General features: G+C 65.9%; 38 protein-coding genes and 6 pseudogenes (2 of these 44 only partly in view). 11 read left to right on the forward strand and 33 right to left on the reverse strand.

The genetic code is table 11. The features are described from left to right. From phnE (LRS09_RS04320) to LRS09_RS04355, 8 genes and pseudogenes are all read right to left on the reverse strand, one after another. Nucleotides 1-1,313, reverse strand: partial view of a phosphonate ABC transporter, permease protein PhnE gene (gene phnE, locus LRS09_RS04320; RefSeq protein WP_257810116.1) — the 5' portion only. Its footprint begins 214 nt before the window's first position; only the first 1,313 of its 1,527 coding nucleotides appear in the window; the start codon lies at nucleotides 1,311-1,313; its stop codon lies beyond the left edge, outside the window. Beyond that, entirely contained in the window at nucleotides 1,310-2,293 is a 984-nt protein-coding gene (gene phnE, locus LRS09_RS04325; RefSeq protein WP_257804474.1) for a phosphonate ABC transporter, permease protein PhnE, read from the reverse strand. Before phnE (LRS09_RS04325) ends, phnE (LRS09_RS04320) begins: the two co-directional genes overlap by 4 nt. A 61-nt stretch (nucleotides 2,294-2,354) precedes the next feature. Continuing rightward, the gene (gene phnD, locus LRS09_RS04330) at nucleotides 2,355-3,263 is read right to left on the reverse strand and encodes a phosphonate ABC transporter substrate-binding protein (protein WP_257804475.1); all 909 of its coding nucleotides are present in this window, start codon (nucleotides 3,261-3,263) and stop codon (nucleotides 2,355-2,357) included. A gap of 88 nt (nucleotides 3,264-3,351) precedes the next feature. Beyond that, entirely contained in the window at nucleotides 3,352-4,188 is an 837-nt protein-coding gene (phnC, locus tag LRS09_RS04335) for a phosphonate ABC transporter ATP-binding protein (protein ID WP_257804476.1), read from the reverse strand. Between the two features lie 134 nt (nucleotides 4,189-4,322). Then, the gene (locus LRS09_RS04340; RefSeq protein WP_257804478.1) at nucleotides 4,323-4,940 is read right to left on the reverse strand and encodes a DapH/DapD/GlmU-related protein; all 618 of its coding nucleotides are present in this window, start codon (nucleotides 4,938-4,940) and stop codon (nucleotides 4,323-4,325) included. Next, nucleotides 4,940-5,644, reverse strand: a complete 705-nt coding sequence (gene phnL / locus LRS09_RS04345; RefSeq protein WP_085466377.1) for a phosphonate C-P lyase system protein PhnL — start codon at nucleotides 5,642-5,644, stop codon at nucleotides 4,940-4,942. The genes LRS09_RS04340 and phnL overlap by 1 nt, the downstream gene beginning before the upstream one ends. A gap of 1 nt (nucleotide 5,645) precedes the next feature. Next, nucleotides 5,646-6,422 carry a phosphonate C-P lyase system protein PhnK gene (phnK, locus tag LRS09_RS04350; RefSeq protein ID WP_257810117.1) on the reverse strand — a complete coding sequence of 259 codons (777 nt, stop codon included), beginning with the start codon at nucleotides 6,420-6,422 and terminating at the stop codon, nucleotides 5,646-5,648. Nucleotides 6,423-6,452: 30 nt separating this feature from the next. After that, nucleotides 6,453-7,298: pseudogene (locus LRS09_RS04355) on the reverse strand (alpha-D-ribose 1-methylphosphonate 5-phosphate C-P-lyase PhnJ); the annotation flags it as partial. Between the two features lie 80 nt (nucleotides 7,299-7,378). On the opposite strand from LRS09_RS04355, the gene LRS09_RS04360 reads away from it, so the two are divergent. Both LRS09_RS04360 and LRS09_RS04365 read left to right on the forward strand, forming a co-directional pair. After that, nucleotides 7,379-7,576, forward strand: coding sequence for a hypothetical protein (locus tag LRS09_RS04360; protein WP_257804480.1), 198 nt, complete (start codon nucleotides 7,379-7,381; stop codon nucleotides 7,574-7,576). Nucleotides 7,577-7,591: 15 nt separating this feature from the next. Beyond that, the gene (locus LRS09_RS04365; RefSeq protein ID WP_257810118.1) at nucleotides 7,592-8,023 is read left to right on the forward strand and encodes a type II toxin-antitoxin system HicB family antitoxin; all 432 of its coding nucleotides are present in this window, start codon (nucleotides 7,592-7,594) and stop codon (nucleotides 8,021-8,023) included. Nucleotides 8,024-8,028: 5 nt separating this feature from the next. Here LRS09_RS04365 and LRS09_RS04370 read toward each other — a convergent pair whose 3' ends face one another. The 3 genes from LRS09_RS04370 to phnG are packed head-to-tail and all read right to left on the reverse strand — an operon-like array spanning nucleotide 8,029 to nucleotide 10,214. Continuing rightward, nucleotides 8,029-9,132: a carbon-phosphorus lyase complex subunit PhnI gene (locus LRS09_RS04370; protein ID WP_257804482.1), complete on the reverse strand. Its 1,104-nt coding sequence runs from the start codon at nucleotides 9,130-9,132 to the stop codon at nucleotides 8,029-8,031. A gap of 3 nt (nucleotides 9,133-9,135) precedes the next feature. Then, the gene (phnH, locus tag LRS09_RS04375) at nucleotides 9,136-9,747 is read right to left on the reverse strand and encodes a phosphonate C-P lyase system protein PhnH (RefSeq protein WP_257804484.1); all 612 of its coding nucleotides are present in this window, start codon (nucleotides 9,745-9,747) and stop codon (nucleotides 9,136-9,138) included. Continuing rightward, on the reverse strand, nucleotides 9,747-10,214 hold the full coding sequence (gene phnG, locus LRS09_RS04380) for a phosphonate C-P lyase system protein PhnG (RefSeq protein WP_257804486.1): 468 nt from the start codon (nucleotides 10,212-10,214) through the stop codon (nucleotides 9,747-9,749). Before phnG ends, phnH begins: the two co-directional genes overlap by 1 nt. A gap of 74 nt (nucleotides 10,215-10,288) precedes the next feature. On the opposite strand from phnG, the gene phnF reads away from it, so the two are divergent. Next, a complete protein-coding gene (gene phnF, locus LRS09_RS04385) occupies nucleotides 10,289-11,050 on the forward strand; it encodes a phosphonate metabolism transcriptional regulator PhnF (protein WP_257804487.1) in 762 nt (253 codons plus the stop codon). A gap of 63 nt (nucleotides 11,051-11,113) precedes the next feature. Here the strand turns inward: phnF and LRS09_RS04390 are convergent, their stop codons facing one another. Continuing rightward, on the reverse strand, nucleotides 11,114-14,881 hold the full coding sequence (locus LRS09_RS04390; RefSeq protein WP_257804489.1) for an S-layer family protein: 3,768 nt from the start codon (nucleotides 14,879-14,881) through the stop codon (nucleotides 11,114-11,116). A 445-nt stretch (nucleotides 14,882-15,326) separates the two neighbouring features. After that, nucleotides 15,327-23,815 (reverse strand): annotated as a pseudogene (locus LRS09_RS30180) (GH36-type glycosyl hydrolase domain-containing protein). A 480-nt stretch (nucleotides 23,816-24,295) separates the two neighbouring features. On the opposite strand from LRS09_RS30180, the gene LRS09_RS04400 reads away from it, so the two are divergent. Together LRS09_RS04400 and speB are read left to right on the forward strand one after the other, a co-directional pair. Further along, nucleotides 24,296-26,068, forward strand: coding sequence for a glucan ABC transporter ATP-binding protein/ permease (locus LRS09_RS04400; protein ID WP_257804490.1), 1,773 nt, complete (start codon nucleotides 24,296-24,298; stop codon nucleotides 26,066-26,068). A gap of 120 nt (nucleotides 26,069-26,188) precedes the next feature. After that, nucleotides 26,189-27,247, forward strand: a complete 1,059-nt coding sequence (gene speB, locus LRS09_RS04405; RefSeq protein WP_257804491.1) for an agmatinase — start codon at nucleotides 26,189-26,191, stop codon at nucleotides 27,245-27,247. Nucleotides 27,248-27,341: 94 nt separating this feature from the next. Here the strand turns inward: speB and LRS09_RS04410 are convergent, their stop codons facing one another. From LRS09_RS04410 to LRS09_RS04455, 10 genes and pseudogenes are all read right to left on the reverse strand, one after another. Further along, nucleotides 27,342-28,409, reverse strand: coding sequence for an ABC transporter ATP-binding protein (locus LRS09_RS04410; protein ID WP_257804492.1), 1,068 nt, complete (start codon nucleotides 28,407-28,409; stop codon nucleotides 27,342-27,344). A 12-nt stretch (nucleotides 28,410-28,421) separates the two neighbouring features. Beyond that, nucleotides 28,422-29,209, reverse strand: a pseudogene (locus tag LRS09_RS04415) (ABC transporter permease). Beyond that, nucleotides 29,206-30,092, reverse strand: a pseudogene (locus LRS09_RS04420) (ABC transporter permease). The pseudogenes LRS09_RS04415 and LRS09_RS04420 overlap by 4 nt, the downstream one beginning before the upstream one ends. A gap of 69 nt (nucleotides 30,093-30,161) precedes the next feature. Then, nucleotides 30,162-31,268: an ABC transporter substrate-binding protein gene (locus tag LRS09_RS04425; protein WP_257804493.1), complete on the reverse strand. Its 1,107-nt coding sequence runs from the start codon at nucleotides 31,266-31,268 to the stop codon at nucleotides 30,162-30,164. 202 nt (nucleotides 31,269-31,470) lie between these two features. After that, the gene (locus LRS09_RS04430; protein WP_257804494.1) at nucleotides 31,471-32,643 is read right to left on the reverse strand and encodes an iron-containing alcohol dehydrogenase; all 1,173 of its coding nucleotides are present in this window, start codon (nucleotides 32,641-32,643) and stop codon (nucleotides 31,471-31,473) included. Between the two features lie 20 nt (nucleotides 32,644-32,663). Continuing rightward, nucleotides 32,664-33,689 carry a hypothetical protein gene (locus tag LRS09_RS04435; protein ID WP_257804495.1) on the reverse strand — a complete coding sequence of 342 codons (1,026 nt, stop codon included), beginning with the start codon at nucleotides 33,687-33,689 and terminating at the stop codon, nucleotides 32,664-32,666. A gap of 77 nt (nucleotides 33,690-33,766) precedes the next feature. Continuing rightward, nucleotides 33,767-35,153: pseudogene (locus LRS09_RS04440) on the reverse strand (aldehyde dehydrogenase family protein). A 26-nt stretch (nucleotides 35,154-35,179) separates the two neighbouring features. After that, nucleotides 35,180-36,550 (reverse strand): glutamine synthetase family protein, encoded by a 1,371-nt coding sequence (locus LRS09_RS04445; protein WP_257804496.1) that lies wholly within the window; start codon nucleotides 36,548-36,550, stop codon nucleotides 35,180-35,182. 82 nt (nucleotides 36,551-36,632) lie between these two features. Next, the gene (locus LRS09_RS04450) at nucleotides 36,633-38,132 is read right to left on the reverse strand and encodes an amino acid permease (protein WP_257804497.1); all 1,500 of its coding nucleotides are present in this window, start codon (nucleotides 38,130-38,132) and stop codon (nucleotides 36,633-36,635) included. 15 nt (nucleotides 38,133-38,147) lie between these two features. Continuing rightward, nucleotides 38,148-38,954: an N-formylglutamate amidohydrolase gene (locus LRS09_RS04455; RefSeq protein ID WP_257804498.1), complete on the reverse strand. Its 807-nt coding sequence runs from the start codon at nucleotides 38,952-38,954 to the stop codon at nucleotides 38,148-38,150. 153 nt (nucleotides 38,955-39,107) lie between these two features. Between LRS09_RS04455 and LRS09_RS04460 the strand changes: the two are divergent. The 3 genes and pseudogenes from LRS09_RS04460 (at nucleotide 39,108) to LRS09_RS04470 (ending at nucleotide 44,488) form a co-directional block, all read left to right on the forward strand. After that, nucleotides 39,108-39,940, forward strand: a pseudogene (locus LRS09_RS04460) (MurR/RpiR family transcriptional regulator). A gap of 210 nt (nucleotides 39,941-40,150) precedes the next feature. Beyond that, nucleotides 40,151-41,341: an efflux RND transporter periplasmic adaptor subunit gene (locus LRS09_RS04465; protein ID WP_257804499.1), complete on the forward strand. Its 1,191-nt coding sequence runs from the start codon at nucleotides 40,151-40,153 to the stop codon at nucleotides 41,339-41,341. A gap of 3 nt (nucleotides 41,342-41,344) precedes the next feature. Further along, nucleotides 41,345-44,488: an efflux RND transporter permease subunit gene (locus tag LRS09_RS04470; RefSeq protein ID WP_257804500.1), complete on the forward strand. Its 3,144-nt coding sequence runs from the start codon at nucleotides 41,345-41,347 to the stop codon at nucleotides 44,486-44,488. Nucleotides 44,489-44,725: 237 nt separating this feature from the next. Here LRS09_RS04470 and LRS09_RS04475 read toward each other — a convergent pair whose 3' ends face one another. The 10 genes from LRS09_RS04475 to LRS09_RS04520 form a co-directional block, all read right to left on the reverse strand. After that, the gene (locus LRS09_RS04475; RefSeq protein ID WP_257804501.1) at nucleotides 44,726-45,907 is read right to left on the reverse strand and encodes an ABC transporter substrate-binding protein; all 1,182 of its coding nucleotides are present in this window, start codon (nucleotides 45,905-45,907) and stop codon (nucleotides 44,726-44,728) included. A 29-nt stretch (nucleotides 45,908-45,936) separates the two neighbouring features. Continuing rightward, entirely contained in the window at nucleotides 45,937-47,838 is a 1,902-nt protein-coding gene (locus LRS09_RS04480) for a long-chain fatty acid--CoA ligase (protein ID WP_257804502.1), read from the reverse strand. Nucleotides 47,839-47,851: 13 nt separating this feature from the next. Beyond that, entirely contained in the window at nucleotides 47,852-48,658 is an 807-nt protein-coding gene (locus LRS09_RS04485) for an ABC transporter ATP-binding protein (RefSeq protein ID WP_257804503.1), read from the reverse strand. After that, a complete protein-coding gene (locus LRS09_RS04490) occupies nucleotides 48,658-49,443 on the reverse strand; it encodes an ABC transporter ATP-binding protein (RefSeq protein WP_257804504.1) in 786 nt (261 codons plus the stop codon). The genes LRS09_RS04485 and LRS09_RS04490 overlap by 1 nt, the downstream gene beginning before the upstream one ends. After that, a complete protein-coding gene (locus LRS09_RS04495; protein WP_257804505.1) occupies nucleotides 49,440-50,537 on the reverse strand; it encodes a branched-chain amino acid ABC transporter permease in 1,098 nt (365 codons plus the stop codon). The genes LRS09_RS04490 and LRS09_RS04495 overlap by 4 nt, the downstream gene beginning before the upstream one ends. A 3-nt stretch (nucleotides 50,538-50,540) precedes the next feature. Further along, a complete protein-coding gene (locus LRS09_RS04500; protein ID WP_257804506.1) occupies nucleotides 50,541-51,416 on the reverse strand; it encodes a branched-chain amino acid ABC transporter permease in 876 nt (291 codons plus the stop codon). 98 nt (nucleotides 51,417-51,514) lie between these two features. Continuing rightward, nucleotides 51,515-52,555, reverse strand: a complete 1,041-nt coding sequence (locus LRS09_RS04505; RefSeq protein ID WP_257804507.1) for an alcohol dehydrogenase catalytic domain-containing protein — start codon at nucleotides 52,553-52,555, stop codon at nucleotides 51,515-51,517. Between the two features lie 10 nt (nucleotides 52,556-52,565). After that, nucleotides 52,566-53,534 carry an NADPH:quinone oxidoreductase family protein gene (locus LRS09_RS04510; protein ID WP_257810119.1) on the reverse strand — a complete coding sequence of 323 codons (969 nt, stop codon included), beginning with the start codon at nucleotides 53,532-53,534 and terminating at the stop codon, nucleotides 52,566-52,568. Nucleotides 53,535-53,539: 5 nt separating this feature from the next. Further along, nucleotides 53,540-54,778, reverse strand: a complete 1,239-nt coding sequence (locus LRS09_RS04515; protein WP_257804508.1) for an acyl-CoA dehydrogenase family protein — start codon at nucleotides 54,776-54,778, stop codon at nucleotides 53,540-53,542. Further along, entirely contained in the window at nucleotides 54,775-55,428 is a 654-nt protein-coding gene (locus LRS09_RS04520) for a TetR/AcrR family transcriptional regulator (protein ID WP_257804509.1), read from the reverse strand. The genes LRS09_RS04515 and LRS09_RS04520 overlap by 4 nt, the downstream gene beginning before the upstream one ends. Nucleotides 55,429-55,569: 141 nt before the next feature. Here LRS09_RS04520 and LRS09_RS04525 point away from each other — a divergent pair, with 141 nt between their 5' ends. The 3 genes in view from LRS09_RS04525 to LRS09_RS04535 are tightly spaced (at most 15 nt apart) and all read left to right on the forward strand, a layout consistent with a single transcriptional unit that may run on beyond the window. Further along, entirely contained in the window at nucleotides 55,570-56,385 is an 816-nt protein-coding gene (locus LRS09_RS04525) for an SDR family oxidoreductase (protein ID WP_257804510.1), read from the forward strand. Nucleotides 56,386-56,400: 15 nt separating this feature from the next. Then, a complete protein-coding gene (locus LRS09_RS04530) occupies nucleotides 56,401-56,895 on the forward strand; it encodes a MaoC family dehydratase (RefSeq protein ID WP_257804511.1) in 495 nt (164 codons plus the stop codon). After that, nucleotides 56,892-57,671 carry the 5' portion of a phosphotransferase family protein gene (locus LRS09_RS04535; RefSeq protein WP_257804512.1) on the forward strand. 252 nt of this gene lie beyond the right edge of the window, so 780 of the gene's 1,032 nt are visible here — the first part of the coding sequence; it begins with the start codon at nucleotides 56,892-56,894; the stop codon falls past the right edge of the window. The genes LRS09_RS04530 and LRS09_RS04535 overlap by 4 nt, the downstream gene beginning before the upstream one ends.

Genomic DNA, 57,671 nt, shown 5'->3' on the forward strand with positions numbered 1-57,671 from the left:
TAGAGCGACTGCGACAGGAACACCGGCAGCACCTGCGGCACCACGCCATAGCGCTGTACCACGGCCGGCGCCGCCCCCACCGAGCGCACGCCCTCGCGCTGCTTATCGTCGATGTTCTCCAGCGCCTCGGAATAGAGCTTTCCGAGTGTGCCGGTGTCGGTGAAAAAGATTGCCGAAATGCCGGCGAGCGGCCCCGGTCCGAAGGCGCGGGTGAAGAACAGTGCCCAGATCAGCATGTCGACCGAGCGCTGAAAGTCGAAGAAGCGCTTGGCGACCTGGTTGAGCAGCCGGTTCGGCATGATGTTGCGCGCCGCGATAAAGGCGAGCGGGAAGGCGATCAGCGAGGCAAGCACCGTGCCGGCAAAGGCCATGACGATCGTCTGCAGCAGCTTCGTCCACACGTCGAGATGCTGCCATTCGGCATTGTAGAGGATGTTGTTCCAGGCGAGCGACAGGTTGGTGCGCGACGGATCGATCCGCTCGCCCGACACGATCAGGTCGAACACCTCGCCAGCGGATTTTCCCCAGAAGGGCGAGTTGATGTCGAAGACGAAATTCGCCCAGCCGAGGAAGCGGTGGCGGATCTTCACCTCGTCGCTCTCGATCTCCGCGCGGCCGGGAACGCCGAAATAGACGATCACCTTGTCCCCCGGAGAGCGTTGGCTGGCCCAGGACGGCAGCGGCCCTTGCGCGTTGACCGCTTCATTCTGGACGATATCGAGCACCAGCGTCTCGTCGCCTCGTGTGACGGTGACCTTGTCCGGGCGGATGTCGACCGTGCCCGCGCCGCTGAAATCGACGGTCGCGCGGACGACCTCCTCCGTCGGCGAGATCGGGGCTGCCCGGACAGACGGCGCTGCCGGGCTGACCGATTCGCTCGGAACGGAGGTCTTCCCGCCGACCGGCCCAAGGAAGCTGCCCGAGGAACTCGATGCCCCGCCGCCCGAGCCGCCGGTGGACGCCGCCCCCCTTACGACCATCGCTTTCTCGCGCACCAGCCAGTCCGGATTGCCATTCGGACCCAGCGGATCGAATCGGGTGAACGTCACCTCAAGGTGATCGTCCCGCAGGTCGATATTGGGACGGATCTCGTAGGACACCCAGTCGGCGAGATAGGCGCCGGCGATGTCCCACTTCGCATTGGCGAACACGCTGCCGATGGAAAAGAACCACCAGGCGAACACAAGGTAGAGAACGAAGCCGCCGACGCCTGCCAGCGAGCTCAATTGCTTGCGTCGCGACCCTTCCAGCGCCGTCGGATAGCGGGCCGCGACGTCCCTCATGTCGGCGGTGATCTCGGTCGTCATCGTCAGGCTCCGCGGCCGAATTCGAAGGCCTGCTCGCCCACCAGGCGGCGCCGCAGCCAGGCGGAGAACTGATCCACCGCGACGATCGTGCCGAACAGGAGAAGGACGATCGCGAGTGTCTTGGCCTCGTGCGTCTGACCGATCGACAACCGCAACGCCTCGCCAATGCCGCCGCCGCCCACCGCGCCGATGATCGTCGACGCCCGCACGTTGATCTCAAAACGCAGCAGGAAATAGGAGACGAAGTTCGGCATCACCTGCGGCACGATACCGAACCAGACGCGTTCGACCCAGCTGCCACCAACCGCGCGCAGGCCCTCGTCGGGTCGCATGTCGGCATTTTCGACCACCTCGAAGAACATCTTTCCGAGCGCGCCGATCGTATGGATCGACACCGCGAGGATCGCCGGGATCGCGCCGAGCGAGAACACGGCGAGGAAGAAGCCGGCGATCACGATCTCCGGGAAGGCGCGGAGGATTTCCATGAAGCGGCGCACAAAGAAGCGCAGCCAGCGGTTGGCGACGAGGTTTCGCGCGGCGAGGAAGCACAGCAGGAAGCCGAAGAAGAACCCGATAAGGGTCGAGAGCAGCGCGATGTTGAGTGTCTCGATCATCAGGTAGACATATTCCGGGACGTAGAGCGTCTCGGTGAAGTAGGTGCGGCCTTCCGGATAATCGTATTTGAGGCTCCCGTCGTCATAGGGGGACGGCAGGTCGAACAGTGCGCGCCACACTTCCCAGCCGTCGCGCGGTATAAGCTGGCCGACGAAATCGAAGAGATGCGGAAGCCGGTCGAAGAACTTGCCGGCGTTGGATTCGTTGGCAAACCAGAGAGATCCGGCCATCGCAACGACCAGAAACACGACGCCGCCAAGCGTATAAAGGCGACGTCGCGAGGCGAGTTCACGCCAATGGCGCTCGACCAGGCTGCCGCTCTCCGACAGCATGGGCTTCGGCGCAGCCGCCGTCTCTGTGATCGCGCTCATGGGGTCCCCGCAAGAGAAACGCCGCGAGGTTTCCCCCGCGGCGTCGCCATTCATTCCAGGATCACGAGCCGATCTTGGCTTTGCGGGCGTCGATGATCGGCTGGTAGAAGTCGGTGGTGACCTCGGTGTAGCCCTTGAAGTCGCCACCCTGGATCGCCGAGAAGCAGGCCGCGTCGGTCGTCGGCAGGTTCATCATGAAATCCTTAAACTTCGACTTCATGTCGGCGTCCATGGAGGTGCGGACGACGATCGGGCCGTTCGGGATCAGCGGCGACTTCCAGATCTCGGTCAGGTCATCCATGTCGAGGATGCCCTTGTCGACCATCTTGCGCAGGTTGCCGGAGGAATAGCCCTCCGAGAACTCGCCGACGCCCGAGCCCCAGGTGGTGCCGGCATCGAAGGTGCCCTTCATCACTTCGAGGACGAGGTTCTCGTGGCCGCCGCCGAAGCCGGTCTCGGAGAAGTAATCCTTGACAGGGACGCCACCGAGATCCTTGGGCAGCGTCACCGCCGGGATCAGGTAGCCGGAGGTCGAGTCCGGATCGGCGAAGCCGAGCTTCTTGCCCTTCAGGTCGGCCAGCGTCTTGATGCCGGAGTCCTTCTTGGCAACCATGATCGAGTAGTAGCCGGTGGCGCCGTCGGTCTGAACAGTGGTCAGGATCGGCTCGACCGCGTCGGCTTTCTCGAGATAGACCTTGGCAAAGGCCGAGGCGCCGAGCTCGGCATAGTCGAGCGTGCCGCCCAGGAGGCCCTGCACGACGCCGTCGTAGTCGGCTGCCGGGAACAGCGAAACCTTTTCGACGCCAAGGACCGCCGGGAGCTTGTCGACCATGCACTGGAAGTTGCGCAGGCGGTCGGCTTCGTTCTCGCCGCCGAGGATGCCGATGCGGAATTCCTTGAGGTCTTCCGCCTGGGCCGCGTTGGCGAGCGCGCCGAGCGCGACGGCGGCCATGAGTGCTTTCCTGAACATGTCGTCTCTCCTGTTGCGAGCGGGCAGCCGCCGCGCTCCGGTCTCGGTCTGATGCTGGCCCGTCACGAGGGCGATGCGATCCCGTCGCTCACAGCCCGGCGAAGGCGGGTTCGAGCGGTCCGGCGGATTGGAATTTCCGGGGTTTTTCCGAAACGATGCTGGTGGACGTGATCTCTTCGGGAATGTCGTCCGCATCGGCGCCGTAGACGCGCGCGACGGCCTCGCGGTCGAGGTCCTCCGGCCCGCCGTCGAACACGACCTTGCCGCCGGACATGCCGATGATGCGGTCGCAATAGCTGCGAGCCGTGTCCAGCGTGTGAAGATTGGTGACGACCGTCAGCCCTTCGCGCCGGTTGATGTCGCGAAGTGCGTCCATCACGATCTTGGCGTTCAGCGGATCGAGCGAGGCGATCGGCTCGTCGGCGAGGATCACCTTCGGCTGCTGCATCAGGGCGCGCGCGATCGCGACGCGTTGCTGCTGGCCGCCCGACAGCGTGCCGGCGGCCTGCAACGCGGTCTGCGCGATGCCGAGCCGCTCCAGCGCGTTGATGGCGAGGATGCGCTCGTCACGGCTGAAGATGCTGAGCAGGTTGAGGACGGTGGAGCGATGGTTGAGCCGGCCGAGCAGCACATTGGTCAGCACGTCGAGGCGCGGCACGAGGTTGAACTGCTGGAAGATCATGGCGCAGTCGCGCTGCCAGTTGCGCAAGGGTGCGCCGCGCAGCGTCGAGACTTCCCGGCCGCCGAAATGAATCGACCCCACGGAGGGGTCGACAAGACGGTTGATCATGCGAAGCAGGGTCGACTTGCCGGCGCCGGAACGGCCGATGACGCCGACCATCTGGCCTTCCTCGATCTCGATCGTGACATTGTCGACGGCGGTGTTCCTGCCAAATCGGCGCGTCACATTGGTGATCTTCAGCATCCGCGACTTCCCCACGTGGGGATTTACCCCTTCGCATCTGCGAGAAGCGCTATGGGATCAACATGAAACCGGCGTGTCCGTTGGATGACGGTTTTGTTACGATTCACAGCGGCGCGAGCCGCTGGAACCGGGCCTCACCCGCCGTGCTTTTCCAGGAACGCCTCGGCGCTCAGAGAGCGAAAGTCCTCCAGCGCGTCGCGCAGGCGCTGGTGGTCCCAGTCCCACCAGGCGAGTGCCTGGTAGCGCCCGGCCGTCCTGCGGTCGAAGCGCTCGCGGATCGGCCTGGCGGGAACGCCGGCGACGATCGTGTAGGGCGCGACGTCCTTGGTCACCACCGCGCCGGCGCCGATCGCCGCGCCGTCGCCTACGGTCACGCCGGGCAGCACCGTCGAGCCGTGGCCGAGCCAGGTGTCGTGGCCAATCGTCACCTTGCGCGCCCGCCGCGCGGCAAAGAAATCCGCCTCGTGCTCGGCGTCCGGCCAGTAGTCGGAGGCGCGGTAGGTGAAATGGTGCAGCGTCGGCCGGTCGACCGGGTGATTGGTCGCGTTGAGCCGGACGGAGGCCGCGATGTTGGCGAACCTGCCGATCTCGGCGCACCAGACATGGCAGTCCTGCATCAGGTAGGAATAGTCGCCGATCTCGGCCTCCGCGATGCGGCAGCCTTCCGCGATCTCCGTGTAGCGGCCGAGCCTGGTGTCGCTGACCTGCGCAGAGGAATGGACGAGCGGCTCTTCGGACAGGCCCTTGGACATCAGGCGGCTTTCTTCGGTGCAAATGCGGTGACGTCGATGACATGGTCGGCGACCGCCTCGCGCACGTCCTGGTCGTGGAAGATGCCGAGCATGGCGACGCCCGCACGTTTCTTCTCGCCGATCATGTCGATGACGATCTGCCGGTTGGCCGCGTCGAGCGAGGCGGTCGGCTCGTCGAGCAGCAGGATCGGATGGTCGGTGATGAAACCGCGCGCGATGTTGACGCGCTGCTGCTCGCCGCCGGAGAAGGTGGCAGGCGGCAATTGCCACAGGCGCCCCGGCAGGTTCAGCCGTTCCAGCAGCGCACGCGCCCTGCCCCGCGCCTCCTCCCGGTCCTCGCCACGCGCCAGCAGCGGATCAGCGACCACGTCGACGGCCGAGACGCGCGGCACGGCGCGCAGGAACTGGCTAACATAGCCAATCGTGTCGCGGCGGATCGCCAGCACGGTGCGCGGTCCCGCCGCCGCCAGATCGACCAGATGGCCGTTGTGGGAGACAATCACCTGGCCGGCGTCGACGCCGTAATTACCGTAGAGCATCTTCAGGATCGAACTCTTTCCCGCACCCGACGGACCGCCGAGCACGGCGCATTCGCCCGCCTTGAGCGAGAAGGAGACATTACGCACCACGGGCAGCTCCACGCCGCCGCGCAGATGCATGACGAAGCTCTTGGCAACATCGGAGACGACGAGGGGGGTGGGCATGTCACACCTGCAAAATCGAAGAGACGAGCAATTGCGTGTAGGGCGCGCGCGGATCGTCGAGGACGCGATCGGTGAGGCCGTGTTCCACCACGACGCCGTCTTTCATCACCATCATCCGGTGCGAGAGCAGACGCGCCACCGCGAGGTCGTGCGTGACCACGACGGCCGCGAGCCTGAGATCGCTGACCAGCCCGCGCAACAGGTCCAGCAGGCGCGCCTGGACGGAGACGTCGAGCCCTCCGGTCGGCTCGTCCATGAACACCAGCCGCGGCCCGGTGACGAGGTTGCGCGCGATCTGCAGCCGCTGGCGCATGCCGCCCGAAAACGCGCGCGGCTGGTCGTCGATCCGGTCGGCGGATATCTCCACGCGGCCGAGCCAGTCGATCGCCGTCTCGCGGATGCGGCCGTAGTGCCGGTCACCAACGGCCATCAGCCGCTCGCCGACATTGGCGCCGGCCGAGACCGACATGCGCAGGCCATCGGCCGGGTTCTGGTGCACAAAGCCCCAGTCGGTGCGCATCAGGAAGCGGCGCTCCGCCTCGCTCATCCGGTAGAGGTCGCGCCACTGCCCGTCGCGCATGCGGTAGGAGACGAGGCCCGAACTCGGCGGCAGCCGCGTCGAGACGCAGTTGAGCATCGTCGTCTTGCCCGAGCCGGATTCGCCGACCACGGCCAGAACCTCGCCCGGCCACAGCTCGAACGAAACGTTCTCGCATCCCCGGCGCGCGCCGTAGGATTTTGAGAGCGAAGTGACGCGGAGCAGGGGTTCGTCGGTCACGACACAGCCTCCGCCTTTTCTCCCAGCTCGCCCACTGTACCCCTCAGCACGTCGCGTCTCGCAATGATCCGTGTCGGAGCAGACAAACATCCGTCCGCCGCGGTCGTCGAGGATCACCTCGTCGAGATAGACATGCTCCGCGCCGCAGAGCGCGCAGGGCCGGTCGAAGGTCTGCACCTCGAAGGGATGGTCCTCGAAATCGAGGCTCACGACCTCCGTAAAGGGTGGAACGGCGTAGATGCGCTTCTCGCGCCCCGCGCCGAAGAGCTGCAGCGCAGGCGACATGTGCATCTTCGGATTGTCGAATTTCGGCGTCGGCGACGGGTCCATTACATAGCGCCCCTCGACCTTGACCGGATAGGCATAGGTGGTCGCGATGCGCCCGTGCCGGGCGATGTCCTCGTAGAGCTTGACGTGCATCAGGCCGTATTCCTCGAGCGCGTGCATCTTGCGTGTCTCGGTCTCGCGCGGTTCGAGGAAGCGCAGCGGCTCGGGGATCGGCACCTGGTAAACGAGCACCTGGCCTTCGGTCAGCGGATGCTCCGGGATGCGATGCCGCGTCTGGATGATGGTCGCCTCCGCCGTCGAGGTCGTCACCGCCACATCCGCAACCTTCTGGAAGAAGGCGCGGATCGACACCGCATTGGTCGTGTCGTCTGCGCCCTGGTCAATCACCTTCAGCGTGTCGTCCGGCCCGATGATCGATGCCGTCACCTGCACGCCGCCGGTGCCCCAGCCATAGGGCATCGGCATCTCACGGCTGGCGAACGGTACCTGATAGCCCGGGATCGCGATACCCTTCAGGATCGCACGGCGGATCATCCGCTTCGTCTGCTCATCGAGATAGGCGAAGTTGTAGGTGGCAATTGCGGTCATGACACAATTCCCGGTGTCCGGAGTGCGCTTGCGGATCGCACATAATTGTGCGATCCTGCGCATGGGGTGGGGATCCGTGAATGAAGAGGGAAGCGCTTCTTCGAGAGCTGCGCGCCCTGGCGCGAAAGCAGGGAAGAACTTTCGAGGTCTTCACCGACAAGGGCAAGGGATCGCATTACCGCGTCAGATTTGGCGACCGCCTGACGACCGTCCAGTCCGGCGACCTGTCCAAGCTGATGGTCGCCAGGATCAAGAAGCAGCTCGGGATTGACGAATAGGAGCATAGAGCGATGATGGAATATGTCTTCCCTGCCTTGATCGAAGCCGATCCCGACGGTGGCTATCTGGTGACGTTTCCGGACGTGCCGGAAGCGATAACCGCTGGCGAAACCCTGGCCGAGGCCCGTTCGAACGCAGTCGAAGCGCTTGGCCTGGCGTTGCGCGGCGTGCTGACGATGGACCGTTCGCTGCCATCGACGCGCTCCACGAAGCCCGGATTGATCGACATCGCCGTCGATCCGACCACCGCTCTCAAACTCGCGGTCGTCGAGGCATTCAACGAAAGCGGGCTGACGAAGTCGGAACTTGCCCGCCGACTGGGACGAGTCGAGACCGAGGCCCGTCGCATCCTCGATCCCGATCACCCGACCAAGCTGCCCCTCCTGCAGGAAGCGCTTGCCGTTCTGGGGAAGGATATCATCGTATCGGTCAGGGGCGCCGCCTAGGATTTTCATTCCGCGGCCTCCCGGCGATCGTCCTCGAGCTGCCCCGCTTCGAATTCCGCCCGCATGCGCCTTACGAGGTCGAGTTCCGCCTGGAAGTCGACATAGTGCGGCAGCTTCAGGTGCTCGACGAAGCCGGTCGCCTGGACATTGTCCGAATGCGAGATGACGAACTCCTCGTCCTGTGCCGGCGCGACGAGGTCCTCGCCGAACTCCGCGGCGCGCAGCGCCCGGTCGCACAGCGCCATTGCCATTGCCTTGCGCTCCGACTGGCCGAACACCAGCCCGTAACCGCGCGTGAACTGCGGCGGCGCCTTGGCCGAGCCCTTGAACTGATTGACCATCTGGCACTCGGTCACGCGGATCGAACCGAGCGGGACGGGAAAGTCCAGTTCCGGCACGTCGAGCTCCAGCTCGGCCTCGCCGATCCTGATCTCGCCAACGAAGGGGTGGGTGCGCGCATAGCCGCGCTGGGTGGAGTAGGCGAGTGCGAGCAGAAAGCCCTCGTCGCCGCGCGCCAGCGCCTGCAGGCGGGCGTCGCGCTCAAGCGGGAATTCGAGCGGCTCGCGCGTGATGTCGGCGACCGGCATGCCCGCCGGCACCGCGCCATCGGCCTCGATCAGCCCCTCCTCGCCCAGCAGGTCCGAAACACGCGGCATCGGCGCAGTATCCGGCTCGCGTTGCGTGGGCTCCTCAGCCGGTGCATCACCTGCCAGTGCCGGGTCGAGCAGGCGATGCGTGTAGTCGAAGGTCGGCCCGAGAAGCTGCCCGCCCGGCAGATCCTTGTAGGTCGCCGAGACGCGCCGCTCGACCTTCATGGCCGCCGTGTCGAGAGGCCGCGTGTAGCCGAAGCACGGCAGCGTCGTGCGATAGGCGCGCACGAGGAAGATCGCCTCGATCATGTCGCCACGCGCCTGCTTCATCGCCAGCGCGGCGAGTTCGCGGTCGTAGAGCGAGCCCTCGGCCATTACGCGGTCGACCCCGAGCGCCAGTTGCTCGACGATCTGGTCGAGCCGCAGCGCCGGCACCGCGCGGTCGCCGCGCCTGCGGTCGGCCAGCAGCGAATGGGCATTTCGGATGGCGGCCTCGCCGCCTTTCACCGCGACATACATGGCTCAGCCTCCCGCCTGTCCGTCGCCGATCCGCGTCGTGCGCGGCAGGCAGACGATCTCGTCGCGCGACACCAGGATCAGGTCGACGCCGCGCGGAAACCGCGCGCCGTTCTGCCGCCACTGCGCGGTGAAATGGCGCGGCATGGGCGTCGGCGCCACGGTTGCGGTTCTCTGGATTCCCGGCCCCGCGAGCACCAGCGGCGGGCCTGCGTCGAAGCTCTCCACCTGCAGCACGATCGTGGTCGACCGGTCGGGGTAGTCCTGCGAGCCCTGCGCGAAACTCTCCAGCGCGACCAGCTCGTCCGGCGCGGCCGCGAAGGCGAAATGCGCCTCGGTCGCGATCGACGTCACCGGCGCGCCGCTGTGGAAACCGAGCCAGTTGCGCACGTCGACGTTCGACAGCTGCCGGTCGAGCCAGACCGGCGTGTCGTGGTCGCAGAGTGCCAGCGCGACCGCTCCGGCGAGCGGCGACATGGGTGCGGGAGGTAAGGTCACGGCAGAGACGGAACGGTGGCTGCCCGGCCGCGCCATCGCATCCATCACCGCGCGGAACACCGATTGCGCGTCGAAGACAGGAGCCCGGAAGCCGCCCTGGATTACGGCCGTCGTCGGCATCAGTCCTCTCCTCTCACCATGGTGAAGAAGTCGACCTTCGTGGCGGCGACCTCGGCCGCCCGGCGCGCGGCATGGGCATCGTGCTCCTGCCGCAGCGGCGAGAGGATCAGCTCCTCCAGGCGCGACCGCAGTTCCGGCTTCTGCCAGAGCGCATCGATCGTCGCGGCGATCCGGGCCTTGTCCGCGTCGCGGCCGAGTGCATAGGAATGGCCGACCTCGCCGCCTGCGAGCCGAACGGTTGCGCGCGTGACCGTCGCCTCGCCGGCGTTGAACGGCGCGCCACCGCCGCCCATCCGGCCCCGCACCGTGACGAGGCCGGTCTCCGGCCCGCGCACAGGTTCGGCCATGATGTCGAAAGCAGCGGCTGTCCAGAGGTCCGACAGCCGCGCCGCCGGGGCATGGGCGAGCACCGCCATCATCTCCCGCCGCAATTCGCTTTCGGGCCTCGCGCCCGTCTGGATGTGCATGCCGCAACTCGACTTGTCTAGTGTTATAGACAACTATATGATGGCTTCGATTAGACCTCTCGCATGACGATCTGATGACAGCGACCGTTGCAGAAACCTCCGCCGACAGCTCGATCCGCCGCAACAGCGGCGTGTCGCTCTGGCGCCAGATCTCCGACCGGATCCGCCGCCTGGAGACGGACGGGCAACTCGATGCGGAGGGCCGCCTGCCGCCGGAGTTCAAGCTGGCCGAAGAATTCGGCGTGAACCGCCACACGGTCCGCAGCGCCATCTCGCATCTCGTGCAGGAAGGTGTGCTGCGCACCGAGCAGGGTCGAGGCACCTTCTTCCGCAGTCGTCCCCGCCTCGCTTATCCGATCGGCCGGCGCACGCGCTTCTCCGCCGGCCTCGAGGGCCAGGCCTCGACGCTCCAGACGGCGCTGGTGGACTCCGCCATCGTTCCGGCCAATGTCCGCGTCGCGGAGGCGCTCGACATGGCGCCGGAAGCGCCCGCGGTCTGGCTGAGGACGGTAGGCCTTGCCGACGGCGAGCCGGTGTCGACGGCCGAGAGCTGGTTTCCGGCGGACAGGCTGGGAGGGATCGCCGATGCGTTCCGGCGCACGGGCTCGATCACCGCGGCGCTCGCCTCGCTCGGCGTCGCGGACTACACTCGCCGCTCGACGGTGCTCACCGCCACCCATGCCGGCGACGACGATCTGGCGCGGCTGAAGCTTGCGCCCGGCGCCATCGTGCTGGCGACAGAGAGCGTCAATGTCGATCCCGCCGGCAGGCCGATCCAATATTCCCGGACGCGCTTTTCGGCGGATCGTATCGAACTGACGATCGAAAACGGCTGACCGGCCGCCCGGATTATCGGGCAGCCGGTCGGAAGATCGGAACGCGGCGCGAGGCCGCCCCGGTCAGATTTCCTGATAGGCGGCGATGACGGCCGCGACCTGATCGGAGTTCATCACCTGGATCTGGGCGGTCGTCAGCGCCTGGACCTGGTCGGCGTCGAGGGCGTCGATGTCCTCCACGGCGAGGCCGGAGATGGCGCCCGTGTTGATGGCGGCAATGTCACCGGTCGAGAAGCGCTCAAAATCCTCGGTCTCCATGGCCGCGATCTGCCCGGAGCCTAGCACCGCGGTCTGGGCCTCGGAGAACGCCTCGATCTGGTCGGCGGTCATCGCCGTGATCTGCGACGCGGTCAGGCCGACCGCCGCCTTGACGCTCAGCGCGCCGACCTGATCCTCGGTCAGGGCGCCGATCTGGTCCGTCGTCAGCGAGGCGACCTGAGCCGCAGTGAGCGCGCCGACCTGGTCGGTCGAGAGACCGCCGATCTGGTCAGTGGTCAGCGCTGCGATCTGCGTCGGCTTCATCAACGCGATCTGCGAGGTCGTCACGGCCGCGAGTTGGTCCGTGGTCAAGGCCGCAACGGCATCGTTCGACAGGCCCGAAATGGCCTTCGTGCTGATGGCGGCAATCGCATCGGTCGACAGCTCAGCGATGTCGTCGGCGCCGAGCGCCCCGACCTGCGTCGCGCTCAGCGCACCGACCTGCGCCGTCGTCAGCGCCCCGACCTGATCCGTGCTCAACGTCCCCACTTGCGTGGCGCTCAGCCCGATGATCGCCTTGGTGCTGATCGCGCCGACCTGCTCCTCGCTCAGCGCGCCGATCTGGTCGGCGGTCAGCGAAGCCGCCTGGATCGCCGTCAGCGCCCCGGCCTGCTCGGCCGAGAGATCGCCGATCTGATCGACCGTCAGAGCCGCGATCTGCGAGCCCTTCATCATGCCGATCTGGCCAGTCGTCAGAGCGCCGACCTGGTCGGTGCTCAAGGCCGCGACGGCATCGTTCGACAGGCCGGAGATGGATTTCGTGCTGATCGCGGCAATCGCATCGGTCGACAGTTCGGCGACATCGTCAGCGCCCAGTGCCCCAAGCTGCGTCGCGCTCAGTGCGCCGACCTGTGCAGTCGTCAGCGCCCCGACCTGGTCGGTGCTCAATGCCCCGACCTGGGTGGCAGTCAGGCCGAGAATGGCCTTGGTGCTGATGGCGCCGACCTGCTCCTCGCTCAGCGCACCGATCTGGTCCGTCGTAAGCGACGCCACCTGGGTCGCGGTCAACGCACCGACCTGGTCCGTCGAGAGATAGCCGATCTGATCGGTGGTCAGCGCGGCGATCTGCGCCGGCTTCATCATGCCGATCTGGCCAGTCGTCAGTGCCCCGACCTGATCCTCGCTCAGGGCCGCGACGGCATCGTTCGACAGGCCGGAGATCGACTTGGTGCTGATCGCGGCGATCGCATCGGTCGACAGTTCGGCGACATCGTCAGCGCCGAGCGCGCCGAGCTGCACCGCGCTCAGCACGCCGACCTGCGCCGTCGTAAACGCGCCCACCTGGTCGGTGCTCAGCGCCCCCACCTGCGTAGCGGTCATGCCGATGATCGATTTCGAATTGATCGCGCCAACCTGCTCCTCGCTCAGCGCGCCGATCTGGTCGGTGGTCAGCGAGGCGACCTGCGTCGCAGTCAGCGCACCGACCTGGTCGGTCGAGAGATCGCCGATCTGGTCCGTCGTCAGAGCCGCGATCTGGGTGCCCTTCATCATCGCGATCTGGCCGGTCGAGAGCGCACCGAGCTGGTCGGTGCTAAGTGCTGCGACCGCGTCAGCGGAGAGACCGGAGATGGACTTCGTGCTGATCGCGGCGATCACGTCGGTCGAGAGCTCGGCGACGTCGTCAGCGCCCAGCGCTCCTAACTGCGTCGCGCTCAAAGCGCCGACTTGCGCCGTGGTCAGGGCCGCGACCTGGTCCGTGCTCAGCGCGCCCACCTGCGTGGCGGTCATGCCGAGGATCGACTTCGAATTGATCGCGCCGATCTGCTCCTCGCTCATGGCGCCGATCTGATCCGTGGTCAAAGCCGCGACCTGCGTGGCGGTCAGTGCAGCGACCTGATCGGTCGAGAGATAGCCGATCTGGTCCGTGGTCAGCGCGGAAATCTGCGCCGGCTTCATCGCGGCGATCTGGCCCGTGGTCAATGCGCCGACCTGGTCCTCGCTCAGCGCTGCGACCGCATCATTGGTCAGGCCGGAGATGGACTTCGTGCTGATCGCGGCGATCGCATCGGTCGACAGTTCGGCGATGTCGTCAGCGCCGAGACCGCCCAGCTGCGCGCCGGTCATCGCGCCGACCTGTGCGGTCGTCAGGGCTGCGACCTGATCCGTCGAGAGGAGAGCGACCTTGGCCGAGGTCAGGCCGAGGATCGCCTTGGTGCTGATCGCGCCCACCTGCTCCTCGCTCAGCGCGCCGATCTGGTCGTTGGTCAGGGCAGAGACCTGCGTCGCCGTCAGCGCGCCGATCTGGTCGGTCGATAGGTCGCCGATCTGGTCCGTCGTCAGTGCCGCAATCTGCGTGCCCTTCATCATACCGATCTGGCCGGTCGTCATCGCGCCGAGCTGGTCGGTGCTGAGCGCTGCGACGGCGTCATTCGACAGGCCGGAAATAGCCTTGGTGCTTATGGCAGCGATCGCGTCGGTCGAGAGTTCAGCGACGTCGTCAGCGCCAAGTGCGCCGAGCTGCAGCGCGCTGAACGCACCGACCTGCACCGTCGTCAACGCGCCCACCTGATCGGTGCTCAGGGCGCCCACCTGCGTCGCGGTCAGGCCAAGGACGGCCTTGGTGCTGATAGCGCCAACCTGCTCTTCGCTGAGCGCACCGACCTGGTCGGTGGTCAGCGACGCGACCTGGGCGGCGGTGAATGCGCCCACCTGCGCGGTGCTCAGATCGCCGATCTGGTCCGTGGTCAGCGCAGCGATCTGCGTGCCTTTCATCATGCCGATCTGGCCGGTCGTCAGCGCGCCGAGTTGGTCGGTGCTGAGCGCTGCGACCGCTTCGTTCTTCAGGCCCGAAATCGACTTGGTGCTAATGGCGACGATCGCGTCGGTCGACAGCTCGGCGACGTCGTCAGCGCCCAGCCCGCCCAGCTGCGCCGCGCTCAGGACGCCGACCTGCGCCGTCGTCAACGCGCCCACCTGGTCGGTGCTGAGCGCGCCGATCTGGGTGGCGCTCAAGCCGATGATGGCCTTGGTGTTGATGGCGCCGACCTGCTCCTCGCTCATCGCTCCGATCTGGTCCGTGGTCAGCGCGGAGATCTGCGCCGGCTTCATCGCGGCGATCTGACCGGTGGTCAGCGCGCCGACCTGATCCTCGCTCAGCGCTGCGACGGCGGCGGTGGACAGGCCGGAGATCGCCTTGGTGCTGAAGGCGGCGATCTCTTCGGCCGAGAACTCAGCGATGTCGTCGGCGCCGAGCGCGGCGAGCTGCGTCGAACTGAACCCGCCGACCTGATCGACGGTCAGAGCCTCGATCTGGTCGGTCGTCAGCGCCCCGATCTGCGTCGCGGTCAAGGCGGACACCTGGGTCTTGCTGAGGCTCTCGATCTTCGTGCTGTCCAGCGCGCCGAGCTGATCGAGGGTAAGGCCCCTCATGCCGTTGGCGGAGATCGCGCCGAACTGGTCCGCGCTCAGCGCCTCGAAATCCTCCTGCTCCATCGCTGCGATCTGCGTCGCGGAGAGCGCGTTGACCTGGGCGGTTGAGAGGGCCCCGATGTCCTCGGTGGTCAGATTGGCGATGGTCGTCGCGGACATCGACCGGATCTGATTGACGGTCAGCGAAGAAACGATGGAAGTCATGAGCGGCGCCCCCAGAGATACGCGTTACCGGTATGATGGCTTCACCACGCGGCTGGGGGAGATCTCGACGAGGGTCCACGCAGCCGGAGGCATTTGCCGCGCCTACTGACAGGTTGTCCGTTTGGCGGGCCGGCAATGGCAGCCCCCAGGCGGCGCCTCGTTGGACGCTTTCAAGCTAGGCAACATGGCCCTCTTGCAGGAGCCCGGGCATCGGAAGCGCATCATGCTGCCGGAGCCAACGGCTCCTCGTCCGACACCTTGTTCACGCGACCGCCCCGGCTGTGCGGGACGTGCGTCGCGAAACTCCTCTGCCCGATTGAAAATTCACCCGGCCAGAGCTTCGCATGTGTCAAATACGACGAGACCTTCTAATTTTACATTAACGTTAAAGGCTCTTCACCGCGACCGCGGCGGCCCAGGAACACAGCGAGAAGCCGGCCGCGCCTCAGCGCGGCCGGGCAACCTTCACCACCACCTCCGCATCCTCAGTCAGCGGAATATGGTCACTCTCCCGTCCGTTCACCGAGATTCCCGCTTCCCCCTCGACCGCGACGCGGATGCGGATCGTCCTGCCGTCGAGCTTAAGCGTTGCGGCAAATCCATCCCAGCCGGACGGCAGCGACGGCTTCACGATGAGCCTGTCGCCTTCCCGCTTCAGCCCCAGGATGCCCTCCACCGCCGTGCGGTAGAGCCATCCGGCGGAACCCGTATACCAGGTCCAGCCTCCCCGGCCGGCAAGAGGACCTTCCGAGTAGATGTCCGCCGCCACCACATAGGGTTCGACCCGGTAGCGTTCGGCCGCATCGGCGTCGAGCGCATGGTTGACCGGGTTGAGCATGCGGAAGCCGTCATGTGCCTCGTCGCCGAGGCCGAGCTCCGCCAGCGCCAGCACGAACCAGGCGGCCGCATGCGTATACTGCCCGCCGTTCTCGCGCACGCCCGGCGGATAGGCCTTGATGTAGCCGGGCTCCTTGTCGGTCTTGTCGAAGGGCGGCTTGAACAGGCGGATGATCCCGATGTCGGGCTCGACCAGCCGCTCCCGCGCCGACGTCATCGCAAGGCGCGCCCGTTCCGTGTCGCCCTCGCCGGAGAGCACGCTCCACGACTGGGCGATGGAATCGATCTGGCATTCGTCCGCGAGATGCGAGCCAAGCGGAGTGCCGTCGTCGAAGGAGCCGCGGCGGTACCAATCGCCGTCCCAGCCGGAGCCTTCGAGCGCCTGCTTGAGCCGCGCGGCATGGGCAAGCCACTTATCGGCCCGCGCGGCATCGCCTCGCTTCTGCGCGAACGGCGCGAAGTCGTTGAGCGTCTTGAGCAGGAACCAGCCGAGCCAGACGCTGTCGCCACGGCCAGCCTCGCCCACCCGGTTCATGCCGTCGTTCCAGTCGCCGCCGAGGATCAGCGGCAGGCCGGTCTCCGCCGTGCGCACGATCGCCAGATCCAGCGCCCGCGCCGCGTGCTCATAGACGCTCGCCTTCTCCTTCGACACTTCCGGCGTGAAGAAAGAATCGTGCTCGCCGGGCTTCAGCGGATCGCCGAGGATGAAAGGCAGTTCCTGGTCAAGAATCGAGGCGTCGCCCGTCACCTTGATGAAATGTGAAGCCGCATAGCCGATCCACACGACGTCGTCCGAGATCATCGTGCGCACGCCGGCTCCGGTGCGCGGCAGCCACCAGTGCTGCACGTCGCCGTCCGGGAACTGCCGCGAGGCCGCATTCAGGATCTGCGCCCGTGCCAGTTCCGGATCGTGCAGCAGCAGCGCCATCGTGTCCTGCAGCTGGTCGCGGAAGCCGAACGCACCGCTGGCCTGATAGAAGCCGGCCCGCGCGCGGATGCGGCAGGCGAGCGCCTGGTAGGGCAGCCAGTGGTTGACCATCGCGTCGAGCGCCGGATCGGGCGTCTCGACCTGGACCGTGTCGAGGAAGCCGCGCCAGCTCGCCTCGTTCTCGGCGAGGCGCTGGTCGAAGCTGAGTGCCCGGTGACGCTTCACCAGGCTTACAGCCTCCTCGTTCGACGTCGCATCGCCCATCAGCCACAGCATGTCGAAAGACATGCCGGGTGCGAGCTCGATATCGCGCGCCAGCGCCGCGCAACCGTCGAAGCCCGGCTCCACCTTGCCGGACAGCGCGCTGCCCGAGGCGACGGCCGCCGGCTGCGTCACCGATCCGGCCTGGCCGAGGAATTCGAGCCGGTCGGAGGTGCGGTGCGACGGCGCGACGTCCGACGCCAGGAACGCGACCCGGTCGCCATAGTCGAGGCTGTAGGCGTTGCGCGCGAGAAGCGCGCCTGTCTCGGCGTCGTGCGAGGGCACGATCATCGGCGCAGTGCGGCTCCGGCTGGTGCCCAGCACCCATTCGGCATAGCCGTAGACCCGCAGCCGCTTCGTTGCGTCCCCCCGGTTGGTGACGCGCAGCCGCGTCACCTTCACGGGCTCGGCCGGATCGACCACCATCTCGGCGCGCACCGACAGTTCGTCGGTCCTGGCCGTGAAGACACTGACGCCTTGCCCGTGTCGCGCCTCGTAGCGCGCGCCGGCAGCCGGCGCGAGAGAGGCGAAGGGCGACAGCACCGACCCGCCATCCAGGTCGCGGATGTAGAGGCCTTCGCCCGGCCGGTTCGTCACCGGATCGTTGGTCCAAGGCGTCAGCTGGAAGTCGCGGCTGTTGCGGCTCCAGGTGAAGGTCGAGCCCTCTGCCGAGACGTGGAAGCCGAAGCCCGGATTGGCGATGACGTTGATCCAGGGCTGCGGCGTGGCGCGGGCGGCGGCCAGCCGCACCACATAGCTGCGCCCGCCATCGGCGAACCCGCCATAGCCGTTCCAGAACTCGAGCCCGTCGCTGGTCACCGCCGGCGCCCGCGTGTCTGCGCTTCCCACACGCGGATCCGGCGAAACGGGCGGCTGCGGCGCGGCCAGCTGTTCCGCCTCTGCGCGGTCGATCTGGTCCTCGATCTTGCCGTTGCGGGTGTGCAGCACGATGAGGGCGGAGGCGATCAGCGTGCGGTAGGACCGTTCGTCCATGAGGTCTCGTCGCACTGCGAAGATGTGCTGGCGCGGCCCGAACTCGTTGCCGCGATGGCGCGCATTCTCGCACAGCCAGTCGATGGCGTTCTGCAGGTCCTGCACGTAGGAAGACGACTGCTCGTTGACGACGACGAGGTCGACGAGCAGGCCTCGCGCGCGCAGATATTCCTGCACCCGCAGCGCCTTGGCGACGATCTCGATGTCGGCGACGTCGGCGATGCGGAGCGCGAAGATCGGGAAGTCGCCCGAGATGCTCATCGGCCAGAGCGCCGCCTGCGATCCCATGCCGGTGGCGATCGTCTCCGGTGCTGCGCGAAGCGCGGGATGCGGATAAAGCAGGTAGCGCGCCAGCTTCTGCACATTGGCCGCCTCGGCCAGGCTGAAGCCGACATGGCGCGTCTGCACCTGCGAGCGCGTCCAGGCGTGCATCGACTGGCGTGCAAAGCTCTCCGGATGGTCGATCCGGCCGATCGCCTCCTCGAGCTGCGCCCTGTCGGCCGCGGCGATGGTCCAGAACGTGACGCTCACCTTCTTGTGGGCGGGGATGCGAATCCTGCGCCGCAGCGAGAAGATCGGGTCGAGCACGAAGCCCTGCCCGCCGCCGAGCCGCGCGCCGTCGTCGAACGCGGCCGGATTGCGGATGTCGCGGCCGCGGCCGATGAAGGCGCGCCGGTCCGTCTCCGCCTCGGTCTCGCCGGTGTGGCTGGCGCCGATGGTCAGGAAATGCGCCGCCGCGATGCTCTTGTCTGAGGGTGCGCGCTTGCGGCGCTCCGCAAAAATCACGCCGCGCGCGGAATCGATCTCCGTCTTCACGAACATCTTGGAGAAGGCCGGGTGTGCACTGTCGCTCGCCTCCGGGGCCAGCGCCAGTTCCGCGAAGGAGGTGACCTCGATGACGCGCTCGCTGCCCGAATGGTTGAAGATGGTGACCTGCCTGCCCTCGCCGTCCGCCTCGGTGGCGACGATGCACTCTAACTCGCTGCGCAGAGTGCCGACCGTCTTGAGGAAGGTCGACTTGTCGTCCGAGAAGATGACCTCGCTGGTTTCTTCGGCCGCGGCCTTCGGCTCGCCGGTCGCGGACCACCACTCCCCGCTCTCCACGTCGCGCAGGAAGATGAAGGAGCCCGTGCGGTCCTCCACCGGGTCCGGCTGCCAGCGCGTGATCGACAGGTCGCCGAGCCGCGCATAGCCGGCACCGGTCGACGACAGCATCAGCGAATAGGTGCCGTTCGACAGGACGTTGGTCGCCTTCGGCGCACGGATCGGGTCCGCGATCTTGCGGATGTCGGGCGTCTCGTCGACCTGATCGAGCTTGCTGCGATCCGGCGCCTCGCTCCGCACCGTCGTGATCGGGATGTCGCGCGGCGCCTTTTCCTGCAGCAGCAGCTCGGCCGCCTCGATCACCGGATCGGCGTGGAAGCGCTCGCGCATCCGGCCCTCGTGGATCACGTTGGAGATGGCGACGATGCACATGCCCTGATGGTGGGCGTAGTAGTTGCGCACCACAGCGCATTCATGCCCTTCCGGCACGCGGGTCGGCGTGAAGTCGACGGCATCGTAGAAACCGTAGCGGCCGACGGCACCGATGGAGGCCAGCCGGTCGAGATTGTCGACGGCCACATGCGGCATGAACTGGCTCGCCAGCACCGTCGCATAAGGCGCGATGACGACGTTCTGCCCAAGGCCGCGCTTCAGCCCGAGGCCCGGCACGCCGAAATTGGTGTACTGGTAGGTCATCTCGCGGTCGCGGGCGTTGTAGGCGGCTTCCGAGACGCCCCACGGGATGCCCTTGGAACGGCCGTAGGCGATCTGGCGCTTGATGACCTGGCGGCTCGTCTGTTCGAGGATGCTGCCCGGCGGCTCGTTCATCACAAGCGGCGGCATCAGATATTCGAACATCGATCCCGACCAGGAGATCAGCGCTCCCCTGAAGCCGATCTCGACGATCGGCCGGCCGAGCCTGAACCAGTGCTCGGTCGGCACATCGCCCTTGGCGATCGCGAAAAGGCTGGCGAGCCGGGCTTCCGAGGCAAGCAGATCGTAGCAGCTCTCGTCGAGCTGGCGGTCGTCGACCCGGTAGCCGATGGACAGGAGCTTGCGGTCCTGCCGCAGCAGGAAGGAGAACTCCATCTTGAAGGCGATGGTGCGTGCGCGGCGCGAGATATCCGACAGCCGGGCACGCAGCGCGCTGAGCTTCTCCTCCTCGAAATGTGCGTCGGCGATGTGCGCCTCGCACACGGCCTGGAGCTTGGTCGCCCAGGTGACCAGCAGGTCCGAGCCGGCCGTGCCGGTTTCCTCGTGCAGGGCGCGGGCGAGCCTCAGGATCTCGCCGGCGTTCACCGCGAGGTTGAGCGTGCGGATCGCTGCTGTCTCCGGTTCGCTCTTGATCGATTCGACGGCGCGCCGCATGCCGGTGACGCGTTCCACCAGGCGCTGACGCACGGGGCGGATCTGGCGCCTGTCGTCGGGAAGCGCAGACAGCGTCAGCTCGAACATGCCGGTCGTGTCGAGAACCCCTTCCAGGTCGCCCTGCAGATAGGCGGCCGGCGCCTCCGCCCATTCCTCGAAGGCCCGCGCCACCGCGATCAGGTGGCCGGCGAAATTGCCGCTGTCGACGCTGGAAATGTAGCGCGGATAGAGCGGATTGAGGGTGCGCGTGTCGCGTACCAGTTGTAGAGGTGGCCGCGATCCTTATCGAGCTTGTCCACCGTATCGAGGGTTGCCGCGATGCGGTCGGTCGCGTCGTTGAGCGAGATCCAGCCGAAATCGCGCGCGGCGATGGTCGACAGGAGATACATGCCGATATTCGTCGGCGAGGTGCGCGGCGCCTCGACGGGATGCGGCGTCTCCTGGAAATTGTCCGGCGGCAGGAAATTGTGCTCCGCCGTGACGAAGGTCTCGAAATAGAGCCATGTCCGGCGCGCGACGCGGCGCAGCTTCTCGCGGTCGGACTGCGTGACCTCGATCTGGTCCTCGATCTCAGCCGAACGGCTGACCAGCCATGCAATGGCCGGCGCGGCGATCCAGATCACCGCATAGGCAAGCGCCAGGTAGAAGCCGGTCGTGCCGCCGAACGCCGCGATCACCACCGATGCGACACCGATCACAACCGATCCGAACATCAGCCGGTAATAGGGCGCGATCCCCTCCGACTGCGCTTTCTGAACCTGCGAGGCGGTGCGCCATTCGAGCAGATTGCGGCGGGACACGAACATGCGGTGAAGCGTGCGCAGAATCGCGTCGCCCATCATCCAGGCCGAGTGCGCAATCAGCACGATCTTCAGCGCCACCTGCGCCGAGGCGAAGACGAAGTCGCGCACGAAGGCGGCGAAATGGCCCCTGAGCGTGTTCTCCGCGCTCTTCGGTGTCAGGCCGTGGATGATGTCAAAGGTCGGCCCGATGAACAGCGCGACGACGAGCAGCGCCATCCACTGCGAGGCGATCGTGAACGGCATCAGCGCCCACGCCGCCACCGCGGCCATGATCCAGAAGATCGGCGTGAGCGTACGGCGCAGGTTGTCGATCATCTTCCAGCGCGAGACGCCGCTGATGCCCGAGCGCAGGTCGAAGATGAACGGCAGCAACTGCCAGTCGCCCCGCGCCCAGCGATGGTGCCGCGACGCATCGACCGGATAATGCGCCGGATAGTCCTCGACGACCTCGACGTCCGTTGCCAGCGCGGCGCGCGCGAAGGCGCCCTCAAGGAGATCGTGGCTCAGCACCGCGTTCTCCGCGATGCGGTCCTTGAGCGCCGCGATCATGGCGTCAACGTGGTAGAGGCCCTTGCCCGTGAACGTGCCCTCGCCGAACACGTCCTGGTAGAGGTCGGAGACGGCGAAAACATAGGGGTCGAGGCCCCGGTTGGCCGAGAAGACCCGCTGGAAGAACGAGGACTCCTCGCCGGAGGTGAGTGAGGGCGTGACGCGAGGCTGGAGGATGCCACAGCCGCGGACGACTTTGCGGCGGGCCACGTCGACGACGGGCCTGTTCAGCGGATGCGCCAGCTTGCCGGCCATCTTCGTGGCGGCGTCGCGCGTCATCCGCGTGTCCGCGTCGAGCGTCAGCACATGGACGACGTCGGGCGGCAACGGATGATCGAGCGGCAGGAAAGTCGTGTCCGGGTCGCCGCGCAGCAGGAGATTGAGTTCGTCCAGCTTGCCGCGCTTGCGTTCCCAGCCCATCCAAACCCCTTCCGCCTCGTTGTAGAGGCGGCGGCGATGCAGCAGGTGGAACCGCTTCGCCACCCCTTCGGGATAGCGTTCGTTGAGCTGGGCGATCTCAGCGCGGGCGTGGGCGAGCAGTTCGAGATCCTGGTCCGACTGCTCGGAGCGGCTGTCGGGCCAATCGGTCAGCAGCGCGAAGTAGAGCTCGCCCCGCATATTGGCGAGGTGATGCACCTCGATGCGGTTGATCAGTTCCTCCACATCGCCGCGCGAGCCGATCAGGGCCGGGACGACGACCAGCGTGCGCGCCTCGGCTGGAACGCCGTCGCGGTATTCATATCCCACGAGGCGGGTCGGCTTCATGAAGACGAGCATCAGCGTATTGAAGAGCGCGACGGCGCCTTCCATCGCCGGGAAGGCGAACAGGACCAGAAGCAACGTCGTCCATTCGCTCGACAGCCCGGCTGCCCGCGTCACGGTCCAGGCGGTCAGGATGAACAGCGCGGTCAGCACGGCGACGGGCGCCGCAATCGATAGCCAGCCGCCGCGACGCAGCGCTCGCATCAGCCGTTCCGTCGGCTTGGGCCGGTAGCCGATGGCGCGCTCGAGCTCGCCGCGGCGCGGACCTGCGAGGAAGAAGCCGATATCGGATTCGTCCGATCCACCGGCTGCCGCCGCCATCTGCAGCGCCTTCTCGGTCACGTCGTGCTCAGTGAGGCGCGAGCGGCGCGCCATGTCCTCGATTGAGGTGCGGTACTGGTCGCGCGAGGCGAAGTCGAGGTCGGAGAAGTTCGACGCCTCGCGCAGCATCGCGTCGATCAGGCTGACGCCCTCGAACCAGCCGGTCCAGTCGACGTCGTTGACCGTCCGGAAACCGCGGATGATGTTGCCGGTGGTGACGTTGCCGCTGGCGAGCGTCCGGTGCTCGGTGCGCGTGATCTCCTCGGCATCGGAGCCGTATTTCTCGAGCTCCCGCTCCAGCCATTGCAGGGCGGTGCCGGCGCTGCGCGAGCCATCGCGCAGGCGGTAGAGAAGCTGCGTGGCAAATGAGGCGTCGCTGGCATGGGCGGTGTAGCCGCTCAGCATCGCTTCCTGCGCCGCCGGGTCAGCCTGCTGCGCCAACTGGTCGGCGATCTGGTTCGCGGTCCGCCGCATCAGCCGCGCGCGGTCCACCCGCACCGCCAGCCGGCGAAGGTTTTCCGCCAGGACGAAGCGGACGAAGGACGGCAGCGCCCAGATCTCGCCGATCCGGAGCGGCTCCACTGACTGGTAGCCCTTCACCAGCGCGTGCAGCGTGTCCGGCGAGATCGTGCTGTCGGTGTGGCCGACATAGGCCCAGGCGATCAGGAGCGTGCGCGGCACCGAGGCGCCGTTGGGCAACTTCACGGTCGGCAGTTCGCGATAGAACCGCTTCGGCAGGTCGCGGCGGACCTGTACGATGCTTTCCTCGACGAGGTAGTTGTTGTCGAGCAGCCACTGCGCCGCCGGCGTGATGGTCTCGCCCCGCGCCTGCGCGGCGTTGGTGTCGTTGTAGACGGCGAGGATGCGGGCAGCGTTCTCCTTGATGCGCGCATGGAAGTCGCCCTCCCCCAGACCCGGGAAGTTCGGGATGCGTCCAGAGGCGAGGTCGGCACCCAGCCGCCCGAGCCGCTCCTCCTGGAAGAAGTCATACCGGATCGGCTGTTCTGCTTTCGGCGGCAGGGGATGCACATCCGGATCGGTCCGGAGTGACTTCACAGAGGCGTTCATCAAACGAAGATCCAGGTGGCGAACGTCACATCGGCAGGTCAGACAAGCGCCGGCCGGGCGCGCCTAAAATCGTTTAGAAAGTGAACGGTTCCGTTGCAATACGCCGCTCCTCACAAATGAACATTCTTTGTTTCAATTGGCTACGTGAGGGAACCCGAGGGGCGGCCGGGCATTCTTGCGTTCGGGACAGCAGGCTCTGTTGTCTCAGAGGTGTGGTTGCCGTGTTTGTCTGCGGCATCTTGTCCGGCAAATCCGGAACGCACGAAAAAGGGATGTCGATATCCACGCGAAGCAACTGCAATACGCCCGATATGCCAACGGTTCGAACCATTTGCGTTCACAGTCCCGTGATCACGCAGCGTTACAATCGCGGCATGAGATTTGTAGTCGATTTCGGAACGTCTGCCATGTTTGGCCCATTGTCTGGCGACATGCCTCTCTACATGGTGCGATGCACAAAGCCTCGGGTGGAGTAAACGAGTGACACTGCTGGAAGTTTATTGGCGGGCGTTAAACTATCTTGCCCCCAAGGGCAGGAGCGTGCTGCTCGTCTGCTGCTCCAACATAATTCTGGCAATGGTGATGATCGCCGAGCCGATTCTCTTCGGCCGGATCATCGATGCGATCGCCAGCAAACAGGACGTGGTGCCCACGCTGATGCTGTGGGCGGGCCTCGGCCTCTTCAACATCGTCGCCTTCGTCCTTGTCGCCCGCCAGGCCGACCGGCTGGCGCACCGCATGCGCGTCGAGGTGCTCACCCGCTCCTTCTCGAACGTCATGACCATGCCGCTGTCGTGGCACTATGAGCGCGGCACGTCGAACGTGCTGCACACGCTGATCCGCGCCGTCGATACGCTGTTCGGGCTCTGGCTCGAATTCATGCGCCAGCACCTGACGACGGCGGTCTCGCTGATCCTGCTCATCCCGACGGCGATCGCGGTGGACTACCGCCTGTCGCTGGTGCTGATCGTGCTCGGCGTGATGTATTTCGCCATCGGCCGCTTCGTGATGCGGCGGACCGAGCAGAACCAGAAGGCCGTCGAGGCGCACCACCACAAGGTGTTCGCCCATGTCAGCGATTCCGTCAGCAACGTCGCGCTGCTGCAGAGCTACAACCGCGTCTCGCAGGAGACGCAGTCGCTGCGCGTCTTCGTCGACCGGCTGATCAAGGCGCAGTATCCGGTGCTCGACTGGTGGGCGCTGGCCTCGGCCATGCACCGCGTCGCATCGACCATCTCGATGATGGTCGTGATGATCATCGGCGCCTTCCTCGTCTCCAGGGGCGAGCTCCGCGTTGGCGACATCGTCGCCTTCACCGGCTTCGCCTCGCTGCTGATCAGCCGTCTCGACCAGATCTCGGCCTTCGTGAACCAGATCTTCGAAAGCCGCGTGCGGCTGGAGGACTTCTATCGCCTCGAGGACGCGACCGAGATGCGCAAGGAGCCAGACGGCGTCGACGCGCTCGGCCATGTCGCCGGCCATGTCCGCTTCGACAATGTCAGCTTCGCCTTCTCGAACGCAGCCCGCGGTGTCTCCAACGTCTCCTTCGCCGTGGAGCCCGGCAAGACGGTAGCCATCGTCGGCCCGACGGGTGCGGGCAAGACGACCCTGATCAATCTTCTGCAGCGCGTCTACGATCCGCAGGAGGGCTCGATCTACATCGACGGCGTCGATACCCGGCGCGTTACCCGCGCCTCGCTGCGCAGCTCCATCGCGACGGTGTTCCAGGATTCGGGCCTGCTCAACCGGTCGATCGAGGAGAACATCCGTGTCGGCCGCGCCAACGCGTCGAACGACGACGTGCACGAGGCGGCATGCGCGGCTTCTGCGCACGAGTTCATCCTCGGCAAGACCGACGGCTACGACACGCTGGTCGGCGAGCGCGGCGGGCAGCTGTCGGGCGGCGAGCGCCAGCGCATCGCGATCGCGCGCGCCATCCTCAAGGACGCGCCGATCCTCGTTCTCGACGAGGCGACCAGCGCGCTCGACGTCGAGACCGAGGAACGGGTGCGCGCCGCGGTGGACGAGCTGCGCCACAACCGCACCACCTTCATCATCGCCCACCGGCTCTCCACCGTGCGCGACGCCGATCTCGTGCTTTTCATGGACGAGGGCCGTATCGTCGAGCAGGGATCGTTCGACGATCTCGCCACCCGCGACGGCCGCTTCGCCGCCCTGCTCAAGGCCGGCAGCCTGATCGCCGATCGCAAGCCGGCCGGCGTGGTGGTGCCGTTCGGCGTTCAGGCCGCCTGAGTTCCAGAAGGCATCGCGGCGGGAGGCTTCCCGCCGATTGCATTCGGCTCCACGATCGATCACCTTCCGATGGAACGGCGTCGCCGACGAGGCGGCGCCCCATACGGGGACGATTCGTCGATGGACTGGAACAAGCAACGGCTGGACGAACTGCGCGCCAGATATGGCGCGGACAAGGGCGGCGAGATCCGCGATCCGGCCTTCCGCAAGGTGGCGGAGAAGATCTTCGACACCCGCGGCACGCGACTGGCACCCTATGCCGGGGTGCCGACCTTCCTCGCGGCCCCCTACCTTCCCCTCGCCCCCCAGGCGCCCGACTTCGGCGACCTGCAGGTGGCGATGCTCGGCGTGCCGATGGATCTCGGCGTGACCAACCGCAACGGCTCCCGCTTCGGCCCTCGCGCACTACGCACGATCGAGCGGATCGGCCCCTACAACCACGTGCTGAAATGCGCCCCCACTCATGAGCTGCGGGTCGCCGACATCGGCGACGTGCCGTTCCGCAGCCGCTACCAGCTGGAGCAGAGCCACGAGGACATCGAGCAGCACGTGGCGAGGATCATCGGCGCCGGCGTGATTCCGCTGTCGGTCGGCGGCGACCATTCGATCAGCCACCCGATCCTCAAGGCCGTCGGCAGGGACCGTCCGGTCGGCATGATCCATATCGACGCGCATTGCGACACGGGCGGGCCGTTCGACGGCACCAAGTTTCATCACGGCGGTCCGTTCCGCAATGCAGTGCTCGACGGCGTGCTCGACCCGACCCGAACGATCCAGATCGGCATACGCGGGCCGGCGGAATATCTGTGGGAGTTCAGCTACGAGTCCGGAATGAGCGTGATCCATGCGGAGGAGATCGCGGCGATGGGAGTGCCGGCGGCGATCCGCAGGGCGCTCGAGGTCGTCGGCGACGGCCCGACCTACCTCTCCTTCGACATCGACAGCCTCGACCCGGCGTTTGCACCCGGCACAGGTACGCCGGAGGTCGGCGGGCTGACGACGCGTGAGGTGCTGGAACTGCTGCGCGGGCTGAAGGGCGTGAACCTCGTCGGCGGCGACGTGGTGGAGGTCGCGCCGCAATACGACGCGACCAGCAACACGGCGCAGGCCGGCGCGCAGGTTCTGTTCGAGATCCTCAGCCTGATGGTGTTCAGCCCATCGGTCGGAGGCGCGTCTTAAATTCTCGCTGTCTCTCCCTTCTCCCGGTTCACCGCGAGAAGGTGCCCGAAAGAGGCGGTGGAGTGCGCCCTGCCGGGTTCCGCAGGGAACTTGCCTACGCGTCCAGCACCAACAGGTCCGCCGGCGAGAAATGGACCGTGGTCTGGTCGCCGGGTGCGGGCGGTGGGGAGGCGGGGTTGTTGAAGGTGTCGAAGGACAGCTTGTTGCTTCCGGCATCCGCATTGATGCGGATGACCGAGCCGAGGAAGTTGACCGCGGTGATGGTGCACGGGATCGCGACGGCGCGGGCACCCTCCTTGGCCATCGAGATCGCCTCCGGCCGCAGTGCGAGCGTCACCTTGTCGCCGGGCTTCTCGCCACCAAGGTCGCGGCCGAGCGCCACCGGCACGCCGCCGACCTCGACCGCGCCGGAGGCCGCGTCCTTGACCACCGCCTCGATGACGTTGAGCGTGCCGACGAAGCCGGCGACGAAGCGCGTGGCGGGCCGGTTGTAGACCTCGAACGGCGCGCCGACCTGGTCGGCCCGGCCGGCATTCATGACGACAATGCGATCGGACATCGACATCGCCTCTTCCTGGTCGTGCGTCACGAAGATGGTGGTGATGCCGAGATCGCGCTGGATGGCACGGATCTCGTCGCGCAGCGATACGCGCACCTTGGCGTCGAGCGCCGACAGCGGCTCGTCGAGGAGAAGCAGGCGCGGCTTGGGGGCGAGCGCACGCGCCAGCGCCACGCGCTGCTGCTGGCCGCCGGAAAGCTGGTAGGGATAGCGCGCGCCGAACTCGCCGAGCTTGATGAGGCCCAGCATCTCGGCGACGCGCGCGTCGATCTCCGCCTTCGGCCGGCCGGCCACCCTGAGCCCGAAGCCGATGTTCTGCGCCACGGTCATGTTGGGAAACAGCGCATAGGCCTGGAACACCATGCCGATGTTGCGCTGGTTGGGCTTCAGCCCCGTCACGTCCTTGCCGGCGACGATGATGCGGCCGTCGGTCGGCTGCTCGAAGCCTGCCACCATGCGCAGCATCGTCGTCTTGCCGCAGCCGGACGGGCCGAGGAAGGAGATGAACTCGCCCTTGTCGACGTCGAGGTTGAAGTCCTGGACGACCGTCGTCGCCCCGAAGGACTTCCGCACATGCTGGATCGAGAGGAACGGTTCCGACATGGGTTCTTCCGGTTAGTGGGGCTGGGCCGGCGCTTTGGGAGCGAAGCGCGACACAACCTGGATCAGGGCCATGCAGCCCCACGTGATGGCGAAGGCGATGACGGCGAGCGCGGCGGGCTCATAGGCACGGTTCGCGCCGAGGAGCTGCATGAACGGGCCGAAGGCTGGACGGTTGAGAAGTGCTGCCATCGTGAACTCGCCGATGACGATCGCGAAGGTGAGGAAGGCGCCCGAGAGCATACGGCCACCAGCACGTTAGGCAGGATGATACGGGCGAGGATCGTGACCCACCCGGCGCCCAGCGACTGCGCCGCCTCGGTCAGCGTCGCAACGTCGATGGTGCGCAGGCCGGTGTCGACCGCGCGATACATGTCCGGCAGCGCCAGCGTCGCATAGCCGAACATCAGGAGGATGTTGGTGCCGAGCGTCGAGCCGGTGAGCGGCAGGAAACTCGACGTATTGTAGAGCCGGATATAGCCGAAGACGATGACGATGGCCGGGATGACAAGCGGCAGGAGCGTGATGAACTCGATATAGGGCCTGAGGCCGGGCAGCCTGAGCCGCACCCAGTAGGCGGTCGGCACGATCAGGAGCACGCCGAAGATGATGGTGGCCACCGCCATGCCCACCGAATAGAGGAACGTCTCCTGGAAGCGCGGATCGGCCAGCACGCGCGCATAGGCGTCGAAGGAATAGACACCGCGGCGCATTTTGAGCGAGAACTCGGTCATGCCGACCAGTGGCAGGATGAAGTAGACGATGCCGGCGATCAGCGCGGCCCAGGCCCAGAACTTCTTCATTTGAGCCAGCGCTCCGAGCGCGCGCGCAGCCAGATGTAGATCGTGTTGGCAATGCCGGTGACGACGATCATGCCGAAAGCGAGCGCGTAGCCGAGATGCGGATCGCCCAGAACGTCGCCGCGGATCTGCGCGAAGAGCAGGATCGGCACGATCGACAGCGACGAGCCGGTGAGCGCGATGGCCGTGGCGACGGCGCCGAAGGCATTGGCGAAGAGCAGCGCCAGCGTGCCGAGCAGCGACGGGAACAGGATCGGCAGCGCGATCATGGTCCAGCATGCCGGCCGGTAGCCCCGAGAATGCTTGCCGCCTCGCGCCACTCTCGCTTCAGCCCGTCCAGCGCCGGCGTGATAATCAGGATCATCAGCGGGATCTGGAAGAACAGATAGGTGATCGTCAGGCCCCAGAAGGACAGGATGTTGAAGCCCATCGCCCTGAGGTCGATGCCGAGATCGGTGCGCAGGAAGACCGTGACGAGACCGATCGGACCCAGCGTGGCGATGAAGGCGAAAGCGAGCGGCACGCCGGCAAAGTTGGACGCGACGCCGGAAAAGGTCAGTAGCGGCGAACGCACCCATTGCGGCAGGCCGCCGAGCACGACGGCTGCGGCCATGGCGAAGCCGACGAGGCAGCCGAGGATAGCTGAAGCAAGGCTGATGCGGATGGAGATCCAGTAGGCCGCCATGATCGACGGCGTGAACAGGCCCTGCACGTTCTTGAGCGTGAACTCGCCGGCCGGGTTCTGGAACGCCCCGATCACGATGTTAATCGTCGGCAGGATGAGGAAAAGAAGCGCAAAGAGCAGGAACGGCGCCACGCCGAGCCAGTCGAGCGGCAGCCTGAAGCGGATATTGGCGGGCTGCGCGGGAGGGGCGCTGGGCGGCATCTCGGTTTCGCTCGCGGGAGGAGCGCCTGCCCCGCCGGATTGGCGGGACAGGCAGGCTCGGGTGACGTCTTACTGCACGTTGGCGCCGACGACCTTGTCCCAGCCACCGGTGACGGCGGCCTTGTTGTCGTTCACCTCTTCCAGCGTCGGGAAGTAGGCGGCCTCGTAGGAGGCGGCCGGCGGCAGCTTGTCCATGACGTCCTGCGGGATCACGCCGCGCTTGGCCATGTCGTTGAAGCGGATCGGGTGGCAGTAGCCCTTGAGCCAGCCGAGCTGGCCCTCGTCGGAGTAGAGATACTCCATCCACAGCTTCGCCGCGTTCGGATGCGGCGCGTAGGCGCTGATCGCCTGGACGTAGACGCCGGCGAGCACGCCCGACTTAGGCACCACGACCTCGACCGGCGGGTTGCCGGCGAGCGTGTCCTTGGCGGCGAGCGCATTATAGTCCCACATCACGACGATGGGGGTGGCGCCCTGCGCCAGCGTGCCGGCCTTGCCGATCACCGGAACGAAGTTGCCGGCCTTGTTCAGCTCGGCGAAGAACTCGAGGCCCTTCTCGCCGGCTTCCTTGCCCGACTTGCCGCCCGTGGAGATGCCGGCGGCGAGGGCCGCGAGGATCGCCTGGTTCGAGGCGCGCGGATCACCGGCGAGCGCCACCTGGCCCTTGTGCTCAGGCTTGAGCAGGTCGGCCCAGTCGGCCGGCGCGTTCGGCACGAGGTCCTTGTTCACGAGGAACGACATCACGCCGTAATAGTCGCCGTACCAGTAGCCCTCCGGATCCTTGGCGCCCTCGGGGATCGAGTCCCAGGTCGAGACCTTATAGGGCTGCACCAGGCCTTCGGCCTTGGACGACGGGCCGAAGGCCAGGCCGACGTCGATCACGTCTGGCGCCTGCGGGCCCTTGTTGTCCTTGTTCGCCTTGATCGCCTCGATCTCGTCCGCGGAACCCGCGTCGGGATTGAGCTCGTTGACGGTGATTTCCGGATACTTCTTCTTGAAGCCCTCGATGACCGCGCCGTAGCCGCACCAGTCGTGCGGCAGCGCGATCGTGGTGAGCATGCCTTCCGCCTTCGCGGCGGCTTCGATCGCCGCCAGGTCCTGAGCCGACGAAATCGCCGACGAGGCCATCAGCGTCGCCGCCGTGACCGAGAGAACCTTCCCCATAGCCTTGAACATATTCTTCTCCTTGAGACTGACGCCCACAGGCACCGGCAACGCGGGTAGCCGTTTCCCATGACAACTGGATGAACGTTATGCGAAGTCTGCGCCCTGCCGAAATTAAAGCGTTTTCCGACTTTCCCCGCAATCAGGCCGCAGAATTAATTTCTTCGGCTAACGACCGGGATATTGGCGGACGACCCTTGCCGCCCGCCTCTCCTCAAAGCTTGCCTTCGATGGCGTTCTCGAGAACTTCAAGCGCCGCCTTCTTGGTGAACTTGACCGGATTGGAGCCTGTCGACGGATCGGCGACCGCCATCTCGGCGATCATCGCCTTGCGCTTCTTGTCCATATCCAGGCCCTTGATCAGCTCGGGCAGCGTGTTCGGCACCTTCAGCTGCTTACGTAGCTTGAGCACCGCCTTGGCGAAGCCCTCATAGCCGCCCTTGATACCGAGATAGGCGGCAGCACGCGCCAGCCGCTCCTCGATGGCGGGACGGTTGAATTCCAGCACATAGGGCATGAAAACGCCGTTGGTCATGCCGTGATGGGTGTCGTAGAGCGCGCCGATCGGATGCGACAGCGAGTGGATGGCACCCAGCCCCTTCTGGAAGGCGGTGGCGCCCATGGCGGCCGCGCTCATCATGTGGGCGCGGGCGGTCAGGTCGCCCGGATTGGCGACGGCCTTGGGCAGGTTCTCGAACACCAGCCGCATACCTTCCAGCGCGATGCCGTCGGCCATCGGATGGTATCCGGGCGCACAATAGGCTTCCAGGCAGTGGGCGAGCGCATCCATGCCGGTGCCGACGGTGATGAAGGCCGGCATGCCGACCGTCAGCTCCGGATCGGCGATGACGATCTGCGGCAAGAGCTTCGGATGGAAGATGATCTTCTTGGTATGGCTCTCCTCGTTGGTCAGCACCGCGGCGCGGCCGACCTCGGAGCCGGTGCCGGCCGTGGTGGGCACCGCGATGATCGGCGCGATCTTCGAGGCGTCGGCGCGTGTCCACCAGTCGCCGATGTCCTCGAAATCCCAGACCGGACGGGTCTGGCCGGCCTGGAAGGCGATCAGCTTGCCGAGGTCGAGCGCCGAACCGCCGCCGAACACGATCGCGCCGTCGTGCTTGCCCTTCTTCCAGACCGCGATGCCGGCGGTAAGGTTCGCCTCAACCGGGTTCGGCTTGACGTCGGAGAAGACGCCGTAGGGCACGCCGGCATCGTCGAGGATCTTCAGCGTCTTGGCCACAACCGGCAGCTTCACGAGGCCGGGATCGGTGATGAAGAGCGGCTTCTTGATGCCCGCGGCCGCCAGCGCATCCGGCAGTTCGGAGACGCGGCCGGCGCCGAAGCGGACGGTGGTCGGGTAGTTCCATTTGGAGACGAGCTTGGTCATGGGGTACTCTGGAGAGAAAGTCAGGTGGTCGCGTATGTTCGATGGGCCGCCGGAGCGGTCAGCCTTGCGCCGGGCTGCCGGCCGGACAGGATCTTCTCCGCCACGCGATCGACGAAGCCGCGCATGCCGGGAACCGTCAGCGCCTCCGCATGGCCGATGGTCCAGTAGTGCGCCGCCGACGGCTTCCTCGGAGGGAAGAGCCGGTCGTCAGGCAGATTGACGAACAGCCCACGGTAGCGCTCGAGCTCGCCCGCGGCGGGCGGGTCCCAATCAGCGGCGAAGGACCGCTCCACGGCGCTGCCGCGCCCGAGCGCCGTCACGGCCTCGCGCAGCTCCCGCGGAATCTCGCGAACGGCCTGATGCGCCTGGTAGATGGTCTCGCACCGCTTTCCGGCGCCGGCGCAGTCGAAGAGTTCGTCGGGCGCAACGCCGAAACGCGCCGACATCGCGCCGTGGACAAGGCGCGTGATCTCGACCAGCTCGGGATCCGTGTTCCGATGCGCCCAGTGGTGGCGGGCGGCAGCGGTGAGTAACGCGCCGTCGTCGATGCCCAACACGGACAAAAGGGTCGGCAAGACGCTGCCGTCGCGCGCGACGGCCCAGTCGAACGAGATCGCTCTGACCCTGCCGCTTGCGGCCGAGATCGCCCGTTCGAGGAGGAGGTCGAACTGGTAGTCGACCCGGCGTCCGATCACCACCTTTTCCAGAAACTCCGGGAAGGACTGTGCGTCGCGCCTACGCGAATATTGGGCCCAGCGCGACGGCAGGTAGCCCGCCCAGTGGCGGAACGCGAAGATGAAGGAAAGGTCGCAGTCAGCAAAGCAATCGGCCAGCTTGCGCAGGGCTTCCGGCGGAAACATCGTCACCGCCTCCGCGGAGAGCACCAGCTTGCTGGCGCCCCGGGCGTTCGCGTTGTCCACCACCTTGCGCAGCTCGGCCGGATTCCAGTCCGGGCCGATGGCATAGAGCAACAACCCGTGCTGCCCGTCCGGCCCCGGCGGATAGACTAAGCCCGCCGCGAGAAACTCCTCGCGGCGTGCATCCATGAAGGTCTGGAACGAGGTCGTGCCCGTCTTGTGCATCCCGCCGTGGATGAAGACCTCGAGCCTGTGGCCGTTGGGCATCAGACCTGTCTCAGATGATAGCTCTTCGGCCGCGTGAGGTTGTCGTAGCCGATGGCCGAGAGCGCCGCGCCCTTGCCGGTGTCCTTGACGCCGGTCCACACCAGAGCCGGGTCGAGATAGTCGCAGCGGTTCATGAACAGCGTGCCGGTCTCGACCCTGTCGCCGATCTTCTCGGCGTGCTCCAGGTCCCTGGTCCAGATCGAGGCGGTGAGGCCGTAGGGGCTGTCGTTCATCAGCGCGATCGCGTCCTCGTCGCTGCGCACCTTCATGATGCCGACGACCGGGCCGAAGCTTTCCTCGCGCATGACGCTCATCTGGTGGTCGACATTGGTCAGCACCTCGACCGGCAGGTAGGGCGAGCCGGCGACGTCGCGGCCGTCCTTCGTGTTGAGATGCGCCGTCGCGCCCTTGCGCAGGGCTTCGGCCTTCTGCTCGCGGATGAAGTCGGCGAAGCGCGCCTGCGCCATCGGTCCCATCACAGTATCGGCCTTGGTCGGGTCGCCGAGCGTCCAGTTGCGGCTCTCGGCGATGAAGCCGTCGACGAAATCGTCGTAGACCTTCTCATGCACGTAGATGCGCTCGATGCCGCAGCAGCACTGGCCTGAATTGTAGAATGCGCCCTCGGCGAGGTTGGCGATCGCGTGATCGAGCTTAGCGTCCGGCAGGACATAGGCCGGGTCCTTGCCGCCGAGTTCGAGACCCATCGTCATGAAGGTCCCCGCGCCCGCCTTCTCGATCGCACGCCCGCCGGCGACCGAGCCGGTGAAGTTGACGTGGTCGATCTTGCCCGAGGCGAGCAGCTTCTCGGTCTGCGAATGGTTCATCACCAGGTTCTGGAACAGGCCCTTCGGCAGCCCCGCCGCATCGAACGCCTTCTGGAAGCGCTCGCCGACGAGGAGTGTCTGCGCGGCGTGCTTGAGGATGACGGCCGAGCCCGCGATCAGCGCCGGCACGATGGTGTTGACGGCGGTGAGATACGGATAGTTCCACGGCGCAATGACCATCACCACGCCGAGCGGCTCTCGCTTGACGTAGCGCTTGAAGCCTTCCTTCGGGTTCGACGCCATGACCGGCTTCAGCGCCTGTTCGGCGATCTCGACCATGTACTGGACGCGTTCCTTCACGCCGCCGAACTCGCCGCCATACTTGATCGGCCGGCCCATCTGCCAGGCGAGCTCGGGCACGATCTCGTCCGTCATCCCGACCAGCGCCTCGAGCATGGCGAGCATATATTTGCAGCGCTCGGCGGCCGGGCACGTCGACCCACTTCGCCTGCGCCGCCTTGGCGCGCTCGACGGCTGCATTGACCGCCTGGTCTGTGGCCACCGGCCGCTCGGCATAGATCGAGCCGTCGACAGGGGATTTGATCTTGACCGTTTCGGTCATGGGCATTTCCTCGTGTTCTTGAAGTGTCAGTATCTCTCGAAGCCGCGGTGCAGCTCCCAGTCGGTGATGCGGCGGTCGTATTCGAACTGTTCCCAGCGCGCAGTGTGGACGTAGTGTTCTACCACATCCTCGCCGAGGGCCGATTTCAGCATCTTCGACTTCGCCAGCGTCTCGGTCGCCTCGCGCAGGGTCTTCGGGATTTCCGGCAGCTTAGACGCCTGGTAGGCGTCGCCGACGAAGGGCTTCTGCAGCTCCAGCTTTTCGTCGATGCCAGCAAGACCGGCGGCGATCAGGGCAGCGAAGGCGAGATAAGGGTTTAAATCCGCGCCGCCGATGCGGCACTCCATGCGGATGCCCTTGGTCCCCTCCCCGCAGAGACGGAAGCCGGCGGTGCGGTTGTCCTCCGACCACATGATCTTGGTCGGTGCGAAAGTGCCCGACTGGAAGCGCTTGTAGGAGTTGATGTAGGGCGCGAGGAACCAGGTGAATTCCTTGGCGTATTTGATCTGGCCGGCAGACCACTGCTGGCCGAGCTTGGATAAGGTCCACGGCTCCTTTTTGTCGAAGAAGAGCGGCGTCTTGCCGTCGGCGCTCCAGAGCGAGTTGTGGATGTGCGACGAGTTGCCGGCGAGCGCATAGTTGTACTTGGCCATGAAGGTGACGGCCTTGCCCTCCTGGTCGGCGATCTCCTTGGCACCGTTCTTCAGGAAGACGTGCCGGTCGGCCATTTCGAGCGCCTCGGCATAGCGCACGTTGACCTCCTCTTGGCCCGGCCCCCACTCGCCCTTGGAGTTCTCGACCGGGATGCCGGCGGCGTGCATCTCGTTGCGCAGCCGGCGCATGTAACCTTCTTCCTTGGTGGTGATGCCGATCTGGTAGTCGCCGATATGCTTCGAGGCGGTTTCGAGGTTCTGCCAGTGCTTGGCGCGCGCCGTGTCGTAGGTCTCGCTGAGCAGGTAGAATTCGAGCTCGGACGCGAAATAGCCGATGTATCCGCGCTCTGCGAGGCGAGCGACCTGCTTGCGCAGGATGGCCCGCGGCGAATGCGGCAGATCCTCGTGATGGTGATGGTCCTGGATGTCGCAGATGACCAGCGCGGTCTTTTCGAGCCACGGCACCCGGCGCAGCGTATTCATGTCGGGCTTCAGAACAAAATCGCCGTAGCCCTGGCTCCAGCTCGCCGCCTTGTAGCCGGGCACCGGCTCCATATCTATATCGAGGGCGAGCAGGTAGTTGCAGCCATGCGTCTCGTCATAAGCGGATTCCGCAAAGAACGAGGCGAGGAAGCGCTTGCCGAACAGCCGGCCCTGCATGTCCACGCCGCAGGCGAGCACGGTGTCGATCTCGCCCGATGCGATCGCCTTCTTCAGGTCTGCGAAGGAAAGATTTCCAGCCACTGGCGGCTCCTCAATACATATACATGACGACAGTTCGCACCCGGCCGGTTTCACCCGGCCGGGTGCATGTTCTAGCAGGCAATCAGGCTTTCGCCTTGTGTTCCAGCGCGAATTCTTCCTCGGGCGACAGGATCAGCTTGTGCCGGCCGACCAGGGCGAAATAGACGATGCCGACCGCGAACCAAAGGATGACCCATATCACGCCCTTGAAGAAGTTCGGATCCTGGACCTGATAGAACAGGGTGGTCAGTGCGATGATGATCGTCACCACGGCGCCGGGAACGCCGAACGGGCTGCGGTAGGGGCGGTTGATGTTCGGCTGGTTCTTCCTGAGCAGGATGAAGGAAATCGCCTGCGCGATGTAGGAGCACATCGCGCCGAACACCGCCATGTTGAGCAGCACGGAGCCGATCAGCGAGCCGGCCGCCTCGCCGCCGAGCGAGAACCACATCACCAGCATGATCGCCAGGCCGAGGATCGCGCCGCCGAGCATCGCGACATGCGGGGTCTTGTAGGTCTGGTGCGTCACCGACAGGCTGTTCGGGAAATATCCCGCGCGCGCCAATGAGTAGACCTGCCGTCCCATCGCGAACAGGATCGTGTGGAACGAGGCGATCAGGCCGATCAGAGCGACGAGGCCGAGAACCACTGCCCCGGCATCGCCGTAGATCGCCCGGAAGCCGTCGAGCAGCGGCTCGGCGGACGAGCCCAGCGCGAAGGAGCCGATGCCGATCACCGACGGGTTGAGCAGCACGATCATGAAGGCGGAGACCACCAGCGTCAGGAAACCGGCGATGATGCCGCGCGGCATGTCGCGCTTCGGATCGACCGATTCCTCGGCCGCGAGCGGAAGCTGCTCGATGGCGAGGAAGAGCCAGACGGCGAAGGGAAGCGTCGCCAGGACGCCTGAAAAGCCGAACGGGAAGAGCGGGCCGTTTCCTTCGGGCAGTTCGACCGCCGCACCGTCGGGCCCGACGCCGATGTTGAGCGCCCAGCGCGAGAAATCCATGTTGGGGATGGCGGATAGCCAGAACACCACCAGCACCGCCAACGACGCCAGCGTGACGATCAGCGTCACCCGGAACGACAGCGCCACGCCGAAGACGTTGAGCGCCAGGAAGGCGATGTAGGTGATGATCCACCAGACATAGGGCGGGATATCGCCACCCACGATGCCGCCGACATAAGAGCCGATGAAGAAGGCGATGACGGCCGGCGTCACCACATATTCGACGTTCTCGCACAGGCCGGTGATGAAGCCGCCCCACGGCCCCATCGCGGTGCGGGCGAAGGAGTAGGCGGCACCGGTGTGCGGCAGCGCCGGGCTCATCTCGGCGATGCAGAACACCAGTCCGAGATACATGATCGCGATGATGATGCCGGCGACGAGCATGCCCCCCCAGCCGCCGGTGGCGAAGCCGAAGTTCCAGCCCGAGAAGTGGCCGGAGATGACCGCGCCGACGCCCAGGGCCCAAAGGTGCCGGACATTGGCGTGCCGGACGAGTTCACGCGCTTCGAAATAGGACTTGTCGCGGCGTTCGTATGCTATGCCGCCTGCCTCGTGTCGTGACGTGTCAGCCATCAGAGTATTCCCCTCTCATGAATTGGCATGTTGAGCCGGCCGTTCTCCGCCGGTATGGGACTGCTGCTGTTCAAGCCCCCGCAGGATGCCTGCAAGGCGTTCCGCCCAAATCCGTTGCCCGGCTTCGCCGGATACTTCGTCGTTGCGGATTTCGATCATCGCGCAGGCGAGGCCGCGCGAGCGCGCATGCCTTTCCAGCGTGAAATAGACCCGGTCTGCCGGGCTGTAGGGTTGGTTGACACCGACGCACAGGTGTTTGTCCCGGCGCAGCGCAGATATCATCGGGCCGGCGAGCCGCTCGTCCTCGTCGTGGATGATGCCGATCTGCCAGGGACGCGGCTGCCCCTTGTAGACCGGCGTGAACGTATGGATCGCCACGATGCGCGTCTCCAGCCCGGCGGCGAGGCGCCGGTCGATGACGTCCGACAGCGTGTCGTGGAAGGGAGCATACGAAACCGCGACCCGCTCGGCGCGACCCGCAGCGGAAAGGCCGGCATTGCCGGGGATCACCGTCAGCTCGCTCGTTTCAGGAACCAGGTCCGGCGCGTCGAGCGGGCGGTTGCAGTCGATGACGAGCCGCGAAATGCAGGACTCGACGAGAGGACCGTCCAGGATTTCCGAAAGACGACGGGCGACCGGAAGCGCGCCGGGATCCCACGCGATGTGGCGCACGAGATCCGAAGGGGCAAGGCCCAGCGTCCCGAACCTGCGCGGCAGATGGTTGGAAGCGTGCTCGCAGACGAAAAGGTATGGACCCGCGCCATCCGGATTGACGACCCGAACCGGCACGTCGTGGCCCTTGCCCGCTGATCGCTCGTCCAACGCCAAGACACCCCTCACCGCGCTGTACCGTTTGATACGTCTTACTGTTCATTGCGCAGGCAAGTATGATTTCATACATAGTTGAGGACTTTGTCAAACGGTAAACGCGCGGTGCCGGTGGACAACGAGGTCGTTCGCGGGAGGGAGAGGCATATGTCGTCGAGCATCGCCGAAACGATCGCCGCCAGGATCGACACGATGCCGAGCGGGGAGCGCAAGGCTGCGCATGCGCTGATAGCCAATTATCCGATGCTCGGCCTGCGCACCGTTGCCGAATTCTCGGCGCGCGCCGGCGTCTCCTCCCCCACCATCCTCCGCTTCGTGGCGAGGCTCGGCTTCGGCAACTATGCCGAATTCCAGACCGCGCTGAACGACGAGCTGGCGGCCCAGTTGCAATCGCCACTGTCCCGCACCGGAAACAGGCGGCAGGCGCGCGAGGGCGAAGCCTCCCCCTGCTCGCGGCAACGCTGGACAATGTCTCGGAGACGTTCCGGGTGGTGTCGGAAAAGCAGCTGGGCGAGATCGTCTCGGTGCTGTCCGACACCAGGCGCAGGGTTCACCTCGTCGGCGGCCGCTTCACCGATCCGATCGCACGGTATCTGACCGCCCACCTCGCCATCATCCGGCCGGGTGTGGTGCATCTCGACGGGCAGGAAAACCTGTGGCGCGACCGGCTGATCGACATGGGAAAGCGCGACGTGCTGCTGCTGTTCGACATCCGCCGCTACCAGGACAGCCTGCTGGCTTTCGCCGAGAAGGCGGGTTCGAGGGGCGTGACGATCATCCTGCTGACCGATCAATGGCTGTCGCCGATCGCCCGTTTCGCCACCCACGTGATCGCCGCCCGCACGTCGGTTCCATCCGCCTGGGATTCGTCGGCGGCGCTGTTCATCCTCGCCGAGCACCTGATCGCCGGTATCACCGACAGGCTGCCGGAACAGAGTGCGGCGCGCATCAGCGAGATGGACGCGCTACGGCGCGAATAACGCAGTCGTGATGCAATGCAGCATCACACGACACGTCTGGCGCACCACATTACCAAACTTTAAGATGACACCGGTGGCGACGACGACGACATGTCGTCTGGTGCGTTTCGTGATGCACGCCCGGCCGGGACCGCCAGGCGTGTGAAAAACCTTTAGCGAACGGCATGCCAGGACGCGGGTGGGCGTCGAGGCATCGAACCGGAGTAGCGAATGTCGTTCTGGAAACAGGCACTTGTATCGGTAGTGCTGCTTGCCGCGGCCTTTCTGGGCTGGGCGAAGTTTTTCCCGGGCGCAGGCGACGTGCTGGCCCGCTGGGGCGTCGACTGGGTGCCGTTTGCCACCGCCGACGCGCGTCCTTCCGAACAGGCGCGGAATGCGGGCGGCAATGGAAACGGCCAGCCGCGCATCCAGCAGCCCGTCATCGCCGCCACGGTCACGCAGGAGACGATCAACAGCCGGCTGTCTTCGATCGGAACCGGGCGGGCGAAGCAGACGGTCGCCGTCACGCCCTATGCATCGGGCCGGATGACGGAAATGCTGGTGACGTCGGGCGCCACCGTGCAGGAGGGCGAGATGATCGCGCGCCTCGACGACGAGACGGAAAAGATCGCCGTCGATCGCGCCAAGTTCGCGCTGGACGACGCGCTGGCCAAGCAGGAGCGCATCCAGCAGCTACGCGCCACCAACACGGCGACCAACGTGCAGGTGAACGAGGCCGCACTCGCCGTCGACAATGCACGGCTTGCGGTCCGCGATGCGGAGCTGGCATTGGAGCGCCGCTCAATCCGCGCACCCATCTCCGGCATCGTCGGCATCCTGCCGGTCGCGGCGGGCAACTATGTCGCCACGACCACCGAGATCGCCCGCATCGACGACCGCTCCTCGATCCTGGTCGACTTCTGGGTGCCTGAGCGCTACGCGAGCATGATCGAGGTGGGGATGCCCCTTTCCGCCGCCTCCGTCGCGCGGCCGGGCGAGGCCTATCAGGGCAAGGTCAGCGCGCTCGACAACCGCATCGACGATCAGAGCCGCACGCTGCAGGTGCAGGCCCTGCTGGAGAACCCCGACGACCGGCTGCGCGCCGGCATGTCGTTCCAGGTGACGATGGAGTTCCCGGGCGACGTCTTCCCGGCCGTCGACCCGCTGGCCGTCCAATGGGGATCGGGCGGCGCCTATGTCTGGCTGGTCAGGGACGGCAAGGCAGTGCGCACGGACGTCAAGATCATCCAGCGCAACACCGATTCCGTCCTCGTGCAGGCGGCGATCACTCCCGGCGAGATCGTGGTGACGGAAGGTGTCCATGCGGTGCGCGACGGCCAGCCGGTCACGATCGCTCGCACCAATGGGGCGTCGGAAGCCTCGCCCGCCGCGTCGGCGCAGACCACGGCCAGCGGAACCTGACCGATGAGCGGCGCCCCCCAGGCCAGCCCGGAAAACGGCATAACCGCGCTGTTCGTGCGGCGGCCGGTGCTGGCCTTCGTGCTCAACGTCCTCATCATTGTCGCAGGCATGGCTGCCTTCCTTGCAGTCGAGATCCGCGAGCTGCCGGACGTCGACCGGCCGGTGGTGACGATCAATGCAGACTTCTCCGGTGCGGCGGCCGAGACGATCGACCGTGAGCTCACCTCGATCCTCGAAGGCGCCGTCTCGCGCGTCTCGGGCGTCAAGTCGATCTCGTCTTCGTCCTCCTTCGGCCGCAGCCGCGTCACGGTGGAGTTCAACGACGGCGTCAACCTCGACGTCGCGGCCTCCGACATGCGCGACGCGATCAGCCGCGTGCAGAACGACCTGCCGGACGATGCGGACGTGCCGCGCATCGTCAAGGCGGACGCCAATGCCGACGCGGTCATGCGCCTCGCCGTCACCTCCGACACGATGTCGATCGAGGACTTGACCATCTTCGTGGAGGACCAGATCGTCGACGCCCTGTCGGCCGTTTCCGGCGTGGCGGACGTCCAGATCTTCGGCGATCGCGCGAAGATCTTCCGCGTCGACATCAACCAGTCGCGGCTTTCCGCGCTCGGTCTCACGGTCGCCGACGTCCGCAACGCCCTCGCCTCCGTCGCGTTCGACACGCCTGCCGGCTCGCTGACCAGCAACTCGCAGGATCTCGTTGTGCGTGCGACCGCATCCGTCTCGACGCCCGAGCAGTTCGAGAACCTCGCGGTCGGCAACAACGCGGCGATGATCAAGCTGCGCGATGTCGCATCCGTCACGCTGGGCGCCGACATCGGCCAGTCGTCGCTGCGCGCCAACGGCAAGCCCGGCATCGGCCTCGGCATCATCCGCCAGGCGCAGTCGAATACGCTGCGCATCTCGGAAGGCGTGCGCGCCGCGATCGCCACGCTGAACGAATCGCTGCCGCCGGGCGTTGCAATCCGCATCACCAGCGACGACGCGATCTTCGTGGACGGCGCGATCCATGAGGTGGAGATCGCCCTCGGCCTGTCGGTGTCGCTGGTGCTGCTCGTCATCTACATGTTCCTGCGCGACTGGCGCGCCACCCTCATCCCAGGCCTGTCGCTGCCGGTGGCGCTGGTCGGGACAATCGCCGCGATCTACCTCGTCGGCTTCTCGCTCAACATCCTCACCCTCCTGGCGCTGGTGCTGGCGACGGGCCTCGTCGTCGACGACGCGATCGTGGTGCTGGAGAACATCCGTATGCGCCGCCGCAACGAAGGCATGGGGCCGCGCGCGGCAGCCGTGCTTGGCGCGCAGGAAGTCTTCTTCGCCGTCATCGCCACCACCGCGACGCTGGTGGCCGTGTTCGTGCCGCTGTCCTTCCTTCCCGGCCAGACGGGCGGCCTGTTCCGCGAGTTCGGCTTCGTGCTGGCGATCTCGGTGACGCTGTCCGCCGTGGTCGCGCTCTCGCTCTGCCCGATGCTCGCCTCGCGCATGCTGCGCGGGCATTCGCATGAGGAAGACAACGGCGTGCTCGCCCGCATCGGCGGCGCCCTGGCCGGGCTCTACAAGCGGCTGTTGCGGGCCTGCCTCGACGCGCCGCTGATCCTCGTGCTGGTCTCGCTCCTGTTCGGCGCGGCCGCCTGGGGCGTGTCGGGCGCCATCAAGTCGGAGCTCACGCCTCCGGAAGACCGCTCGCAGCTGTTCCTGCGCATCAACGCGCCGCAGGGCGTGTCGATCGATTATCTCGGCCAGCGGATCAACGAGATCGAACGCATCCTCCAGCCACTGCGCGACAATGGCGAGCTGACCAACACGTTCGGCATCGCGGGCGCGCAGGGGTCCTCCAACAACGGCTTCCTCGTGCTCACCCTCGCTCCCTGGAGCGAGCGCGAGCGAACGCAGCAGCAGATCGTCGCCGAGGTGGAACAGCTCGTCGTGAACGTGCCGGGCGTGCGCGTCTTTGCCAACCAGCCCAACAGCCTCGGCATCCGCGGCGCGGGCAGCGGCCTGCAGTTCGCCATCGCCGGCAACAGCTACGCCGAGCTTGGACAGGCAGCACAGGCTGTCGTGGCGGAACTGGAGAAAGATCCACGCTTCACCCAGCCGCGCCTCTCGCAGGACACGACCCAGCCGCAGCTGTCGGTCGAGATCGACCGCGAGCGCGCCTCCGACCTCGGTATCGACATTACCGGCCTCGCGGAGGCGATGCAGGCGATGCTTGACGGCCGCGAAGTGGGCTCGGTCTTCATCGAGGATCGCAGCTTCGACGTGAAGCTCGTCTCCACCACCAATCCGATCAACGACCCGACGGACCTGGAGAACATCTTCCTCAAGACGCGCGACGGCCGCTTCGTGCCGATGTCGACCATCGCGTCGCTGACCGAGCGTGCCGTGCCGCCGTCACTGGCGCGCGAGCAGCAGCTGCGCGCGGTCGCAATCACCGCAGGCCTGAGGCCCGATTTCGCGCTCGGCGAAGCCTATCAGGTCGCGCAGGAGATCGCCCGTCCCCACCTGCCGCCTGGCTCGCGCATCATCCCGCTGGCGGAGACCGCGACGCTCGGCGAATCCACCGGGTCGATGCTCACGACCTTCGGCTTTGCGATCGTGATCATCCTCCTGGTTCTCGCGGCCCAGTTCGAGAGCTTCGTCAGCGCGATCATCATCATGGCCACGGTTCCGCTCGGGCTCGCCTGCGCGATCTTCGCCATGCTGCTCACCGGGACCAGCCTCAACGTCTACAGCCAGATCGGACTCGTGCTGCTCGTCGGCATCATGGCCAAGAACGGCATCCTGATCGTCGAGTTCGCCAACCAGTTGCGCGACCGCGGCCAGGGCGTGCGCGAGGCGATCGAAAACGCGGCGAACATCCGCCTGCGGCCCGTGATGATGACGATGATCTGCACCATCCTCGGCGGCCTGCCGCTGATCCTGGCGTCCGGCGCCGGCGCCGAGGCGCGCATCGCGCTCGGCTGGATCATCGTCGGCGGGCTCGGTCTCGCCACCGCCTCGACGCTGTTCCTGACCCCGGTCGCCTATGTCCTGCTTGGCCGTTTCGTAACGCCGAAGGTCGACGAGGAAAAGCGCCTGCATCGCGAACTGGAAGACGCCGAGGCGCTGGAGAAGCGTCTGTCTCCGGCGGAGTAGGAGGCCGGCGGTAGCGAGGCGAGGACGCGCTTCTGCTTTTCGTCAAGCGACTCCGCATCTCCCGGACGTCATCCTCGGGCTTGTCCCGAGGATCTACCGACGTCGACGAGAGCGCAAGGACGTTATCGTGAACTGGTTCGGCGGCAGTAGATCCTCGGGACAAGCCCGAGGATGACAGCATTGGAGAAAAAGGCCGCGCCGGTTTCCCGGCGCGGCCTTCTTCATCGAGCGTTCAGCTCACTGCGACTTGGTCGGATCGACGCGGCCGATCTCCACCCATTTGCCGTCCTTGATCTGCGAGATGAAGATCAGGTCGCCGCCCTGGTGGTCGTTCGGGCCGTATTTGACCGGAACGTCGCCGGAGATCACGTCGGTATATTCGAGGCTTTCCACACCCTTCTGGAAGCTCTCGGCCGTCAGGTCCTTGCCGGCGGCCTCAAGCCCCCGGATCAGCACCGTCGCGGCGCCGTAGCCAAGGATGGCCGCGGTGCCGGCCGGCTCACCGGTCTTGGCCTTGTAGTTGTCAGCCCAGGCCTTCACCTCCGGATTGTCCATGCGGGCTTCATGATCGGTCCACCCGGCGGAAGCGTAGTAGCCTTCGGTCACGCCCTCCGGCACCTTGGCAACGGCGGTGTTGAAGCCCGCCGACGAGCCGATGAATGCCGCATCCGTCCAGCCGAGCTTCTTCGCAGTGCCATACGCCACGATGGTCTGCCTCACGCCAACGGCAGTCGCAACGATGTCGCACTTGGCGTCGCGCAGCTTGGAGATCGTGCCGACGAAGTCCTGCTCGTCCGGCTTGTGCGTGGTCTCGGCCGCGAAGGTGAGGCCAAGCGCCGTAGCCTCGTCCTTCGTGCCTTCATAGACTTCCAGGCCGAAGTCGGTCGGCAGGTACATCGCGCAGACGTTCTTCGCGTTCCTTTCCTTGGCGAGGTAGCGGACGCCAGCGCGCATCTGGTCGTAATAGGACGAGAAACCCGCATATTTGTAGGTGATGTCACCCTCGAGCATCTGCCGGGCGGCGGTGAGCGGGCCGATATTGGCCACCTGCTTGGCCTGCATCATCGGGAAGCCGGCGATGTTATGCGGCGTGCCGAGATTGAGGATCATCGCGAACACCTTGTCCGAGTTGATCAGCTTGTTGAAGTTCTGGACGGCCTTCGGCACCTGGTAGCCGTGGTCCTCCACCACGAAGCGGATCTTGCGGCCGTGGATGCCGCCCTTCTCGTTGACCTCGTCGAACATGACCTGCGCGGCCTTGATCGCGCCGACGTTGAAGGCGGCAAAGATGCCGGACAGGTCGCCGTTCGAGCCGATGACGATCTCGGTGTCGGTGACGCCCTGGGTCGCGAACGCGGCCGAACTCATGCCGAGCGCCAACCCCGCCGCGAGAATGGATGTCCTGAGTGCAGTTTTCATAAAGGTCTCCTCCTGGTTTGTGACGTGAGTCATGCGGCGTCCTTGCCGTACATCTCGTCGATCAGCTTCTTGTGTTTCTTTTCAACGAAGCTGCGTTTCAGCTTCATCGTGGCTGTCAGTTCCTCATCCTCTGCGGTCAACAGCACATCGATCAAGCGGAAATCCTTGATTTGCTCCACCCGGGCGAACTCGCGGTTGGTGTCCTCGATCACGCCCGCGATCAGGTCGCGCACCTCCTGCGCGGCGCACAGCGAACGGAAGTCGGAGAACGGCACCCTGTTGTCCTGCGCGAACTTCTCGACGTTCTCCTGGTCGATCATCACCAGGCAGGAGAGGAACTTGCGCCTGTCGCCGATCACCACCGCGTCGGAGATGTAAGGGCTGAACTTCAGCCGGTTCTCGATCTCGGCCGGCGTGATGTTCTTGCCGCCGGCGGTGATGATGATGTCCTTGGCGCGGCCGGTGATGGTGAGGAAGCCCTCATTGTCGATGCGGCCGACGTCGCCGGTCTTGAGCCAGCCGTCGGGCGTGACGGTCTCCGCCGTCTTTTCCGGCTTGTTCCAGTAGCCCTTGAAGACGTTGGCGCCCCGGTAGAGGATCTCGCCGTCCGGCCCGATCGCGACCTCGCCGCCAGGCACCACCTTGCCGATGCTGCCGGTCTTGTAGTCCTCGATCACGTTCACCGAGATGACGCCGGAGCTTTCTGTCATGCCGTAGCCTTCGAGCACGGTCACGCCGATGGCGCGGTACCAGCGCAGGAGATCGGGCGAGATCGGCGCGGCGCCCGTCGTGCCGCGGCGCAGCCGCTCCAGCCCGATCATCCGCCTGAGGTTCTTCAGCACCGCGAAGTCCCAGAAGGCGTAGGCGAGGCGTGTGCCGAGCGGCACTGTCCTGCCCTCCTCGATCAGCATCTGGCGCTTCATGCCGGTGGCGACCGCCATCTTGTAGGCGAGCTTGCCGAGCCGGGTTGCTTCGTTCGACATGATCGTGATGCGCGAATAGACCTTCTCCCAGACGCGCGGCACGGCAGTGAAGACATGCGGCGAGACCTCGCGGACATTGTCGAACACCGTCTCCGGGCTTTCGGCAAAGTTCACCGTCGAGCCCATGCCGATCGGGATGAATGCGGTGATGAGCCGCTCCAGGATGTGGCAGAGCGGCAGGAAGCAGACCTGCTCGTCACTCTCGGTGACCGGAAGGGTGATTGCCGCGCCGATGATCGAGACGATGATGTTCTCATGGCTGATCATCGCGCCCTTGGGCGGGCCGGTTGTGCCGGACGTATAGACCAGGATGGCGGTATCCTTGGCCGAGGAATTCGCGATCTCCTCCTCGAAACGGTTCGGGTTCTGCTTCAGGAAGTCGCGACCGATCCGGTAGAGGTCGTCGAGGAAGATCACCCGGTCGTCGGAGAAGCCGTGCAGCCCGTCGCGGTCGTAGACGATCACCCAGGCCAGCCCGGGCATCTCGTCGCGCACCGACAGGTATTTGTCGAGCTGCTCGTCGTTCTCGACGAACAGGAAGCGGCTGTCGGAATCGTTGACCAGATATTTGAGCTGGGCGGCGGAATCGGTGGTGTAGACGCCGGATGCGATGCCGCCGACGCTCTGCACGCCGAGATCGGTGTAGAGCCATTCCTTGTTGTCTTCCGACAGGATCGACACCACCTCGCCGCGCCGCAGGCCGAGCGACAGAAGGCCGAGCCCGATCAGGCGTGCATTGTCGTAGAACTCGGTCCAGGAATAGGCGAGCCAGATGCCGTAGTCCTTCTCGCGATGCGCGATCTTCTGGCCCCAGCGCTTGCAGCTCTCGCGGAACAGCTTCGGCAGCGTGTCGCAGCCGTCGAAATAATACGGTCCCTTCGCCAGGTCCTCGTTGAAGGAATGGCCGTTCAGCGTCCGCTGGGCGGGGATCTTGCCGGCAATCGTCATGCTGTCCTCCTCCTCACCGCCACGTCTTCTTCTGCTTCCAGCGCTTCTGGCCGCGCTGGGTCTCGCCCTGGACGCCGAGATAGAATTCCTGGATGTCCTTCGAGGCGAGCAGCCGCGCAGAGTCGTCGGCCATCACCATGCGGCCGAGCTCCATGACGTATCCGTAGTCGGCGACCTCGAGCGCCACCTTGGCGTTCTGCTCGACAAGCATCATGGTGACGCCCTGCTCGCGGTTGAGCCGGCGGATGATGGTGAAGATCTCCTTCACCAGCAGCGGCGAGAGGCCGAGCGACGGCTCGTCGAGCAGCATCAGCTTCGGTCGCGCCATCAGGCCGCGCGCAATCGCGAGCATCTGCTGCTGGCCGCCCGACATCGTGCCCGCCGCTTGCCGACGGCGCTCCTTCAGGATCGGGAAATAGCCGTAGACCATCTCCTCGTCGGCCTTGATGCCGGCGGTGTCGCTGCGGACATAGGAGCCCATGCGCAGGTTCTCCTCGACTGTCAGCAACGGGAACACCTCGCGCCCCTCCGGCACGTGGACGATGCCGGCCTTGACGACGCGGTCCGGCTCCTCGCCGGCGATGTTGCGGCCGCCGCACCAGATCTCGCCCTTCTCCGGGTTCATCACGCCGGAGATGGTCTTCAGGAGCGTCGTCTTGCCGGCGCCGTTAGCGCCGAGCACGGTGACGATCTGACCCTGGCGCACGTCGAGACTGACGCCGCGGATCGCCATGATCGGCCCGTAATAGCTTTCGAGGTTGCGGACCGACAGCACGGCTTCCGCCGTGGAGGATGCGAGGTTGATCGCCTGCTTCAGCATCACGCGACCACCCTTTCGTTCTCGTCGGCGACGCCGATATAGGCCTCGATCACCTTGGGATGGTTCTGCACCTCCTGCGCCGAGCCGATCGCCAGCATCTTGCCGTCGGCGAGCGCCATCACCCGGTCGGAGACCGAGGCGACGAGGTGCATGTCGTGCTCGACCATCAGCACTGTAATGCCCATCTGGGTCTTGATGTCCTCGATCCAGAAGGCGACGTCCTGCGTCTCCTCGACCGACAGGCCGGACGCCGGCTCATCGAGCAGCAGGAGGCGCGGCTCGATCGCCAGCGCGCGGCCCATCTCCACCACCTTGCGCACGCCGTACGGCAGGCCGGCGATGTATTTCTCGCGATAGGCCTGCAGGTCGAGGAAATCGATCACCTTCTCCACCGCCTCGCGGTGCCGCCGCTCTTCCCTGCGGACGAAGGGGGTGAACAGCATTTCGTTGAACATGTTGCCGCGGCGGTGGCGATGGCGGCCGACCAGAAGGTTCTGCAGCACGGTCGCCTGGTCGAACAGTTCGATGTTCTGGAAGGTGCGCGCGATGCCGAGCCGGGCGATCTCGTGCGGCGCCTTCTTGAGGATCGACTCACCCGCGAAGCGGATGTCGCCGGCGACCGGGTCGTAGAAGCGCGAGACGAGGTTGAAGAGCGTCGACTTGCCGGCGCCGTTCGGTCCGACAAGGGCGAACACCTCGCCCTCCTCGACCGAGAAGGAGACATTGTTCACCGCGGTGACGCCGCCGAACTTGAGGGTGACGTTTTCGACTTCCAGCAGGCTCATCGCATGCGCTCCGTCTTGAGGTAGCTCCGCTGCCGGCGGAACATGTCGCGGCGGTAGAACGGGAACAGCTCGAAATAGGTGCGGATCTTCAGCCAGCGGCCGTAGATGCCCATCGGCTCGAACAGGATGAACAGGATCAGGATCGCGCCGAACACGGCCGACTCCAGCCCCGGTATGGTGATCGCGGTTCCGGTGATCGAGCCGACCCAGTCGCGCAGCTGCGCGATCGCCTGCGGCAGGAGCGCGATGACCATGGCGCCGAAGAAGGCGCCGTGGATGGAGCCGAGCCCGCCGATGACGATCATCAGGAGCATCTGGATCGAGATGATGATGGTGAAGGTCTCGTTGTTGAAGATGCCCGCGAAGTGCCCCATCAGCGCGCCGGCAAGGCCGGTGATCGCCGTCGACAGGCCGAAGGCGACCGCCTTGGTGCGTGCGACGTTGACGCCCATTGCCTGCGCCGAGATCTCGGAGTCGCGCACCGCGGCGAGCGAACGGCCGAGCGGCGTGCGCAGGATGTTGCGGTAAGCGAGCACCACCAGGACCGTGACAAACAGGATCAGACCGTAGAACCGCACCGGCGTGGCATAGCGGTCGAACTGGATGCCGAAGATGTCGATGGTCGGCGCCAGCAGGCCGTTGATGCCGCCGGTGAGCGGCTCGGCGATGACGATGAGGTCGTCGACCAGGATCGACACGGCGAGCGTGCCGATGGCGAGGTAGATGCCATGCAGCTTCGACGTCGGGATTGCCAAGGCCACGCCGGCAAGGCCGGCGATGATGCCCGCGAGCGGCAGCGACAGGATGAAGGGCAGGCCGAGCCGGTCCTGCAGAAGCACGTTGGCGTAGCAGCCGACGGCCAGGAAAGCCGCGTGGCCGAGGCTTGCCTGGCCGGTCTGTCCGACGAGCAGCATCAGCCCCATGCCGGCGATCGCCCAGATGAGCACGTTGGTGACCTCGCCGAGCGCGAAATCGGACAGGACGAAGGGCAGCACGAGCATCGATGCCATCAACAGCAGGTACCAGAAGGCCTGCGCGCCGTGGCGGAAGAGGTTGATGTCGGCGTCGTAGCTGGTCTTGAAGACGGTGCGCATCGGTTACACCTTCTTCCTGTGGATCTGGGCCAGGATGCCGTGCGGCCTGAACACCAGGATCACGAACAACAGCAGATAGGGCATGATCTGCGAGTAACCGGCGGCGATGTAGTAGGAGGCGAAGGGCTCGATCAGCCCGACGATGATGCCGCCCAGCAACGCGCCCGGAAGCGAGCCGAAGCCGCCGATGACCGCCGCCGCGAAGGCCTTGATTCCGAGCAGCCCGATCGACGGGTCGATCGATCCCTTCGAGGCGAAGAGGATGCCGGCAACCGCCGCGACCATGCCGGCCAGCGCCCAGATCAGCGAGTGCACGCGCTTGACCGGGATGCCCATGTAGTAGGCGGCGAGCTGGTTCTGCGAGGCGGCCTGCATCGCCACGCCGAGCTTGGTAACGTTGAAGAAGAAGTAGAGCAGGATCGTCGAGATGATCGTCACCGCGATGACGACGATCTCGTCAAGGCCGAGCACGAGGCCGCCGAAGCGCACATCCTTGCCGGCGATGGGCGATTCCAGCGCGATCGGCTCGTTGCCCCAGATCAGCCCCGCCGCGAAGCGCAGCACGAAGCCCATGGCAATGGTGAGGATCACGATCGAAACCTGGGACTGGCCGAACATGCGGCGCAGCACGATCATCTCGATCAGGTAGCCGAACAGGCCCATCGCGGCGATGGCGATCGGCACCGAGAGCCAGAACGGCAGGCCCCAGAACTGGTCGTTGGTGAGGCCGAGCGTGATGAAGGCGCCCAGCATCATGAAGTCGCCCTGGGCGAAATTGACCGCTTCCGTGGCCTTGTAGATGAGCACGAAACCAAGCGCGATGAGGCCGTAGACACAGCCGTTCGCAAGGCCGCTCACAAAGAGCTGCAATACGTCCAAAGACGTTCTCCTCCCAATGTCGTCGCGGTCTTATGCCGCGTTTGGTTCGACTATAGACGGCCGTGCCCCCAGCACAAGCCGCGCACATTCACTAACGTTTATGGTGCGATGAAGACCTTTCCATTCGGCTTAGCCAGCTCTTCCGGCACCCTTTTCATCGCGTCCGCGAACGGAACGATCGCCGTCACGTCGGTCGACCAACGTCCGTCGGCGAAGCGCTTCTGCGCCTCCATCACGGCAGCCCCCTTGCGCTGCGGATCCGTGGACCGCATCCACTCCGTCAGCCAGAATCCCTCGATCTTCTTGTGCATGAAGATCAGCTGTCCGGGCTCCTGGATCGGCGTCTCGGCCTGGTCGAGCCGCCCGTATATGATCCACCGCGCGCGCCGCGGCATCGCGTTGAAAATCGTCGCCGCCAGCGGCCCGGTCACGGCATCGAGCAGGATGCGCGGCTTTTCATTCTTGCACGTCTCCGCCAGCCGCTGCCCGAAATCGGGCGCTTCGGCGTTCAGCACGATTGCCGCCCCCGCCTTTTCCAGGAGCGGAATCTGGTCGTCGCGGCGCACGATGGCAATCGGACGATATCCCTCGTCGCGCGCGATTCCCATGATCAGCTTGCAGAGCTGGCTGGCGGCAGCGGTCAGGATGAAGGCCTTCTCGCCCTCCTGCTTGACGATGTCGAACATTGCGATCGCCGTCAGCGGATTGACGATCATCGCCGCGCCGTCGACATCCTTGACGCCGTCGATCAGCGGCAGGCAGGCCGCCGCCTCGGCGACGGCATACTCCGCCCAGGCACCCCAGTTGGAGATGCCCGTGGCAAACGCGACCCGCTTGCCGACCAGCTTCTGCGCGCCTGCATCTTCGCCTGCCGCGACCACTTCGCCGACGCCCTCGAATCCCGCCGGCTGCCCCTTTGCCCGAGGCTGGCCATACATGCCCTTGATGAACATGACGTCCGACGGGTTGATCGAGGCCAGCGCGACCTTGACAAGCACCTGGCTGGCCTTCGGCGTGGGGACGGCAATGGTGCCAGGCGTCACATAGGGCTCCATCGCCTCCAGCACGCTTCCCGAGGGACGGGTCGTGTAGCCGTCGTCGTTGAGGAGCAGTGCGCGCATGGTGGCGGGGAGCGTCATCGTCGGGGTCCTACGGCTTGAGGATCAGCTTGCCCGCGACGGCACGGTCGTGGATACGCCTAAGCACGTCCTTGGCCTCGGCGAGCGGGTAGATGCCTTCGATCACCGGCTTGAGCTTTCCGGCCACCAGCCAGTCCATCAGTTCGTGCATGTTCTCCTCATGCGCCTGCGGCTCCTTGGCCGTGAAGGTGCCCCAGAACACGCCGACGACGCTGAAGCCCTTCACCAGCGCGAGGTTGACCGGGAACTGAGGTATCTTGCCGGAGGTGAAGCCGATGACGAGCAGGCGGCCGTTCCAGGCCATCGAGCGCGCCAACACGTCGAACATGTCGCCGCCGACGGGATCGTAGCCGACGTCGACGCCCTTGCCGCCGGTGGCTTCCTTCAGCGTCTCCCTGAGGTTCTCGTAGCCGAGCGTGATGTCCGCGCCCGCCGCCTTCGCGACCTCGCGCTTCTCTGGCGTGGAGGCGACCGCGATCACCTTAGCGCCCATGATCTTGCCGATCTGAATCGCCGCGAGGCCGGTGGTGCCGGCGGCGCCCAGCACGACGAGCGTCTCGCCGGGCTTGATCTGCGCCCGCTGCTTCAGCGCGTAGTGCGAGGTGCCGTAGCCGCAGATCAGCGCGCAGGCATCCGCGCCGGAGACATTGTCGGGCAGCTTGACGACGACGGACTCGTCCACGCCGATCTTCTCGGCATAGGCGCCGAGCGGCGTGAAGGAGACGACGCGGTCGCCAACCTTGAACTTCGTCACGGCCTCGCCGACGGCGGACACGCGGCCGGCCATCTCCATGCCGGGGACGAAGGGCGTCGGCGGCTTGGCCTGGTAGAGGCCCTGAACCAGCAACCCGTCCGGATAGTTCACGCCGATCGCCTCCGCCTCGATGACGACGGTGCGGCCGGTCGCCTTCGGCTCCGGCCAGTCCGCATAGTCGAGGTTCTCGATCGGTCCGTATTCGCGTGCGACGATCGCCTTCATTGTCGTCACACCTTTTCCTGCGTGTATTTCTTCAGTTCCTGCCGGGCGATCTGCCGGCGGTGCACGGCGTCCGGCCCGTCGACGATGCGCAGCGTGCGCAGGTTCTTCCAGGTGCGCGCCAGCGGCGTGTCCTGGCTGACGCCGGCCGCGCCATGCAGCTGCACCGCCTCGTCGGCGATCTTCAGCGCGACCCTCGGGGCGACGACCTTGATCTGGCTGATCCACGGCGCCGCGGCCTTGGGGTCGCCCTGATCCATCATCCAGGCCGCCTTGAGACAGAGCAGGCGGGCCATCTCGATCTCCATCCGCGCCTCGGCGATGATGTCGTAGTTGGCGCCGAGCTTGGCGAGCGGTTGGCCGAAGGCCTCGCGGCGCATCGAACGGCGGCACATCGTCTCCAGCGCCATCTCGGCCTGGCCGATCGCACGCATGCAGTGATGGATGCGGCCCGGGCCGAGACGGCCCTGCGCGATCTCGAAGCCCCTGCCCTCACCGAGCAGCAGGTTCGATGCCGGCACGCGCACATTGGTGAAGCGCATGTGCAGGTGGCCGTGCGGCGCGTCGTCGTCGCCGTAGATCGTCATCGCGCGGACCTTCTCGACGCCGGCGGTGTCGGCCGGCACGAGGATCATCGAGTGCTGCGCGTGCTTGGGGCCGTCCTTCGAAGTGCGCACCATGACGATGTAGATGGCGCAGCGCGGATCGCCCGCGCCCGAGGACCACCACTTCTCGCCGTTGAGCACGTAATGGTCGCCGTCGCGCTCGCAGCGCATCGAGATGTTGGTGGCGTCGGAGGAGGCGACGTCGGGCTCGGTCATCAGGAAGGCGGAGCGGATCTTGCCCTCGAGCAGCGGCTTCAGCCACTTCTCCTTGTGCTCGCTGGCGCCGTAGCGCTCCAGCACCTCCATGTTGCCGGTGTCCGGAGCCGAGCAGTTGAACACCTCGGCGCCGATATGGGCCTTGCCCATCTCCTCGGCGAGATAGGCGTATTCGACAGTCGTCAGGCCGTAGCCCTGGTCGGAATTGGTCAGCCAGAAGTTCCAAAGGCCGCGCTCCTTGGCCTTCGCCTTGAGGCCTTCGAGGATGTCCGACTGGCGCTTCGTGAACGACCAGCGGTCGCCGTCCTTGCCGACCTCGGCGAGGAACTCCTCGTCGAGCGGAATGACCTCGTCCCGGATCATCGCCGCCACCCGCGCATGGATCGGCTTCAGCTTCTCGGTCAATCCGAGGTTCATGTCACTCATGGTCTTTCCTTGCCTTTTCCACCTAAGCCGCCGCGCGCGAACGCCACGACCTGGTCAACGATATTGTCGATGTCCTGCCTGCTCTCGCCGGGGCGCGGCTTGTACCAGAAGATCGGCGAGTTGAGCGCCATGAACATCATCTGGTTGGCGATGCTGAGATCGGCGAAGTGCATGTCGCCCTGGTCGCGCGCCCTCGCCATCTGCAGCCGGAAGACGTTGCTGTACTGGGACCGATACTCGACCAGCTCGTTCAGCTGGCTGCGCTGCTCCGGCGTGGTCGCGCCGCGCAGATGCATCTCGACACCCTCCCAGACCACGCGCTGATACGCCCGGGTCACGATCATCTGCCGCACATGGGTGTGCGCCATCTTCGTCCAGACAGCCACCGCCGGCTCGTCGAGCGACCGGAAAGGCTCGATCGCCGCGAAGTTCATATCCATGCCGGTGCGGAAGATCTGCGCAAACAGATCCGCCTTGGAGGAGAAGTGATGGTAGATACGGCCCTTGGTCGCCCGCAGCCTGCGCGCCACGTCGTCGATGGACGTCGCCGCATAGCCGCGTTCCATGAAACATGCGGCGGCCGCATCGAGAATCTCGACGCGTGCCCTTTCGGTAACCGGCTCGCCGGCGCCAACTTCGGCCAGAACCATGACCTCCCTTTCCCGCAGACCTTTTGTGCGGCGTTGCCGATCGGGTCTTTACGGACAGGCAAATAATGAACATACTACTCGGTATGTTGTCAACGCGGCATCCGGCCCGTCCGGAGAATAAGCCCGCGAGGGGGAGGAAGAATGGCCTATCTGGACGAACTGTTTTCGGTTGCCGGCAAGACGGCGCTGGTGACCGGTGCCGCGACCGGCATCGGCCGGATGATCGCCACTGCCCTCGTCCAGGGTGGCGCCCGCGTGCTGATCGCCTCGCGCAAGGCCGCCGACTGCGAGAAGGTCGCCGCCGAGCTCAACGCGCTGGGCGCGCCGGGCAGCGCCGAGGGATTCGGCGCGGACGTGAGCACCGAGCAGGGCGTCGATGCGCTGGCCGCCGAGGTGAAGGCGCGCACCGGCAAGCTGCACATCCTAGTCAACAATGCCGGCGTGTCGTGGGGCGCCCCGCTCGAGGCCTTCCCCTATTCGGGCTGGGCAAAGGTGCTGAACGTCAACGTCACCGGCCTGTTCCACGTGACCAGGCAGCTCCTGCCGCTGCTCGACGCGGCCGCGGGCGACGACGACCCGGCCCGCATCATTAATCTCGGCTCGGTGATGGGCACCCAGCCGCTCGCCGACGACGCCTATTCCTACACCGCCTCGAAGGCAGCCGTTCACCACCTGACGAAGACGCTCGCCAACGAATTCGCCAGCCGCCGCATCACCGTCAACGCGTTTGCGCCGGGCCCCTTCCAGAGCCGCATGACGGCCTTCGCCACCGCGAGCGACGACCAGGCCAAGACCGTCGGCAGCCGCGTTCCGCTGGGACGCATCGGCGCGCCGTCCGACATCGCCGCGGCCACCCTGTTCCTCTGCGGCCGGGGCGGCAGCTACGTCACCGGCGCAATCCTTCCGCTTGACGGCGGCCAATCGGTCCAGCATGGCATGACGCTGTTCAAGGAATGAGCGGCGAGGGCAGCCATGCTGCAGGGAAGGAAGGAGCCGGTCACCGTCGACGTGATGGTCCGGCTGGTCGGCAAGGAGGTGGGGGTCTCGCCCTGGCGGACGGTCTCGCAGGAGATGATCGACCGCTTCGCCGACGCCACGGACGACCACCAGTTCATCCATGTCGACCCTGAGCGCGCCAAGGCAGAGACGCCCTATGGCGGCACGATCGCGCACGGCTTCCTGCTGCTGTCGTTGCTCTCGCCGATGACCTACGAGACGCTGCCGCCGCTGGAGGGCGCAGGGATGGCGATCAACCACGGCTTCGACAAGATCCGCTTCACTGCGCCGGTTCGCTCCGGCGCGCGCGTGCGCACCCGTTTCGTGCTGGCCGAGATGAATGCGCGCCCCTCCGGCATGGTCCAGATCGGCTACGACGTGACAATGGAAATCGAGAATTCGCTGAAGCCGGCGCTGACCGCGCGCTGGCAGACGATCGCGGTGATGGACCGCAGGGACGAGCCGGCATGAGCGATCCGAACGCGCTGGATGCGGGGGCGCTGGGCCCCTACCTCGCCGGGTATATCGACGGCTTCGGCACGCTCGACGAGATCGTCAAGTTCAACGCCGGCCAGTCCAACCCGACCTATCTGCTGAAGACCTCCACCGGCCGCTTCGTGCTGCGCGCCAAGCCGCCAGGCGAACTCTTGAAATCGGCGCACCAGGTCGACCGCGAATACCGCGTCATGAAGGCGCTGGAACATACCGACGTGCCGGTGCCGCGCATGCTGCACCTGTCGGGCGACGACTCGCCGATCGGCCGCCAGTTCTTCGTCATGGAGTTCCTCGACGGCCGCATCCTGTGGGACCCCGCGCTCGGCGAGATCGCCACAAATGCCGAGCGGGGCGCTATCTACGATTCCATGAACGCGACCCTGGCCAAGCTGCACGGCGTCGACATCCAGGCGCATGGGCTTTCCGACTTCGGCAAGCCGGGCAGCTATTTCGAGCGGCAGCTCACCCGCTGGACCAGCCAGTACCGCGCCTCCGAGACCGGCGCGATCGCCGACATGAACCGGCTGATCGAATGGCTGGAGAAGCGCATCCCCGCCGACGACGGGCTGGTGTCGCTGGTGCATGGCGACTACCGGCTCGACAACATGATGTTCGCCAGGGACAGGCCAGAAGTGATCGCCGTGCTCGATTGGGAACTGTCGACGCTCGGCCACCCCTATTCCGACATCGCCTACCAGTGCATGCAGTGGCGGCTGCCACACTCCTCCGGCTTCCGCGGTCTCGGCGGGGTC

It is taken from the genome of Mesorhizobium sp. J428, assembly GCF_024699925.1.
Taxonomy (GTDB): Bacteria; Pseudomonadota; Alphaproteobacteria; order Rhizobiales; family Rhizobiaceae; genus Mesorhizobium_A.

What these genes read in the sequence shown, in the direction of transcription:
- phnE (WP_257804474.1), bottom strand. Translation starts at nt 2,293, where the DNA reads ATGAGCGCGATCACAGAGACGGCGGCTGCGCCGAAGCCCATGCTGTCG.
- phnD (WP_257804475.1), bottom strand. Translation starts at nt 3,263, where the DNA reads ATGTTCAGGAAAGCACTCATGGCCGCCGTCGCGCTCGGCGCGCTCGCC.
- phnC (WP_257804476.1), bottom strand. Translation starts at nt 4,188, where the DNA reads ATGCTGAAGATCACCAATGTGACGCGCCGATTTGGCAGGAACACCGCC.
- LRS09_RS04340 (WP_257804478.1), bottom strand. Translation starts at nt 4,940, where the DNA reads ATGTCCAAGGGCCTGTCCGAAGAGCCGCTCGTCCATTCCTCTGCGCAG.
- phnL (WP_085466377.1), bottom strand. Translation starts at nt 5,644, where the DNA reads ATGCCCACCCCCCTCGTCGTCTCCGATGTTGCCAAGAGCTTCGTCATG.
- LRS09_RS04360 (WP_257804480.1), top strand. Translation starts at nt 7,379, where the DNA reads ATGAAGAGGGAAGCGCTTCTTCGAGAGCTGCGCGCCCTGGCGCGAAAG.
- LRS09_RS04365 (WP_257810118.1), top strand. Translation starts at nt 7,592, where the DNA reads ATGGAATATGTCTTCCCTGCCTTGATCGAAGCCGATCCCGACGGTGGC.
- LRS09_RS04370 (WP_257804482.1), bottom strand. Translation starts at nt 9,132, where the DNA reads ATGTATGTCGCGGTGAAAGGCGGCGAGGCCGCCATCCGAAATGCCCAT.
- phnH (WP_257804484.1), bottom strand. Translation starts at nt 9,747, where the DNA reads ATGCCGACGACGGCCGTAATCCAGGGCGGCTTCCGGGCTCCTGTCTTC.
- phnG (WP_257804486.1), bottom strand. Translation starts at nt 10,214, where the DNA reads ATGCACATCCAGACGGGCGCGAGGCCCGAAAGCGAATTGCGGCGGGAG.
- phnF (WP_257804487.1), top strand. Translation starts at nt 10,289, where the DNA reads ATGACAGCGACCGTTGCAGAAACCTCCGCCGACAGCTCGATCCGCCGC.
- LRS09_RS04390 (WP_257804489.1), bottom strand. Translation starts at nt 14,881, where the DNA reads ATGACTTCCATCGTTTCTTCGCTGACCGTCAATCAGATCCGGTCGATG.
- speB (WP_257804491.1), top strand. Translation starts at nt 26,189, where the DNA reads ATGGACTGGAACAAGCAACGGCTGGACGAACTGCGCGCCAGATATGGC.
- LRS09_RS04410 (WP_257804492.1), bottom strand. Translation starts at nt 28,409, where the DNA reads ATGTCGGAACCGTTCCTCTCGATCCAGCATGTGCGGAAGTCCTTCGGG.
- LRS09_RS04425 (WP_257804493.1), bottom strand. Translation starts at nt 31,268, where the DNA reads ATGTTCAAGGCTATGGGGAAGGTTCTCTCGGTCACGGCGGCGACGCTG.
- LRS09_RS04430 (WP_257804494.1), bottom strand. Translation starts at nt 32,643, where the DNA reads ATGACCAAGCTCGTCTCCAAATGGAACTACCCGACCACCGTCCGCTTC.
- LRS09_RS04435 (WP_257804495.1), bottom strand. Translation starts at nt 33,689, where the DNA reads ATGGATGCACGCCGCGAGGAGTTTCTCGCGGCGGGCTTAGTCTATCCG.
- LRS09_RS04450 (WP_257804497.1), bottom strand. Translation starts at nt 38,132, where the DNA reads ATGGCTGACACGTCACGACACGAGGCAGGCGGCATAGCATACGAACGC.
- LRS09_RS04465 (WP_257804499.1), top strand. Translation starts at nt 40,151, where the DNA reads ATGTCGTTCTGGAAACAGGCACTTGTATCGGTAGTGCTGCTTGCCGCG.
- LRS09_RS04470 (WP_257804500.1), top strand. Translation starts at nt 41,345, where the DNA reads ATGAGCGGCGCCCCCCAGGCCAGCCCGGAAAACGGCATAACCGCGCTG.
- LRS09_RS04475 (WP_257804501.1), bottom strand. Translation starts at nt 45,907, where the DNA reads ATGAAAACTGCACTCAGGACATCCATTCTCGCGGCGGGGTTGGCGCTC.
- LRS09_RS04480 (WP_257804502.1), bottom strand. Translation starts at nt 47,838, where the DNA reads ATGACGATTGCCGGCAAGATCCCCGCCCAGCGGACGCTGAACGGCCAT.
- LRS09_RS04485 (WP_257804503.1), bottom strand. Translation starts at nt 48,658, where the DNA reads ATGCTGAAGCAGGCGATCAACCTCGCATCCTCCACGGCGGAAGCCGTG.
- LRS09_RS04490 (WP_257804504.1), bottom strand. Translation starts at nt 49,443, where the DNA reads ATGAGCCTGCTGGAAGTCGAAAACGTCACCCTCAAGTTCGGCGGCGTC.
- LRS09_RS04495 (WP_257804505.1), bottom strand. Translation starts at nt 50,537, where the DNA reads ATGCGCACCGTCTTCAAGACCAGCTACGACGCCGACATCAACCTCTTC.
- LRS09_RS04505 (WP_257804507.1), bottom strand. Translation starts at nt 52,555, where the DNA reads ATGACGCTCCCCGCCACCATGCGCGCACTGCTCCTCAACGACGACGGC.
- LRS09_RS04510 (WP_257810119.1), bottom strand. Translation starts at nt 53,534, where the DNA reads ATGAAGGCGATCGTCGCACGCGAATACGGACCGATCGAGAACCTCGAC.
- LRS09_RS04515 (WP_257804508.1), bottom strand. Translation starts at nt 54,778, where the DNA reads ATGAGTGACATGAACCTCGGATTGACCGAGAAGCTGAAGCCGATCCAT.
- LRS09_RS04520 (WP_257804509.1), bottom strand. Translation starts at nt 55,428, where the DNA reads ATGGTTCTGGCCGAAGTTGGCGCCGGCGAGCCGGTTACCGAAAGGGCA.
- LRS09_RS04525 (WP_257804510.1), top strand. Translation starts at nt 55,570, where the DNA reads ATGGCCTATCTGGACGAACTGTTTTCGGTTGCCGGCAAGACGGCGCTG.
- LRS09_RS04530 (WP_257804511.1), top strand. Translation starts at nt 56,401, where the DNA reads ATGCTGCAGGGAAGGAAGGAGCCGGTCACCGTCGACGTGATGGTCCGG.